At 61.8% G+C, this 44,817-nt stretch carries 40 protein-coding genes and 1 pseudogene (1 of these 41 cut by a window edge); 27 read left to right on the top strand and 14 right to left on the bottom strand.

Annotated features, from left to right (window positions below; genetic code table 11):
* Both BLU35_RS36850 and BLU35_RS20140 read right to left on the bottom strand, forming a co-directional pair.
* Window positions 1-178 carry the start of a 6TM ABC transporter family protein gene (locus BLU35_RS36850; protein ID WP_093234238.1) on the bottom strand. 377 nt of this gene lie to the left of the window's left edge, so 178 of the gene's 555 nt are visible here — the first part of the coding sequence; its start codon is at window positions 176-178; its stop codon lies off the left edge, out of view.
* Window positions 179-184: 6 nt separating this feature from the next.
* Window positions 185-649 (bottom strand): hypothetical protein, encoded by a 465-nt coding sequence (locus BLU35_RS20140; protein WP_093234239.1) that lies wholly within the window; start codon window positions 647-649, stop codon window positions 185-187.
* 647 nt (window positions 650-1,296) lie between these two features.
* Here BLU35_RS20140 and BLU35_RS20145 point away from each other — a divergent pair.
* Window positions 1,297-1,818 (top strand): DUF1801 domain-containing protein, encoded by a 522-nt coding sequence (locus BLU35_RS20145; RefSeq protein WP_502688163.1) that lies wholly within the window; start codon window positions 1,297-1,299, stop codon window positions 1,816-1,818.
* Window positions 1,819-1,956: 138 nt separating this feature from the next.
* Window positions 1,957-2,403, top strand: coding sequence for a DUF1801 domain-containing protein (locus BLU35_RS20150; RefSeq protein WP_093234286.1), 447 nt, complete (start codon window positions 1,957-1,959; stop codon window positions 2,401-2,403).
* A 561-nt stretch (window positions 2,404-2,964) separates the two neighbouring features.
* Here BLU35_RS20150 and BLU35_RS20160 read toward each other — a convergent pair.
* Complete coding sequence (locus BLU35_RS20160) at window positions 2,965-3,873, bottom strand: LysR family transcriptional regulator (protein ID WP_093234241.1); 909 nt, start codon at window positions 3,871-3,873, stop codon at window positions 2,965-2,967.
* Between the two features lie 266 nt (window positions 3,874-4,139).
* On the opposite strand from BLU35_RS20160, the gene BLU35_RS20165 reads away from it, so the two are divergent.
* The 5 genes from BLU35_RS20165 (at window position 4,140) to BLU35_RS20185 (ending at window position 8,516) form a co-directional block, all read left to right on the top strand.
* Window positions 4,140-4,922, top strand: coding sequence for a 5-oxoprolinase subunit PxpA (locus tag BLU35_RS20165; RefSeq protein WP_502688162.1), 783 nt, complete (start codon window positions 4,140-4,142; stop codon window positions 4,920-4,922).
* A 127-nt stretch (window positions 4,923-5,049) separates the two neighbouring features.
* Window positions 5,050-5,289 (top strand): acetyl-CoA carboxylase, encoded by a 240-nt coding sequence (locus BLU35_RS20170; protein ID WP_093234242.1) that lies wholly within the window; start codon window positions 5,050-5,052, stop codon window positions 5,287-5,289.
* Complete coding sequence (locus BLU35_RS20175) at window positions 5,286-6,671, top strand: acetyl-CoA carboxylase biotin carboxylase subunit (protein WP_093234243.1); 1,386 nt, start codon at window positions 5,286-5,288, stop codon at window positions 6,669-6,671. Before BLU35_RS20170 ends, BLU35_RS20175 begins: the two co-directional genes overlap by 4 nt.
* Window positions 6,671-7,546: a 5-oxoprolinase subunit B family protein gene (locus BLU35_RS20180; protein WP_093234244.1), complete on the top strand. Its 876-nt coding sequence runs from the start codon at window positions 6,671-6,673 to the stop codon at window positions 7,544-7,546. Before BLU35_RS20175 ends, BLU35_RS20180 begins: the two co-directional genes overlap by 1 nt.
* Window positions 7,536-8,516: a 5-oxoprolinase subunit C family protein gene (locus BLU35_RS20185; RefSeq protein WP_093234245.1), complete on the top strand. Its 981-nt coding sequence runs from the start codon at window positions 7,536-7,538 to the stop codon at window positions 8,514-8,516. Before BLU35_RS20180 ends, BLU35_RS20185 begins: the two co-directional genes overlap by 11 nt.
* Window positions 8,517-8,688: 172 nt before the next feature.
* Here the strand turns inward: BLU35_RS20185 and BLU35_RS20190 are convergent, their stop codons facing one another.
* Window positions 8,689-9,699 carry a GntR family transcriptional regulator gene (locus BLU35_RS20190; protein WP_093234246.1) on the bottom strand — a complete coding sequence of 337 codons (1,011 nt, stop codon included), beginning with the start codon at window positions 9,697-9,699 and terminating at the stop codon, window positions 8,689-8,691.
* A 582-nt stretch (window positions 9,700-10,281) separates the two neighbouring features.
* Between BLU35_RS20190 and BLU35_RS20195 the strand changes: the two genes are divergently transcribed.
* From BLU35_RS20195 to BLU35_RS20275, 17 genes are all read left to right on the top strand, one after another.
* A complete protein-coding gene (locus BLU35_RS20195; RefSeq protein WP_093234247.1) occupies window positions 10,282-11,358 on the top strand; it encodes an ABC transporter ATP-binding protein in 1,077 nt (358 codons plus the stop codon).
* A 90-nt stretch (window positions 11,359-11,448) separates the two neighbouring features.
* Entirely contained in the window at window positions 11,449-12,339 is an 891-nt protein-coding gene (locus tag BLU35_RS20200; RefSeq protein WP_502688164.1) for an ABC transporter permease, read from the top strand.
* Window positions 12,340-12,341: 2 nt separating this feature from the next.
* Window positions 12,342-13,187 carry an ABC transporter permease gene (locus BLU35_RS20205; protein WP_093234249.1) on the top strand — a complete coding sequence of 282 codons (846 nt, stop codon included), beginning with the start codon at window positions 12,342-12,344 and terminating at the stop codon, window positions 13,185-13,187.
* Entirely contained in the window at window positions 13,187-13,933 is a 747-nt protein-coding gene (locus tag BLU35_RS20210) for an SDR family NAD(P)-dependent oxidoreductase (RefSeq protein ID WP_093234250.1), read from the top strand. Before BLU35_RS20205 ends, BLU35_RS20210 begins: the two co-directional genes overlap by 1 nt.
* 14 nt (window positions 13,934-13,947) lie before the next feature.
* Entirely contained in the window at window positions 13,948-14,721 is a 774-nt protein-coding gene (locus BLU35_RS20215) for an SDR family NAD(P)-dependent oxidoreductase (RefSeq protein WP_093234251.1), read from the top strand.
* Window positions 14,722-14,838: 117 nt separating this feature from the next.
* A complete protein-coding gene (locus BLU35_RS20220; RefSeq protein ID WP_093234252.1) occupies window positions 14,839-16,071 on the top strand; it encodes an ABC transporter substrate-binding protein in 1,233 nt (410 codons plus the stop codon).
* Between the two features lie 76 nt (window positions 16,072-16,147).
* Window positions 16,148-17,254 carry an ABC transporter ATP-binding protein gene (locus BLU35_RS20225; protein WP_093234253.1) on the top strand — a complete coding sequence of 369 codons (1,107 nt, stop codon included), beginning with the start codon at window positions 16,148-16,150 and terminating at the stop codon, window positions 17,252-17,254.
* A gap of 82 nt (window positions 17,255-17,336) precedes the next feature.
* Complete coding sequence (locus BLU35_RS20230; protein WP_093234254.1) at window positions 17,337-18,218, top strand: polysaccharide deacetylase family protein; 882 nt, start codon at window positions 17,337-17,339, stop codon at window positions 18,216-18,218.
* Window positions 18,219-18,272: 54 nt separating this feature from the next.
* On the top strand, window positions 18,273-18,596 hold the full coding sequence (locus tag BLU35_RS20235; RefSeq protein WP_093234255.1) for a hypothetical protein: 324 nt from the start codon (window positions 18,273-18,275) through the stop codon (window positions 18,594-18,596).
* The gene (locus BLU35_RS20240) at window positions 18,596-19,675 is read left to right on the top strand and encodes a CobW family GTP-binding protein (protein WP_093234256.1); all 1,080 of its coding nucleotides are present in this window, start codon (window positions 18,596-18,598) and stop codon (window positions 19,673-19,675) included. Before BLU35_RS20235 ends, BLU35_RS20240 begins: the two co-directional genes overlap by 1 nt.
* The gene (locus tag BLU35_RS20245) at window positions 19,672-20,892 is read left to right on the top strand and encodes an ABC transporter substrate-binding protein (protein WP_093234257.1); all 1,221 of its coding nucleotides are present in this window, start codon (window positions 19,672-19,674) and stop codon (window positions 20,890-20,892) included. The genes BLU35_RS20240 and BLU35_RS20245 overlap by 4 nt, the downstream gene beginning before the upstream one ends.
* Window positions 20,893-20,901: 9 nt before the next feature.
* Window positions 20,902-22,281 carry an amidase gene (locus BLU35_RS20250; protein WP_093234258.1) on the top strand — a complete coding sequence of 460 codons (1,380 nt, stop codon included), beginning with the start codon at window positions 20,902-20,904 and terminating at the stop codon, window positions 22,279-22,281.
* A 216-nt stretch (window positions 22,282-22,497) separates the two neighbouring features.
* The gene (locus BLU35_RS20255) at window positions 22,498-23,469 is read left to right on the top strand and encodes an AraC-like ligand-binding domain-containing protein (RefSeq protein ID WP_093234259.1); all 972 of its coding nucleotides are present in this window, start codon (window positions 22,498-22,500) and stop codon (window positions 23,467-23,469) included.
* Window positions 23,470-23,566: 97 nt separating this feature from the next.
* Complete coding sequence (locus BLU35_RS20260) at window positions 23,567-25,606, top strand: hydantoinase/oxoprolinase family protein (RefSeq protein ID WP_093234260.1); 2,040 nt, start codon at window positions 23,567-23,569, stop codon at window positions 25,604-25,606.
* The gene (locus tag BLU35_RS20265; protein WP_093234261.1) at window positions 25,599-27,554 is read left to right on the top strand and encodes a hydantoinase B/oxoprolinase family protein; all 1,956 of its coding nucleotides are present in this window, start codon (window positions 25,599-25,601) and stop codon (window positions 27,552-27,554) included. The genes BLU35_RS20260 and BLU35_RS20265 overlap by 8 nt, the downstream gene beginning before the upstream one ends.
* Window positions 27,555-27,609: 55 nt before the next feature.
* On the top strand, window positions 27,610-28,053 hold the full coding sequence (locus BLU35_RS20270; RefSeq protein WP_093234262.1) for a GNAT family N-acetyltransferase: 444 nt from the start codon (window positions 27,610-27,612) through the stop codon (window positions 28,051-28,053).
* Window positions 28,054-28,074: 21 nt separating this feature from the next.
* Window positions 28,075-29,418 carry an aspartate aminotransferase family protein gene (locus tag BLU35_RS20275; protein ID WP_093234263.1) on the top strand — a complete coding sequence of 448 codons (1,344 nt, stop codon included), beginning with the start codon at window positions 28,075-28,077 and terminating at the stop codon, window positions 29,416-29,418.
* 1,395 nt (window positions 29,419-30,813) lie between these two features.
* Here the strand turns inward: BLU35_RS20275 and dhaL (BLU35_RS20285) are convergent.
* The 8 genes from dhaL (BLU35_RS20285) to BLU35_RS20320 form a co-directional block, all read right to left on the bottom strand.
* On the bottom strand, window positions 30,814-31,455 hold the full coding sequence (gene dhaL / locus BLU35_RS20285) for a dihydroxyacetone kinase subunit DhaL (protein ID WP_093234265.1): 642 nt from the start codon (window positions 31,453-31,455) through the stop codon (window positions 30,814-30,816).
* 60 nt (window positions 31,456-31,515) lie between these two features.
* The gene (locus tag BLU35_RS20290) at window positions 31,516-33,603 is read right to left on the bottom strand and encodes a bifunctional sugar-binding transcriptional regulator/dihydroxyacetone kinase subunit DhaK (protein WP_093234266.1); all 2,088 of its coding nucleotides are present in this window, start codon (window positions 33,601-33,603) and stop codon (window positions 31,516-31,518) included.
* Between the two features lie 171 nt (window positions 33,604-33,774).
* Window positions 33,775-34,416 carry a dihydroxyacetone kinase subunit DhaL gene (gene dhaL, locus BLU35_RS20295; protein WP_093234267.1) on the bottom strand — a complete coding sequence of 214 codons (642 nt, stop codon included), beginning with the start codon at window positions 34,414-34,416 and terminating at the stop codon, window positions 33,775-33,777.
* Between the two features lie 11 nt (window positions 34,417-34,427).
* Entirely contained in the window at window positions 34,428-35,420 is a 993-nt protein-coding gene (locus BLU35_RS20300) for a dihydroxyacetone kinase subunit DhaK (protein ID WP_093234268.1), read from the bottom strand.
* A 28-nt stretch (window positions 35,421-35,448) separates the two neighbouring features.
* On the bottom strand, window positions 35,449-36,222 hold the full coding sequence (locus BLU35_RS20305; protein ID WP_093234269.1) for a GolD/DthD family dehydrogenase: 774 nt from the start codon (window positions 36,220-36,222) through the stop codon (window positions 35,449-35,451).
* A gap of 59 nt (window positions 36,223-36,281) precedes the next feature.
* Window positions 36,282-37,268: a substrate-binding domain-containing protein gene (locus BLU35_RS20310; RefSeq protein WP_093234270.1), complete on the bottom strand. Its 987-nt coding sequence runs from the start codon at window positions 37,266-37,268 to the stop codon at window positions 36,282-36,284.
* An 88-nt stretch (window positions 37,269-37,356) separates the two neighbouring features.
* Window positions 37,357-38,361: an ABC transporter permease gene (locus tag BLU35_RS20315; protein WP_093234271.1), complete on the bottom strand. Its 1,005-nt coding sequence runs from the start codon at window positions 38,359-38,361 to the stop codon at window positions 37,357-37,359.
* A gap of 58 nt (window positions 38,362-38,419) precedes the next feature.
* A complete protein-coding gene (locus tag BLU35_RS20320; protein WP_093234272.1) occupies window positions 38,420-39,898 on the bottom strand; it encodes a sugar ABC transporter ATP-binding protein in 1,479 nt (492 codons plus the stop codon).
* Window positions 39,899-40,242: 344 nt separating this feature from the next.
* On the opposite strand from BLU35_RS20320, the pseudogene BLU35_RS36200 reads away from it, so the two are divergent.
* Window positions 40,243-40,440: pseudogene (locus tag BLU35_RS36200) on the top strand (aldo/keto reductase); the annotation flags it as partial.
* A gap of 128 nt (window positions 40,441-40,568) precedes the next feature.
* On the opposite strand, the gene BLU35_RS20335 reads toward BLU35_RS36200, so the two are convergent.
* The gene (locus BLU35_RS20335; RefSeq protein WP_093234274.1) at window positions 40,569-41,636 is read right to left on the bottom strand and encodes an ABC transporter substrate-binding protein; all 1,068 of its coding nucleotides are present in this window, start codon (window positions 41,634-41,636) and stop codon (window positions 40,569-40,571) included.
* 77 nt (window positions 41,637-41,713) lie between these two features.
* Here BLU35_RS20335 and BLU35_RS20340 point away from each other — a divergent pair, with 77 nt between their 5' ends.
* Window positions 41,714-42,391: a response regulator transcription factor gene (locus tag BLU35_RS20340; protein ID WP_093234275.1), complete on the top strand. Its 678-nt coding sequence runs from the start codon at window positions 41,714-41,716 to the stop codon at window positions 42,389-42,391.
* Window positions 42,388-43,770, top strand: coding sequence for a sensor histidine kinase (locus BLU35_RS20345; protein WP_093234276.1), 1,383 nt, complete (start codon window positions 42,388-42,390; stop codon window positions 43,768-43,770). The genes BLU35_RS20340 and BLU35_RS20345 overlap by 4 nt, the downstream gene beginning before the upstream one ends.
* An 8-nt stretch (window positions 43,771-43,778) precedes the next feature.
* Here the strand turns inward: BLU35_RS20345 and BLU35_RS20350 are convergent, their stop codons facing one another.
* Window positions 43,779-44,684, bottom strand: coding sequence for a nucleotidyltransferase and HEPN domain-containing protein (locus BLU35_RS20350; protein ID WP_093234277.1), 906 nt, complete (start codon window positions 44,682-44,684; stop codon window positions 43,779-43,781).
* Window positions 44,685-44,817 lie beyond the last annotated feature (133 nt).

The following is a 44,817-nucleotide window of genomic DNA, read 5'->3' on the forward strand; positions in this document are numbered from 1 at the left end:
CGATGATCGCCTGAAAGACGAACGGTTCAACCAACCCCAACAGCCGCAAGACGATGGCAATTACCATGGTTTCCGCCAACAGCGGCGTGTACTTCAGCGTCGATTTAGTGAACCATGAAAGCGGGACGGGTCGTGACGCGAGGCCGAGACCTCTCGAACTGTCTACCGGTTCGGCCATCTTACGTTACGCTTCCAAAGCTGGGATGAATTTCCGCTCGAACCGCAATGCGATAAAAAGAACAATCGCTATCAAGGAAGAACCAATCCAGGCTGAGGCAATAAACTCTACAAATTTCGGGTAGTTCTCAACATAGTTATCGCCGTAGTAGTTATAAGCTGCGTGAATAAAAGTGCATACTGGCACAGAATAAATGAAGTTCCTCGAAAATAAATAGAATACGCTGGTGTACAAATGAATTACGCTTGTAGAAATACCTATGGCCGTAGCGCCAAAATAAAAAATGAACACTTCATCGGCCGAAACATTAGCCCCGTCCGTAAGGGCGCCAATTTTTAGAAGTGCCTCACCCAGGAAGAACCAGAGCAATGCAGGCGCGATAAACTTTGTGCCAACAGCCATCTTAACGCCGAAAACTTTAAGAACCTCTTCAGCAAGGGCCCAAAGAAACAGTGATACAACAGCGATCATCTTCCACCTGAAAGTTCGGAAAGGCGGACAGGGGCCGCTACAGCGGCCCCTGATATATAGAGCTTTTAGCGCCGGCCGTGATCGAATTCGCGATCCTGACGGGTCCCGGTGTAAAAGCCGCCGCGGAAGGGGTAGTCCGTTTCACTTCTGGTCAGAGTGCGGTCATTTGAGCCGTTACGCCAGGTCTCGGCCACAGCCCGAAAAGCACGCGCGCCCCACGACTGACCTGGGGGCATACTATAGTTGCCGTTCATAATCCGATCGAGAATATTGACCTCACCAGCGCCCTTAGAGACACCTTTATTGAAGCCGCTGCTGGAACCGCCACCGTCTCTGCTACCACATTACAGTACGAGCCCGGCACGGAATTCTACAGCGGGCTCTCCGACCAGTACGGTAACTACAGCATCTGCGACTGCCGAGCAGATTTCTCCGGGCCGCATGATACTCACGGTCCGTTCGACCCTAACGCACGATTTTGGACTGCTCTTGTTCTGACCCCTAGGGCTGCGAAACGCCAGGACCACGTATGATGGAACCCGTATCCCATGGACAACGAGCTGTGGTAGGTTCGCGCCCAGCCAGCCCGAAGACCTGTTCGAAAGGATGGAGCATTGACCAAGACAGCGAACACCAGCGGTGCAAAGGTGGCCACGAAGACGCCAGCGAAGGGAGACGGCAAAAGGACCGCGCCAAGGACTGCCAAATCGTCGGCGCTGAAGGCGTCCGCCCAGCCCGCTGAAAACAAGGAACAAACGGCGACCGCGCAACCCAAGCTGCTTTCCGGCGGTAATCCCCAGATCGCGAAGGGCTACGGCGACGCACCGGTGCAGGCCTACATCGCGGCGATGCCCGGCTGGAAAAGCGAGGTCGGTCGTCAGCTAGACGAACTCATCGTACGCACCATTCCGCAAGTGCAGAAGGCGGTGAAGTGGAATTCGCCGTTCTATGGCATGAAGGACGATGGGTGGTTTCTCAGCCTTCACTGTTTTACGAAGTACATCAAGATCGCATTCTTCCGCGGCGCATTGCTGAGCCCGGTACCACCGGTCGCGTCTAAAATGGAAAACGCGCGCTATTTCCATATCCATGAGCATGACGAGATCGACGAGTCCCAGTTCACTGACTGGGTAAAACAAGCCAGTCAGTTGCCCGGCGAACGCATGTGAGCCTAGGGCCGGTACCGACATCAGAGCTCGCCGGGTCCAGGCCAAGCGCGGCTTCAATCTCGACATCCCATGGAAGACAGGGGGTGATGATGGTGGCGGTGACATGCAATACCGAAGGGACGATAGGAGGAGATGACGATGAAGAAAGCGACGGCGAAGACGAAGAACACCGGGACGGAAGGGGAAGCGTCATCCTCCGCGCTGATCGGTGCAAGAATTGCGGAACTCAGCGACTGGCGGGGTCAGACGCTGGCACAGGTCAGGAAGCTCATCAAGCAGGCTGACCCCGACGTCGTTGAGGAATGGAAGTGGCGGGGCGTCCCAGTTTGGGAGCACGCGGGGATCATCTGCACCGGCGAAACCTACAAGGCCGTGGTGAAGATGACCTTTGCAAAGGGGGCTTCCTTGGAGGATCCTACGGGTCTCTTCAATTCCAGCCTCGAGGGCAATGTTCGACGTGCAATCGATATCAAAGAGGGCGAAGAGATCAACGAGGAGGCGCTGATGGCGCTCATTCGCGCCGCCGTGGACCTGAACCTTTCTGCGCAAGCCGCGCGTTCCGGAAATTTGCGTAAGAAGGCCTAACGAAAATCACGCGAGCCGTCCGCAGAGGCCTCTCACCTCCAAGTTATCGGCCGGATCCCGGCCAAACGGTGTTCTCACACCACGCGCAATGCCTGGCGCACCGCGGAAAGCCGCGGCACGTCTTCCGCTGCGCCCTGGTGATGGGAACCGCTAGCCGAACAGCAAGGGCGTCGTCGCGAGGCGGGGTGTGAAGGAAGCTGTAAGCAAAGTGCCGGCTCGACGAACAGGAAGCGCATGCGGCGTAGATGCAACAGGTGGATGGCACGAAGGTCACGCGTCTTACCCTGGGAGGCCTGCCGGCCTGCCCCTGTTTCCAGGTGTGCTACCGGCGTCGCAGAAGACGGGGCTGAGACGCCCAAACACCACGGCAGGATCGATACCCTGTCGACCGGAGGCGGACGAGCGATTGATGGAGATGATCCTCAGCCGCGAGAACATGATGGCGGCCTATGGCCGGGTGGCGGCGAACAAGGGCGCGCCGGGCGCCCCACGTGTGCCCTAGCGCATTTCTTTGTTGCAGCTCCACTAGCGCATGCTTGCACACTGCAGGCTCGAGGTCCCTCAGGGCGAGCGATCGGGGCTGTGGAAGGCCTTCTGGAAATACGAGCGAAGCGCCGTCATTGCCGGTGTGAATTCAGAACCTCGGCGCCAGGCGAGGCCGACATCCATGGCGGGGACGGCGTCGCGTACGTCAATCGTCTCGATGCGGCGCCCCTCCAGCGACCATGGTCGGTGCACCATATCGGAAAGGATCGCCACGCCCTGACCATTGGCGACCAGAGATCGAACCGCCTCGACCGAAGACGTACGGAGAATGACGCGCGGCTGATACGTCGATGCGCTCCAATACTTCAGCGACGTATGCGCGGCTTCGTCGACCGTCAGCATGATGTAGGGTTCCTGGGCGATCTCGCGAAAACCGACGCTGTCGCGCGCGAGCAGCGGATGTTGGGCAGGGACCCACAGGCGTCGCGTCGAGCTCATGAGCTTTTCGGTCGTCAACGCCGGATTGAGGATGTTGGAGGTCAACAGCACCGCCATGTCGTAGCGGTTGGTCAACAGACCCTCCTCGATCGACTCGCGATTGAGCTCGAAGAGTTGAATGTCGAGCTTTGGGAAGAGCCGCCGCAGCCGCTCGATGTGCTGCGGAAGAAAGTAGCCGATCACCGTATAGGTTGCGGCAATTGCGAGGGTGCCCGCTACCGAACTGCTGACGACATTGAGATGCGTCGCCTCGTCGACCTTCTTTAGGATCTCGTAGGCGTGGGAGAGAAACTGTCGTCCGGCCATGGTCAGGTCCATGCCGCTTGCTGTGCGCAGGAACAGGTCGGCGCCGACGATGCGCTCCAGTTCCTTGATCGCGGTGGTAATGGCCGATTGCGAGATGGAGAGGTCAACGGCGGCCTGTGAGACCTGGCCGAGTTCGGCGGTCGCGACGAAATAGCGAAGCTGACGAAGGCTGATCGACATCCATGACTCTTCTGATTATTCGATAATGATCGCCAAGAAATCAGAAGGCCTACGCACTGCTTGTGCAGATATCTGATCGTATTCCAGGCAGAGCCGCTTAACTGGCGGTTTTGACGGTATTTTCTCACCGGCAATATTGCAACTGCGAATTCTGAAAAACAGATACATGGCATATGAAAATAGAATTTTTCAAATGCGCTAAATGCTCCTAGCGTTTCCTTCATTGGAGGTTTGGCCGGCTTTCGGGGCGGCCTCGGTCGAAGGGAATGATTTTGCTCGACGTCGTCGACATCAACTGTGACATGGGAGAGGCCTTCGGTCGCTGGCACATCGGCGACACGGACGATGCGACCCTGATGGCGCTGATCAGCTCCGCCAACATTGCCGCGGGCTTCCATGCAGGTGACCCCAATCTGATGGACGAGACCGTGCGTCTTGCGGCCGAGCATGGCGTCGGTATCGGGGCGCATCCGGGTTACCGTGACCTGCAGGGTTTCGGTCGTCGCAAGATTGCGGGCACGGCTCGTGAACTCGTCAACGATATCGTCTACCAGGTCGGTGCCATCCGCGAATTTGCCAGACGGCACGGTACGAGCCTGCAGCACGTCAAGCCGCACGGCGCGCTTTACATGGAGATGGCGGTCAATCGCGAGCTCTCCCAGATCTTTCTGCAATATATGCGCACAGTGGCCCCGACCACCTTTGTCTTCTGCATGGCGGGCTCGGAGACGGAAATCGCTGCGCGCGAAGTCGGTCAGCCGATCATTCGCGAATTCTATGCCGATCGCGATTACGACGACAGCGGCTCGATCGTCTTCACCCGCAATGCCGGACGGCCCGATGCCGCGGCGATCGCGCGAAAGGTGGTGCGCGCCTGCAAGGAGGGGCGTGTGCGCACAGTGACCGGCGAAGACATCGAGGTCGCCTTCGAGTCCATCTGTTTTCATTCCGATACGCTCGGCGCACTCGATATCGTGCGCCTCATGCGAGAGGCGCTTGCGGCGGAGGGTATCCGCATCGCTCCTGTTTCACAGCTTAGAGCGGGATGAGGAAAAGTGTGCGCGGTTTTCCACCCGCATCCCGCTCTAACTTATTAGAATCGATCACCTTTATGGATTTGGTCAATTTCGACCAGACCATCGTGATCCAGGACCAAATGACCAAGTGGAGGCAACCATGAGCAAGCACGAAATCCGATCGCCCCTTCCAGGAACCTTCTATCGGTCGTCTGCTCCGGATGTCCCGCCCTTCAAGTCGGACGGTGACGCGGTGGCTTCGAACGAGGCGATCGGCCTGATCGAAGTGATGAAGACCTTCCAGGAGATCCAGGCCGGCGTCACGGGCAGCATCCGCTTTCTCGTCGACAATGAAGAGCCGGTCATGGCGGGCCAGGTGATCGCCGAGGTGGAGCTATGACGATCCGCTCGGTCCTGATTGCCAATCGCGGCGAGATTGCTGTGCGCATTATCCGGGCGGCCAAGACGCTCGGCATCCGCACGGTCCAGGTCTACAGCGCCGCGGATGCGGACATGCTGGCGGTGAAACTCGCGGACGAAGCCATCGAAATCGGCCCGCCGGCGCCGAAGAAATCCTATCTCAACATTGCCGCGGTGATTGCGGCTGCAAAGCGCGCCGGCGTCGACGCGGTGCATCCGGGCTACGGCTTCCTGTCGGAGAACGGTGATTTCGCCGATGCGGTGGTTTCTGCCGGCATGATCTTCATCGGTCCTTCGGGTGACGCTATCCGGCTGCTCGGCGACAAGGTACAGGCGCGCGCCGTCGCTGAAAAGGCAGGCGTTCCGACAGTGCCCGGCAGTGACGGCCGGATTTCGAGCCTGGACCAGGCGCATGCGGTAACGGCACAGACCGGTTTCCCCGTCATGATCAAGGCGGCGGCCGGCGGTGGTGGGCGCGGTATCCGCATCGTCAACGACCCGGCGGAACTCGACAAGCAGTTTCCGCAGGCGTCGGCCGAGGCGCTCGCCTCCTTTGGCGACGGCGGCATTTACCTCGAGAAAGTCATCACCCGTGCGCGCCACGTGGAAGTGCAGATCCTTGGTGACGGCGAGAACTTCGTTCATTGCTTCGAGCGCGAATGCTCGCTGCAGCGCCGCCGCCAGAAGGTCTGGGAGGAGGCTCCCTCATTCCTCCTGCCCGCAGACGTCCGACAGAAGCTGTGCGACAGCGCTGTGGCGTTGGCGGCGGCCGTCGGCTACCGCGGCGCAGGCACGGTCGAGTATCTCTACGACGACGAAAGCCAGACCTTCTACTTCATCGAGGTCAACACCCGCATTCAGGTGGAGCATCCCGTCACCGAGATGATCACCGGCATCGATCTCGTCCAGGAGATGTTCCGTGTCGCCGGCGGCGCGTCGCTCTCGGTGCGTCAATCCGATATCTCCGTGCGCGGCCACGCGATCGAGTGTCGGATCAATGCCGAAGACCCGGCACGCGGTTTCATGCCGGCGCCGGGCAGGATCTCCCGCCTAGCCGTGCCGGAAGGCGAGGGCGTTCGTTTCGATACGATGCTCTACGAGGGCTACATGATTCCGCCCTTCTACGACAGCTTGCTCGGCAAGCTGATCGTCTGGGGCGAGGACCGGGCGGCGTGCCTCGCCAGACTTTCGCGAGCGCTTGCCGAGCTGAAGATCGAGGGCGTGCCGACGACGATCGCGCTGCATCAGGCGCTCGCTGCCGATGCGCAGGTCGCGGCTGGTGCCTTCCATACTCGCTTTCTCGAGACATGGCTGGAAACCGAATTTGCCGCCCTGGGCGGCCGCACCGCGGAGGTCGCGTGATGCCGACACGTTATACGTTCGGAGGCGACGAGCATCTGTTCGTCGAATGCAGCGACGAGATGTCGCTCGAAGCCTTCTTCAAAAGCCTGTCCATGGCGAAGGGCGTGCGGGAAAGCCGCATCCGCGGCGTCACGGAGATCTGCCCGGCGAACGCCTCGTTCCAGATCAAGTTCGACCCGGACGTGATCAAGCCGGACGACGTGCTGAAAGAAGTTCAGGCGATCGAAGGTGCCGCGGAGCGGGCCGAGCCGGTCATCCGCACGCGCATCGTCGAAATCCCGGTCTTTTACAACGACCCCTGGACGCATGAGACGCTGATGCGCTTTCGCGAGCGACACCAGGATCCTGAAGGTACCGACCTCGACTATGCAGCCCGCATCAACGGCTACGATGCCGTGACCGATTTCATCGCAGCCCATTCCGGCTCCCCCTGGTTCGTGTCGATGGTCGGCTTCGTTGCGGGGCTGCCCTTCATGTACCAGATGGTCGAGCGGCAACGGCAGATCGAGGTGCCGAAATATCTCAGGCCGCGCACCGATACGCCGAGGCTGACAGTCGGCCATGGCGGTTGTTTCGGCTGCATCTACTCGGTTCGCGGCGCCGGCGGCTACCAGATGTTCGGCATCACGCCGATGCCGATCTTCGATCCGACGCAGACGACGAGCTATCTGCGCGAATTCATGGTGTTCTTCCGCCCCGGTGACATCGTCAAGTTCAAGCCGATCGACCGCGACGCGTATGACCAGGCGGTCGACGATGTCGACAAGGGCCGTTTTACGCCGCCGATCCGTGACATCAGCTTCGACCTGTGCGAGTTCCAGAAGAATATCGCGGGCTACAACACCAAGCTGGAGGGCGTGCTCAATGACCATTAACGTGCTTCATCATGGTCTGGCGACCACCATCCAGGACCTTGGCCGTCCCGGTTACTTCCATCTTGGCATTCCCCTCGGGGGCGCGATGGACCGTTACGCGATGCGGGCCGCCAATCTGCTCGTTGGCAACGGCGAGGGGGCCGCCGGACTGGAGGCGGTGTTCCTCGGGCCGAAGCTTGAATTCACGGAGGATGCGCTCGTGGCCGTCACCGGTGCCGACATGCCGGTTAAGGTCGACGACGTGCTCCAGCCGGGGTGGACGGCCTTTCGGGTGAAGGCCGGCCAGACGCTGAGCTTCGACTTCCTGAAATCCGGCGCGCGCATCTACATCGCCGTCTCCGGCGGTATCGACGTGCCGGAAGCGCTTGGCAGCCGCTCGACCTATCCGATCGGCGCGCTTGGCGGCCACAAGGGCCGCGCCCTTGCTGCCGGCGACGTGCTGCCGGTCGGACAGGCTCGCGCCGACCGCGAAGGGCTGACGGTCGACGAAAACCTCCGCCGCAAGCCTTCATCACCTGCGGCCTTGCGCGTGCTGCCCGGGCTCTATTGGGATCGTCTGACGGACGAGGCAAAGCAGAGCTTCTTTGCCGACGAGTGGAAGGTGGCGCCGGAGGCCGACCGAATGGGCTATCGTTTCCGCGGGGGTCGCAAGCTCAGCTTCGTCGATCGCGACCAACCATTCGGCGCCGGCTCCGACCCGTCTAACATCGTCGATAGCTGCTATCCCTACGGCTCAATCCAGGTGCCTGGCGGCACGGAGCCGATCATCCTTCATCGCGACGCCGTTTCGGGTGGCGGCTACTTCATGGTCGGGACGGTGATCTCGGCGGACATGGACCTGATCGGCCAGCTTCAGCCTCATACGCCGACCCGCTTCATCGAGGTGACGATGGAGGAGGCGCTGGCTGCCCGCGCCGAGGAGGGCAGGCGGCTAGAAGCCTTGCGGGCGGCGACTGCCGGCAAGGCGTGACACGATCGGCGATCGGCCGCACGAGCGGCCGTTTGCCCCAGATATGGATAATTGCAGACGGCGACCAGGCGATTTGGTGACGGGAGGGTGATTGATGAGGAGGGCGGACCTGACTTTGCGATCGGCGTCGACCGCATCATTCCGCGGCGCCCGTCCTCCACCGCCATACCCTCTATTCGACGACGCGTGTCAGATAGGCGGCGGTGACACTGGGACCGGGAATGATTGCCACGATCTTCATCTGCGCGATCGTGCGGTTCAGCGACGCATCGATATGGCTTTCAAGCATCGACGCCGCCGCCGCATTTGCGCCGCGCGTCATCAACTCGACGATCAGCTTCAGTTCGGCGATGACCGCCGGGTCGCCCGGCAGCCCCAATTGCCGAAGCAGTCTTTCGGTGGCCGTCACCGGCAAGAGGTTGTTGCGGATCAGTTCACGCAGGCGTTCGTTCGGCATCGCAAGCACGCAGGCCTCGGTGAACTCGACCAGGATCTCTTCGAGGTCCAGCCATCCGTCCGCGTCCGGCGTCTGACCGAACGCGACGAGCCGGTTAAACAGCGCTGTAAGCCGGTTACGGTCGACATGCGCCGCGCCGAGCGCCAGCGCCTGCGGCTCCAGCAGCCGGCGCAGCATGAAATGATCCTTCACCGTCTGCGCCGTCAGCGGCCCGGCAATCCAGTGCGAGCTCTGGTTTTTGCGCACGAGGCCACGCTCGCGCAAGCGGGTCAGCACGTCACGCACAACCGTCCGGCTGACATTGAAATGGTTGGCGAGTTCGTTTTCGATGATGCGGTACTGGCCGAAGATCACGCAGCCGGCCACATCGTTCTCGATTTCGTCATAGATACGCTCCCAGGACGAGCGGCTTTGCAGCGCCTCGTCGGCGTGTTGCGGAACAATGAGACCGAGTGTCTTGATGTCGGTGCGGTTCGGTTCGATCGCCCGGCCGGGCGGACCGACGAGGTAGCCGCGTCCTTTGAAGCGGTGGACGAGCCCGTCGCTTTCGAGTTGCAGCAGGGCGCGCTGCACGGGCGCGCGCGAGATCTGCAGAATATCGGCGATCGGCCCTTCGAGCAGCACGAGGCCAGGCGGCAGCGTGCCTTCGGCAATGTTCGCGCGCAGCACATCCTCGGCAATTTCGTATCGGCGCTGCGGATTCTGGCCGAGGCGTGGCTCGCTCATGTGGTCTGGAATCTTCCGTTTGGCTGGCAATATCGTCCCTTTTCTTTACGCCACTTGCCGGTGACCGTAACAGCCCAAAATAAATGCATATTGCATACATATGTGCAATTTTTCTGTACCCTTGTCCATTGTGTTGCCGTTGAAAGGCGATGCTCATTTGTCTGAGCGTGGAGCCCTGCGATCGTTGCAGGCGGCACTCACTTGTGCTGATGCTCCGCGGTTGCGGCGTGCGAAACACGCAATTCCACGGTGTTTCGCGGAGGGCATGGTGATGCTCGGCGGTAAAAGGCAGGGTCGTCGCGCCCTTGGATGCGGTGCGAAATTGTCACTCATTCGCATCCAATGAAAACCGAATAAAAGTCTATTGCATACAAAAATCATTCGTGTCATGGTTCGTGACATGCAAGCGCTCAGAAGAAGCGCGCAGGGTGGAACTTATTTTTGAATCGCAAAGGACCGTCATCTCAGCTGCGCATGTGACCCATGCGCAATCGCTATCGCATATGCGTTCGGACGCCGGATCGGCGCCGGCGGGGGCGAAGCATTGGCTGGTGGCCGGTCGGCGATAACGGGCGGAAAACGATGTCGACAGTCCTACAGCTCAAGAACGTCACCAAGTCTTTCGGCGAGATACGTGCCCTCGATGGCATCGATCTCGCCCTGCCTGCTGACGCCTACATCTCGCTTCTGGGCCCGAGCGGCTCGGGCAAGACGACGCTTCTGCGCGTCATCGCCGGTTTCGAGGATCCGGACGGCGGCAGCTTTCTGTTTGATGGCAAGCGCATCGATACCGTTGAGCCCCATCAACGCGGCATCGGCTTCGTGTTCCAGAACTTCGCGCTCTTCCCGCATCTTTCGGTCGCGCAGAACATCGCCTTCGGCCTCGAAAACCGCGAGGTCGATGCGATAACGGACCGTCGGGTGGTCGATGGGCGGGTGAGGGACATCATCGCTCTCGTCGGCCTCACGGGTCTCGAAGGCCGCGCGGTCACACAGATTTCCGGCGGCCAGAGGCAGCGCGTCGCCCTGGCGCGCACCCTCGTCACGGAGCCGCGCATGGTTCTGCTCGATGAGCCGCTCGGTGCGCTTGATGCCAACCTGCGCGCCCGCATGCGCACCGAGCTTCGCGCCATTCGCGAACGTTGCGGCGTGACCTTCCTGCACGTAACGGGAAGCGAGACCGAAGCCTTGGCCATGGGCGACACGGTACTGGTGCTTGATCGCGGCCGCATCGCGCAATCGGCCGATTCCGACACAATCTACAATCGCCCCGCTTCGCCGGCGGTCGCCCGCTTCCTCAATCGCTACAACCTCTTTCCTGGACGTCTGGAGGGCGGCGCCTTCGTCGGCAGCGCCGGGCGCTTTACGCTCGGCAGCCGCCCGGCAACCCGCGCGACGCAGCCGGCCTATGCGATCCGCTACGACCGCGTCGCCGTGCGCCCGCGCACAGCGGCGATCGGGGAGGATGAAGTCCGCGTCGAAGGCAATTTCGTTGCCAGCGAATATTCCGGTGCCGCGGTCAATTCCTTTTTCACTCTGGATGACGGGCGGGTCTTCGAAGTGGAAACCCATCTGAGCCACGCCGTCCCCGAAACCTATGAGGATCGGGCCCGCTACGCGCTCGTCTGGAAGCGGGAGGACGCCCTTGTCTATGCCTGAAACGCCGACGTCTGACGCGCCCGAAACTGAAACTGCCAGAGCCGGTGCTTCGGTGCTGTGCTGGTCCCCGGAGATTGAGAGATGAGCATGATGGCCGTTGCGGAACAGACGGAAGCGGAAACCGTCACCGAGAGGAAGCCAAGCGGGAAGGCGCTGTGGCTGCTCGCCCCAGGCGTCCTCTGGATGGTTCTTTTCCTCGTCCTGCCGATGCTGATGATGGTCTATGTTTCCTTCTGGACCCAGACGACCTTCAAGATCGAGCCGACGTTGACGCTGAAGAGCTGGGTGACCTTCTTCACCAGCGATACCTATCTCGGCGCGCTGTGGACGACGGTGCGCATCTGGCTGATCGTGCTCGTCGCGACCGTTCTCGTCGGTTACCCCGCCGCGCTCTACGTCGGGCTCTTCGTCAAGAACAAGGCGCTGCAGACCGTTCTGCTCGTGCTTTGCGTCATCCCCTTCTGGACCTCGTTCCTCATCCGCGTGCTTGCCTGGCGGCCCATGCTCGGCAAGGAGGGGGCGATCAACATGATCCTCATGAACCTCGGCATCACCGATGCGCCAATCGAGGTGCTCCTGTTTTCCGAACTTTCGGTGATCATCGGCATGACGCAGATCTATTGCGTCTTCATGGTCGGGCCGATCGCCTTCATGCTTGGCCGTATCGATCACTCCGTCATCGAGGCGGCGCAGGATCTGGGTGCCGGCTTCTGGCGGATATTCCGCACGATCATCCTGCCGCTTTCCATGCCGGGTGTGGTCGTCGGCGCGATCTTCGTTTCCGTCATGGTGCTCGGCGAATTCGCCACCTCCGCCGCGCTCTCCGGCCGCAAGGTCAACCTGCTCGGCAACATCATCGTCACCCAGGTCGGCTCGTTGAAATGGGCATTTGCAGCGGTCGCCGGCGTCGTCCTCACCGTGCTGATGGGCGCGGTCATCGCCGCCCTGCTCAGGGTCGTCGATCTCAGGAAGGAACTCTGATCATGAACGCCAGCGGCATGAAACTCGGCCTCGGCGCCTATACCGCGCTCTTCCTGGTCTTCCTCTACGGACCGCTTGCGGTGCTCGCGATCCTCTCGTTCCAGACCGGACCGGAGGGGGGACCGCAGTTCCCGATCATCGAATGGTCGACCTATTGGTATCAGCATCTCTTCGGCCTGACGCCGCCGTCGCGTATAGCGCCGCTGCCGATCGAACAGGCGCTGGTGCGCTCGCTGCTGCTCGCCGTCATGACGATGATCGTTTCGACCGTGCTCGGGGTAACGGCCGCTCAGGCCTTCCGCCGCAAGTTCCGCGGTTCCGGCATGGTCTTCTATCTCATTGTCCTCGGCATGATGGTGCCTGGCGTCCTCGTCGGTCTCGGCATGGCACTCGTCGCCAACACGCTCGGCATCGACCGCCACTGGTGGGGCACCGCCTTCGTGCTGCATGTGGTTTATACTTTCCCCTTCGCCTTCCTGGTGATGCTTGCGATCTTCAACCGCTTCGACCCCAGCATGGAAGAGGCATCCTGGTCGCTCGGTGTCACTCCGGCGCGCACCTTCCGCAAGGTCACGTTCCCGCTGATCTTCCCGGGCGTGCTCTCGGCCATGCTCTTTGCCTTCACGCTCTCCTATGACGAGTTCTCGCGGACGCTCTTTGCCTCGGGCCGTGACCTGACGCTGCCACTCGCGATCTACGGCACGTTCTCCGTTGAAGTCCATCCGAACGTCTTCGCCTTCGGCGTGTTGACGACGCTCTTCTCCTTCGCGCTGCTCGGCACCTATGCGGCCTTGATGACCCTGTCGGTACGCCGGGCCAAGCGCGTTGCGATCCAGGAGGAAGCGTAATGGCAGGCGTTTCTTATCCTGCTGCAATCGTCACCGGCGCCGGATCCGGCATCGGTCGCGCGATCGCCCTGAGGCTTGCAGCCGACGGTTATGCGGTGCTGGTCAACGATCTCTCTGCCGCGCGCAGCAAGGCCATCACCTCCGAGATTATCGCAGCAGGGGGCAGGGCGACCGCCGCTGCCGGTGATGTTTCGAGCGAAGCCGAAGTCCGTGAGATCGTACAGGCCGCCGAGCGCGCCCATGGGACGACAGCGCTCCTCGTCAACAATGCCGGCATCGCCCATCAGGCGCTGTTCGAGAACCTCGAAGTCGGCGACTTCGATCGCATGTTTGCAGTCCACGTGCGCGGCACCTTCCTGATGACCCGGGCGGTGCTGCGCGCGATGCTCGAGCGGGGAGAAGGCGTGGTCGTCAACATCGCCTCGCAGCTTGGTCAGATCGGCGGTGTCGAACTCGTTCATTATTCCGGCGCGAAGGCGGCGATCATCGGGATGACCAAGGCGTTGGCCCGCGAAGTGTCGAGCCGCGGCGTTCGCGTCAACGCCGTCGCGCCCGGGCCGATCAACACGCCGCTCGTCATGGAACTTTCGGACGACTGGCGTGCGGCCAAGAAACAGCAATTGCCGCTCGGCCGCTTCGGCGAGCCGGAGGAGGTCGCCGCCACGGTGTCATTTCTGGCATCGCCGGCAGCAAGCCTCTTCGTCGGCCAGACGCTCGGACCGAACTCCGGCGATGTGATGCTTTGACAGGAAAAATGGAAATGGCAAATACTCCTAAGACTTCCCGCATTGTCATCGTCACCGGTGCCGGTATCGGCATCGGCCAGGCAACCGCCAAGGCTTTCGCAGCCGCCGGCGACCATGTGGTCGTGACCGATATTCTCGAGCGCGAGGGTGCGGCCACCGTCGAGGCGATCCGCACAGCCGGCGGCTCGGCCGAGTTTGCCTTTTACGACGTGCGCTCGACGTCGGCGACGGACGCGCTGGTGGCCGATATCGAGAGCCGCCACGGCCCTATCGACGTTGTCGTCGCCAATGCCGGCATTGCCCACCGCACGCCCCTTACCGCACTCACCGACGACCGCTGGGACCTGACCTTCGACATCGACCTGAAGGGCATCTTCCGGCTGGCACGCGCGGCAGCGCCGGGCATGCGGCGGCGCGGCAGCGGCAGCATTGTCGCGCTCTCGTCGATCATGGGGGTCGCCTATGGCTGGGACGAGCACGTCCACTACTCCGCCGCCAAGTCCGGTGTCGTCGGGCTCGTCCGCGGACTGGCGGTAGAGCTTGCGGCTGACGGCGTGCGCGTCAACGGCGTCGCCCCCGGTTACATCCGTACCGCGCAACTGCTCTCCGAAGAAAACTCGCTCGGTCCCGTCGGCGCCGAAGCTGCAGCCGCCTTCATCCCTATGAAGCGCCTCGGGACTCCTGAAGATATCGCCGACGTGATTGCTTTCCTGGCGTCCGATGCTGCCCGCTACATGACCGGGCAGGTCCTGGTCGTCGATGGCGGCCTGTTGGTCGGGCGCTATTGATGCCTTTGAGATCGTGCGGCGGCACAGGTCGCCGGACTGAGTGCCGCGGTGGCGGCGAATAATGAAAGGGGGCCGGTGAACGGTCCCCGGGGACCAACGAAAACTGGAGAAGAGACAATGCCTAGTATGGAACTCAATCGCCGCTCACTCCTCAAACGCTCCGCCGGGGTGATGGCGCTCGCGATCGGAGGCGGAACGCCCTTCCTCTCCTCGCGCGCAGCCTTCGCGCAGGCGACCGATCTCGCGAGTCAGCAGCTTCGCACCATCGGCCTTTCGGTGACCGTCCAGGAGCGCATCCTCGAGCAGTTCAAGGCAGCCGCCGGCGTCGGCGGCACGTCTGGAACCGCCGCCACCTTCCCGGATGCGCAGACGAAGATCCTCTCCGGGTCGAAGGACTATGACTGCTGGGAGATCATCGCTGAACGCCTGCCTTCGATCGTCATGACCAACAATGTCGAGCCGATCCCGGCCTCGGCGCTGAAGAACTGGGCGAATATCCGCGAAACATTCACCACGACCAGCGACAAGTGGGATCGCGCCGCGCAGATCGTCGGTCAGATCTGGACCGACGACAGCCAGACCTCGCTCAACATGGTGCCGGCGGTCTACAACTACGATTCCATCGGCTACAATCCCGACGTGCTCTCGGCTGAGGAGGCCAATAGCTGGGCGGCGATCTTCGATCCGAAGTGGAAGGGCAAATCCGGCATCAACACCGATCCGCTGATCGCGATCGGCCAGGCCATCATGGCCATGAACTCCCTCGGCCTCTCCGACGTCAAAAATCCCGGAAATCCGACTGCGGCCGAAATCGACGAGGCGGCTGCCTTCCTGATCTCCAAGAAGAAGGAAGGCCAGTTCCGCGCGCTCTGGGGCGATTTCGGCGAACTCGTCAACCTCATGGCATCGGGCGAGATGGTGGTCTGCGACGCCTGGCAGCCGGCGGTCATGGCGGTCAAGGCGCAAGGCAAGCCCTGCCGCTACGCCGTGCCGAAGGAAGGCTATCGCGGCTGGGCGATCGGTCCGGCAATGATCGCCGGCACGACCAACAAGGAGGCCGTCATCGCCTATGCCGACTACTGGCTCTCGGGCGAGCCGGGCATCACGGTGTCCGAGCAGGGTTACTATTCGCCGTCGACCAACATCAAGAATGTCATGGCACCGGAAAAATACGCCTTCTGGTACGAGGGCAAGCCCTGGGTGGGCGCTGCCGAGCGCGGCATCAAGGAAGGTGACCTGCGCGACGGCGGCTCGCTCGAAGAGCGCGCCAAGAACGTCGCCTACTGGCACCAGTGGCCGGACGAATACGACCACCTGATCCAGAAGTGGGACGAATTCCTCAACGCCTGACGAAAGTTGGGCCGGGGCGTATGCCCGCCCCGGCCCTGCCATCGATGCAGCCCCCAGACAGCACCGGAGAACGACTGTGATCTTCGACCTCGAACTCAACAATGTCGGCAAGGTCTATGACAACGGCACGCCTGCCGTGATCGACTTCAACCTGTCCGTCGCCAAGGGCGAGTTCATCGCGTTCCTTGGGCCCTCCGGCTGCGGCAAGACGACGACGCTGCGGATGATCGCCGGTTTTGAGGCGATTTCCTCCGGCGACATGCTGATCAAGGGCAAACGGATGAACGACGTTTGGCCCCAGCACCGGCCGACCTCGATGATCTTCCAGAGCTACGCGCTCTTTCCGCACATGACCGTGCGCCGCAACGTTGGTTATGGTCTTGAGGTGAAAGGGGTGGCCAAGGCGGAGCGCGACGCGAAGGTTGACCGCATCCTGGCAACGCTCGGGCTGGAAGACATTGCCGACAAGAAGCCCGATCGTCTCTCTGGCGGCCAGCGGCAGCGCATCGCACTGGCCCGTGGCCTTGTGGTCGAGCCCGATATTCTGCTCCTCGACGAGCCGCTCGGCGCGCTCGATGCCAATTTGCGCAAGGCGATCCAGAACGAACTCAAGCTGCTGCAGAAGACGCTCGGCGTGACCTTCATCTTCGTTACCCACGCGCAGTCCGAGGCGCTTGCCCTGTCGGATCGTATCGTCGTCATGAACCAGGGACGGGTCGAGCAGATCAGCCCGCCGTATCAACTCTATACCCGGCCAAACACGGCTTTCGTCGCCCAGTTCATCGGTAACAACACCATCTTCCACGGCGAGGTCGACGATGCCTCGGGCGAGCGTGCGTTGGTGTCGACCGCCGTCGGCCAACTGTCCGGGCGCGTCAATGGCGCCTTCAATGGACGGTCGCGCGTCAACATCGTCATTCCCGCGGAGGCAATCGAGGTTCACCCGGCCGCGCGGGTCGACCGCGACCGTATTGCAGCCAGCTACGGCGGCAATGTCGTCGGCGCCAATGTCAGGCACTTCGATGTGGTCGGCCATGTGTCGCATCTGACCGCGGCACTGCCCGACGGGCGCACCGTTTCGCTGGAAGCCCATGTCGACAAGTACCAGCCGGATGCCTTTCCCGTCGGCGCCGACATTCTATTGAGCTGGCAGCCGACGGAAGCCACCGTCATTCCAGCCTGATCACGACAGCGGGGAAAAATGGATACCTTTCCGCCCACGTCCCCTGCAGACCCATGAGAAGAGAAAAAGGAGACTGACACCCATGGCCAAGGAAATCTTTTGCAGCTTCGGCATCGACGTTGATGCGGTCGCCGGCTGGCTCGGTTCCTATGGAGGCGAGGATTCGCCCGATGATATCTCGCGCGGCCTTTTCGCCGGCGAGGTCGGTAGCCCGCGGTTGCTGAAGCTCTTCGAACGCTTCGGCATCAAGACCACCTGGTTCATCCCCGGGCATTCGATCGAGACCTTCCCGGAGCAGATGCAGGCGGTCGCCGATGCCGGCCACGAAATCGGCATTCACGGCTATACCCACGAGAACCCGATCGCCATGACCCGCGAGCAGGAAACCGAAGTGCTCGACAAGTGCATCGAGCTCGTCACCAAACTGTCGGGCAAGCGCCCGACCGGCTATGTCGCCCCCTGGTGGGAATTCTCCAACGTCACCAACGAACTCTTGCTCGAACGGGGAATTAAGTACGATCACTCGCTGATGCACAACGACTTCACGCCCTATTATGTGCGTGTCGGCGACAAGTGGACCAAGATCGACTATTCGAAGAAGCCATCGGACTGGATGGTGCCGCTCACGCGCGGCAAGGAAACCGATCTGATCGAAATCCCGGCCTCCTGGTATCTCGACGATCTGCCGCCGATGATGTTCATCAAGAAGTCGCCGAACAGCCACGGTTTCGTCAATCCGCACGATATCGAGCAGATGTGGCGGGACCAGTTCGACTGGGTCTATCGCGAGATGGACTACGCTGTGTTTCCGATTACCATCCATCCGGATGTTGCCGGACGCCCGCAAGTTCTGATGATGCTCGAGCGACTCTATGCCCACATGATCAAGCAACCGGGCGTGAAGTTCGTGACGATGAACGAGATCGCAGACGATTTCGCCAAGCGCTTTCCGCGCAAGATGTAACCGACCCAATGGGGCGGCTTGCCGCCCCTCCACATCTCTCGAACGGACAGCATCATGTGTTCCCTTTGCGGCATTCTCGGCGGCAACGAACATTGGGCAGATGCGGTGGCGCGGCCCGGTGTCTTCACCCGCAATGTCGAGCGGATCGATCGTCGGCGTGAGCGTGCGAACCGTGTGCGCATCGCCAATGCGATGCTCGCCCGCTTCGGCCTGTCGCTTGCCGACTGGCAGGGGGCCTCCTTCGTCCTGTCGACGCGGACGGGCAAGAGCGAGATCATCGAGGATCTCGGCCATTTGTGGCCGGCTGCCGAAAGGCTCTGCGGCCGGGCCTGCGATCCGCTCGACCCTGCCTTCATAGCCGTGGCGGAGGAGGCGTGATGGTCGTGGAGATACCGTTGCTCACGCCCATCAATCTTTTGACCGGCTTCCTGGGGTCGGGCAAAACGACGCTTCTGTCACGCTTGCTGGCCGACCCGACGCTTTGCGACGCCGCGGTCCTCATCAACGAATTCGGCGAGGTCGGCCTCGACCATCATCTCGTCGAGCGCATCGACGACACCATCGTGCTCCTGCAGTCCGGATGTCTCTGCTGCACGGTTCGGGGCGAACTTGCAGATGCAATCAAGGATCTGCATTCGAAGCGCGAACGGGGACTGGTTCCGCCCTTCCGCCGCATCGTCGTTGAAAGCACTGGCCTTGCGGATCCGTTTCCGGTCCTCTCAACGATCAAGGCGGACCCGGTCCTTCGCCATCATTTCCGCCCCGGAAACGTCATCACCACGGTCGATGCCGTCAACGGACTGGCGCAGCTGGAGACCTATGTGGAATCCAACCGTCAAGCGGCGGTTGCCGATCGCCTGGTCGTCACCAAGTCGGATCTGACCGATGCCGCCACTGTCGCATCCCTGTCGGACAAGCTGCGGATCATCAATCCCGACGCACCGCTTTTGCTGGCGACGGATCCGGCCATCGATCTTGCCTCTCTCATCGACGAGAGGCCGACGCTGCGTGCGAGTGGCCTGCAATCCGCAAGCGGTTTCTACTGTGATGCTCCGGCGGTTCTGACGACGGCCGATGGTGCGATGCATGCGTCCGCCGTGATCTCCTTCGTGATGACCGTCGATCGAGCGGTGGACTGGACCGCGTTCGGCCTCTGGCTCACCATGCTGCTCAACCGCCACGGCGAGCGGATTCTTCGAGTGAAGGGTATCCTCAACATTGCAGGCGAAGAGCGCCCCGTCGCCATCCACGGCGTTCAGCATCTGGTACATACGCCTGTTCATATGGAGCGTTGGCCGGACGACGATCGCCGTTCGCGCATCGTCTTTATCGTTGACGGTCTCGATGTCGGGCTGCTCAAACGGTCTTTCGAAGCATTCGCGCTCGATTGCGCGCCTGCGCATGCTGCCGGGTGTGCCGAGGAACCCGTTTTACAGGAACGCCTTTCGTCCCCATGAGCAAACCCAGGACCGATCAATCGATTAATGCCACCCCCGCCCTGCATCTGGTAGGGCGACCGAAACTTCGCGTGCTGGGCACCGCAATTTCCCTGCTTGAGGAACTCCGTGTGCGTGCCGAAGAAGATCTCGGCATCGAGGTCGTGTTCGACAACAACGACTTCCTGACGACCCAGCACAAGGCGGCGCAGGAGCCGGACAGCTACGATATTTACGACCAGTGCTTCCACAATCTCGATATCGTCTGGTACTGGCGGGCGATCCAGCCGATCGATACCGGGCGCATTGCGCTGTGGGACGAGATCAACGACCTGACGAAGACCGGGCATATCGGTCCCAATGCCCGTCTGGGGCAAGGGGATGCGCCGGTCAAGAAGCTCTTCGTCCAGCCCAATCTCGAACTCGGCGACACGCCGTCCACGTCGATCTCCATGCTGCCGACGACCCACAACTTCGACAGTTTCGCCTATCGGACCGATGTGGCACCGAACGCTGTCGCGATGAACAGTTGGGCGGCCTTGCTGGACGAGCGCTGGGCCGGTCGCGCTGCGCTGGTCGACGAGCCGGCGATCGGCATCTTCGATGCAGCGCTCGCCGCCCAGGCGGCGGGTCTGATGAGCTTCAACAATATCGGCAGCATGAGCGTCGATGAGATCGATCGGCTGATTGGGCTCCTTGAGGAGCGCAAGAAGGATGGCTACTTCCGGGCGTTCTGGCGAACGGCCGAGGATGCTGCGCGCCTGATGCTTAAGGGCGAGACGGACATCCAGAGCATGTGGTCGACCGGTATCAACATTCTCAATGGCCAGGGCGTTCCCGTCGAGCAGGCAGTGCCGGCCGAAGGTTATCGCGCCTGGCATGGAGGGCTTTGCCTCGCGCGTCATCTCTCCGGTCGCATGCTCGACGTCGCCTACGAATATCTCAACTGGTGGATTTCCGGCTGGCCGGGCGCGGTCGTTGCCCGGCAGGGCTATTACATTTCCACCCCCGAACGGTCCCGTGCGTTCATGTCTGCGGCGGAGTGGGACTATTGGTATGGCGGGCTGCCGGCGACGGAAGACCTCCCGGGGCCCGATGGAACCATCCGCATCAAGGCGGGCTCGGTGCGCAGCGGCGGCTCCTACTGGCAGCGCGCCAACTGCATTGCCGTATGGAATACGACGATGGACGAGCACAACTATCTTGTTCGCCGGTGGATGCAGCTCGTGGAACGCTAGGAAGTCTCGATGACAAAGGATTTTGGCGGGCGCTCGATCGCGCAGCTCTCCGCGTTGTTGCAAACGGGCGCGCTCGACCCGCGTAGCCTCGCCGATTGGACGCTCGCACGCATCCGCGATCATTCAGATCAGGCAATCTTTACCACTGTCACGCCGGAGAGGGCGATGCGTGAGGCCGAGGCGTCGCATACGCGAATTACCGCTGGCCGTTCGCTCGGCCTTCTCGACGGCATTCCCGTTGCCTGGAAGGATCTATTCGCACTCAGAGAATTGCCGACCACCGCAGGATCGGTCGTGCTGAGAAACGATCCGGCCGCGACCGAGGACGCTGCCGTCATCACCGCTCTTGCCAAGGCCGGCATGGTCAGTGTTGGGCGCGTCAACATGAGCGAATTCGCCTTCTCCGGCCTCGGGCTCAATCCGCACTACGGAACACCGCGCAATCCGCGCTCACTGGACGTCGAGCGCATCCCTGGCGGCTCGTCCTCCGGTTCCGGCGTCGCGGTTGCCGCTGGCCTGGTGCCGGTCTCGATCGGCACCGATACGGGGGGATCGATCCGCATTCCCGCGGCGCTGAATGGTATCGTCGGCTACAAGGCGACGCGTGGACGCTATTCGATGCAGGGAGTCTTCCCTCTGGCCAAGAGCTTGGATTCCCTCGGGCCGCTCTGCCGCACGGTGCAGGATGCCGTCTGGACCGACGCTGCGATGCGGGGTCTTTCGGCATCCGAGGTACGCCGGGCGAGGCTTGAGGGGATCTCGATCGTCGTGCCCATGAATGTCGTGTTCGACGATGCCGAAGACGGGGTCGTCGCGGCCTTCGAAGGGGCGCTTTTGCGGCTCGAACGGGCGGGCGCCCGGATCCGGCGCCAGGCCGTCCCGGCATTCACGCGCATCTTCGAGATTATGGCCGCTCACGGCCCGCTGGTGACGGCCGAGGCGTTCGCCCTGCATCGCTTGAGGCTCCAAGGCGCGGACGCCGCCTCCATGGACAGGCGCGTCGTTGCGCGTGCCCGGCTCGGGGAGAAGCTCGCACTCTCTGACTATATCGCAATCCTTGACGCCCGCGAGCGGCTGATCGCCGAGGTCTCGGCGTTGGTCGGCCCGAGCGAGGTCATCGCCTATCCAACGGTTGCGCACGTAGCGCCCCCAACGGCGCCGCTTGAAGCGGATGATGCGTTGTTCGTAGAGACGAATGGCAGAACGCTGCGCAACACGTCGATCGGCAATTTCCTCGACTGGTGCGGCGTGTCGCTGCCCTGTGGTACCGGGCAAGCCGGCATGCCCGTCGGCCTTCTGCTTTCCGCTCTGCCGCACCATGACACCCATCTGCTTTCCGTGGCGCTGGCAGCCGAAGACGTGGTTCGCGGAGGATATGGAGAGGTCTGAACTACGCCCAACGACAAGAGGGAGCGCGCTCTCAGACTAGCGGGGACGCCAAAGCCGTAGTTAACTGACCCTTGATCCTCGGTGAGAGCCGCGCGCAAGACACGAAAGATGTCGCGAAACGAAGGTGCGTGGGATCGGACAATGGCCGGGATCGGCCCCGTGCGGCACAAAGGGAACTGCCGGGCGGCGGGCCGTCGGACTTGATGGGAGCTTCGCATGGACGTGAGTTACACCACGGCAGGCACCGCTGCGTTTGAGCGCAAGCGCTATTGGGACGAGGCCGTGTCGAGCACCTATTTCCCGCTCGATCTTCGCTTCCAGAATGCGCAGGAGTTTTCCGGCGAGCTCAATGTCTGGGATCTCGGGGCTGTCTCCTTGTCGCGGCTGGAATCGGATGGCCTTCTCTATCGCCGGCAAAAGCGACACTTGCTGCATGAGCGCGAGGAGAGCTACCTGATCACCGTGCCGGAAAAGACCGAAATCAGCTTCGAGCAGAGCGGCAAGACGGTGACCTGCAAGCCGGGTGCCTTTCTGGTCGAGCGCAGCCATCTGCCCTATGAATTCAGCTATAGCGAGAAGAATACGCTTTGGGTGCTGAAGGTGCCGATCGTCGCCTTGCGAACGCGCGTCGGCCTGCCCGAGCGCATAGCCTCGTTGAGCTTCGATTCCACCCGGGGCACCGGTGCCCTTTTCGTCGACATGATCCGGCTTGTCGCGCCGCGGCTCGTGGAGATGGACGCATCGGCCCGCGACATGACGGGCAAGCATCTCGTCGACATCCTGGCCATGTCGCTGACGTCGGACGATCGCATGCTGATGTCCGATGCGACATCGGTACAAACCGGTCACCTCCATCGCGTCGAAAGCTTCGTTCGCGCCAATCTCGCGAGAAGTGATCTCGGGCCGCAGACGATTGCCGAGGCATGTGGCATATCGGTACGCTACCTGCACCAGCTCATGAAACAGCAGGGGACCTCCGCCTGCAACTGGATCCGCCTGCAGCGGCTCTTGCGCTGCGACGAGATGCTTCGGGACCCCGCCTGCCGCAAGCTGGTTTCAGAGATCGCCTATGCGCTGGGCTTCAGTGATCACGCCCAGCTCAGCCGCCATTACAAAGCGCATTTCGGACTTAGCCCGACCGAAGCGCGCGAGCGATACCTGACGGAGCGGGCGGCCGCACCCGGCTGACCCCGCCCAGACCACCAACACTGCGACGCTTTCCAACGGCCGCACCGGCCGTCGGCGAAGCCTTGCCAAAATTCAACTTTCGACACAGGAGACGGAATTGCAAAACCTTCGCGTAGCGGTCGATGTCGGCGGTACCTTCACCGACATCTGCATCATGGACGAGACGACAGGTCTCATCCGGGTCGAGAAGACGTCATCCTCGCTCGATCCGATCGACGGCATCATGTCGGGGGTAGAGAAGGCCGGCATCGATCTGGAAAAGGTGGCGCTCTTTTCGCACGGTACCACCGTTGCCACCAATGCCCTCATCACGCGGCGCCTGCCGCGGACAGCTATGGTTTCGACCCAAGGCTTCCGCGACGTCATCGAAATCCGGCGTGCCAACAAGGAAGATCTCTGGGACACCTACAAGGACGTCGTCCCGCCCTATGTGCCAAGGCGCGACCGGCTCGTCGTTTCCGAGCGCGTCGACGCCCAGGGCGAGATCGTAACCCCTCTGGACGAAAAGGAAGCGCGAGAGGTCGCCCGTATCCTCAAGCGCCGCAATGTCGCGGCGGTCGCAGTCTGCTTCATGAACGCCTTCATGAATGGAGAGAACGAGCGGAGGATGAAGGAGATCCTGATGGAGGTGATGCCCGGCGTGCCGATCTCGACCTCGTCAGAAGTGCTGCCGGAGATCTTCGAGCATGAACGCTTTTCGACCACGGTTGCCAATGCGGCGCTGAGCCCTGTTGTCGTCGACTATACCTCCCGGCTCGGCAAGCGACTGCAGGCAGACGGTTACCAGCGTGACCTCCTCCTGCTTCACACCGGCGGCGGGGTGATGACGCCGAAAAGCGTGGAGGATTTTGCCGCCCGTCTCGCCGGCTCCGGCATCGCCGCCGGCGCGATCGCCAGCAAATACATCGCCGAACTCTGCGGCTTCAGGAATTCGATCGGCCTCGACATGGGCGGCACGTCGACCGATGTCTCGCTTGCCTATGACGGTCAGTCGCGTGTCACGAAGGACTGGTTCATCGAATTCGGCTATCCGATCCGCTTCTCCTCGATCGAGGTCCTGACGATCGGAGCAGGCGGCGGATCGCTCGCCTGGACGGATGAGGCGGGGTCGTTGCGCAACGGCCCGCAATCGGCCGGCGCCAATCCGGGCCCGGCCTGTTACGGCAAGGGCAACAGGCAGCCGACCAACACCGACGCCAACGTGGTTCTCGGCCGCCTTGGCACCAGTCTTGCCGGCGGCAAGATCACGCTCGACGCCGGGCTCGCCGAGGCTGCGGTCAGAGAGGGCGTGGCTGCCCCCTTCGGCCTTGGCCTGCAGGAGGCTGCAGACGCTATCATCCGCGTTGCCAATGCCAACATGTCCGATGCAGTGCGGCTGATCTCCATCAGTCGCGGCTACGATCCGCGCGACTTTGCGCTTGTTGCTTTCGGTGGCGCCGGCGCTCTTCACGGCGCGGCGATTGCGCGCGAGCTCTCGATCCCCGCGGTGATCGTGCCGCCCAACCCCGGTGTCACTTCCGCGCTCGGCTGCCTCTTGGTCGACATGCAGCACGATTTTTCAGAGAGCTATCTGAAGGCCGCGGCCGATGCCGACCCTGAAGCGATCGAGGCGGCGTTCCTCCGCCTCGAAAAGGAGGCGCTCGACCGGCTTGCCCATGAGGGCGTCGCCGAGAAGGACGTGGTGCTTCAGCGCAGCATCGACATGATGTATCTCGGCCAGTGGCGATCTCTGGCGGTTTCAGCCCCTTCCGGCATGACGGAGATCGCATCACTCGTCGAAGCCTTTCACCGCGAACATGAGCGTGAATACAATTTCCGCCGCGACGAAACGCCGGTCAGCCTCTTCCGCATCAATCTGAAGGCGATCGGCGTCGTGCCGAAGGCGACGCTGGCGCGCCACGAGCCGACGGGCATCGTGCCTGAGCCGAAGACGCGGCGCACGGTCTGGTTCGACGGCGGACACGGCCTGGATACGCCGGTCTACGAGCGTGAAACCTTGCCGGCCGGGCTCGTTCTCGCGGGGCCCGCGATCGTCGAGCAGCTCGATTCCACGGTGGTCATTCCGCCTGAAACACGCGCCGAAGTCGACCAGTACCTCAACATCATCATCCGCATCGAAGGTGAGAAGAATGTCTGAACAGCAAAGCCTTGACCCCGTAACCTTCGAAGTCTTGAAGAACTCCTTCATCACCAGTGTCGATCAGATGGCCGAGCAGATCCTGCGGACCTGCTATTCCTTCGTCATCTACAACCGTGATTTCTCCAGCGCGCTGCATGATGCCGAAGGCAACTCGGCGGCGCAGGGAAACCAGGATATTGCGGTGCATGTCGGCACGCTGCATTTCACCTGCAAGGACGTCATCCGGGCCTTCGACGGTGACATGCATCCGGGCGACGTCTATGCGATCAACGACCCCTATGCTGGCGGTACGCATTTCAACGACGTGCGGCTGATCCGCCCGATCTTCGTCGACGGTCGCATTATCGCCTTCAGCCAGTCCAACGGCCACTGGTCGGACCTCGGCGGCAGCGTGCCGGGTTCCTTCGACGTGACGGCGAAGGAGATGTTCAAGGAGGGCATGCGCATCACGCCGATCCGGCTCTTCGATCGCGGCCGTTTCTGCAAGGATGTCGCCAATCTGATTGCCTCGAACACCCGCGACCCGGCCTCGATCATCGGCGACATCCACGCCCAGGCGCAGGCAACCCAGGTCTGCGAACGTGAAATACTCCGGCTCGTTGGCAAATATGGCGAAGGTACGGTCCGCCAGGGCCTTGGCGCCGTTCAGGATTATGTCGAGCGTGCCATGCGCCAGCGCATTGCCGCTCTACCGGATGGGACATGGGAGACGCAGGACTTCATCGATCGCGACCCCGCCGGCAAGGAAGGGCTGATCCCGATCAAGGTCAAGCTGACGATCAAGGGCGATCGGGTGACATATGATTTCACCGGCAGCCACCCGACGATCGGATCGATCTACAACTCGGCATTCGGTGCCACCTTCTCGGCCGTTGCCGCTGGCATGAAGACCTTCTTTCCGGATCTGCCGCTCAACAGCGGCTTCTACCGCGTCTTCGACATCATCGCCCCGGAAGGCTCGATCGTCGATGCGAAATGGCCGGTGGCTGTGACCGGCTTCCTGATGCCCTTCGAGAAGATCATGAATGCGATCTACGAGATCTGGTCGAAGATCATTCCGGAGCGGGCCATCGCCTGCGCTTTCAACCTCGAATATCTTCTGACCGGCGGGCGCGATGCTCGCGCAAAGGATAAGCCCATCTTCATGTTCTACGACTGGCTGCCGGGCGGCTGGGGTGGGCGCAATGGTAAGGACGGCTGCAACGTGACGACCGCCTGCTTCGGTACGGGCCTGATGGCCCAGCCTGTAGAGGGGCAGGAAAGGGCGAACCCGATACTGACCACCGAATTCGAAGTCCTCAAGGATTCCGCCGGTCCGGGCAAGTGGCGCGGTGGTGCCGGTGTCCTGAAAACCTCGCGCATGCTCGAGGCAGAGGGCACCGTGATTTCCTATATTTGCGACCGCGAGCGGGCGATCGTCTGGGGCATAGAGGGCGGATTGCCGTCGATCCCGCACGGTCTGACACTGACGCGCGCAGCGACCGGCGAAACGCAATGGCTCGGCGCGACCTTTTCGGATGTGGCGATCGAAAAGGGCGACGCCTTTTCCCGCCCGACCGCCGGCGGCGGCGGCTTCGGCGATCCGCTGGAGCGCGATCCGAAGCGGGTGCTGAACGACGTCATCGACGACTACGTCTCGGTGGAGCGCGCCGCCAAGGATTATGGCGTCGTTATCCTTCCCGTCGATCCGGAAATCTGTGCCTACGAGATCGACAAGGATGCGACCGTCGCCCTGCGTCGGCAGATTCGGGCGGAACGGAACGATTGGCTGGCGGCCGATCCGCAGGATGTTTCAAGACGGTTCAAGGCGGGCGAGATCGACGCACTCGATGCCGTCCGTCGCTATGCCGTCATCCTCGATTGGGACAGCGGTGATCTGCTGCCGGTCTCCACCGACCAGTTCCGGGAGATGTATCGCAAGCGCTCGGCGGCCGTCTGGCAATAGGGATGAAAATGGCAGGTGGGTGGGCCGCTCGCCCACCCGAGGTTGGGGGGCAATCATGAGCGACATCACGATCATCACTGCGGGCGAGAGCGACCGGTCCGCCTGGAACGCGCTGCATGCGGAATTCGCCGCCTACTACGGCGTTCCGCAGACCGACGACATGCGCGATCGGGTCTGGAGCTGGATTCGCGACGGCCGGCTTGAATGCCGCCTCGCGCTCAATAGTGCCGGCCGCCCGATCGGGCTCACACATTTTCGCGAATATGTCCGGCCGCTGTTTGCAGCACGCGGCGGCTTTCTTGACGATCTCTTCGTCACGCCCGAGGTGCGCGGGAGCGGCGCTGCCGTTTCCCTGATCCGTGCTGTCGCCGACATCGGCCGCGAACGCGGCTGGAACTCCATCCGCTGGATCACGCGCGACAACAATTATCGTGCCCGAACGCTCTATGACCGGGTCGCGACACGCACCGATTGGATAACCTATGATATCACGCTTTGAAATCAGAGCAGGGAGACGCCGATGACGGCACAGCCAAATTCCACCGAAGCGCGGGACACGGCGTATCATCTCCATTCCTACACCAACCCCCGGCGCCTTGAGCGCGACGGGCCGATGGTGATCGAACGGGGGGAGGGCATCCACGTCTTCGACAACACCGGTAAGCGCTATATCGAGGGCATGGCAGGGCTTTGGAGTGTCGCCGTCGGCTTCGGCGAGAAGCGCCTGGTCGAGGCTGCGCGCAAACAGTTGAGCCAGTTGCCCTACTATCATACCTTCTCCCAGAAATCGCACGTGCCGGTTGCAGATCTCGCGGAAAAGCTGGTGTCTCTGGCCCCGGTGCCGATGTCGAAGGTCTATTTCGCCAACTCCGGTTCGGAGGCGAACGACACGGCGATTAAGCTCGTCTGGTACCGTTCGAACGCGCTCGGCAAGCCTGAAAAGAAGAAGATCATATCGCGGATCAAGGGCTATCACGGCGTGACGGCGCTGAGCGCCAGTTTGACTGGCCTGCCCAACAATCATCGCTCGTTCGACCTGCCATTTGCGAATATCCTGCACACGACCTGCCCGCATTATCGAACGGGGGCCGAACCCGGCCAGGACGAGCTTGCATTCTCGCGCTGCTGTGCGGAGGAACTGGAGGCCATGATCCTCGAGGAGGGGCCGGAAACCATCGCGGCCTTCATCGGCGAACCGGTGATGGGCGCCGGCGGTGTCATCGTGCCACCGGAAGGCTATTGGGCGGCCATCCAGGAGGTGCTCGACCGGTACGACATTCTGCTCATCGCTGACGAGGTGATCTGCGGGTTCGGCCGCACCGGCAACATGTTCGGTTCCGAAACCTTCGGCATTCGCCCCGATATCATGACGATGTCCAAGCAGCTCTCCTCGTCCTACCAGCCGATCTCGGCGTTGATGATCAACGAACGTGTCTTTGAGCCGATCGCCTCGGAGGCCGACCGGATTGGGGTGCTCGGTCATGGTTTTACCGCAAGCGGACATCCCGTCGCCGCCGCCGTCTCGCTGGAGAACCTGGCCATCATCGAGGAGCGTGACCTGGTCGGAAACGTCCACCGTCTCGCTCCTCATTTTCTCGAACGCCTCAACGCACTCGAACGGCATCCTTTTGCTGTCGAGGCGCGCGGAGTCGGTCTGATCGGTGCCCTGGAACTGGAAGCCGCAGACGGCGCGCCGACGGGAACGATGGGCGCCCGGGCGGCGGCCCTGTTGCAGAAGAACGGCCTGATTTCCCGCAACATCGGCGACGCGATTGCCTTCTGCCCGCCAATGATCATCACCAGGGCAGAGGTTGATGAGATGTTCGATATCGTCGAACGAGCCTTAAAGAAACTCGCGGGATAATGGTGGCAGCTTGATTGATGTCGTGCAGTAAACCGATCACGCGCAAGGTGCTTCGAGTGGTCGCCGAATCAGGCAGCCCCCACATCATCCCTGGCTCAGGTTGGCGGCTACTCCATCATTGAGCGTCTAGTTCATTTGGCGTCCTCTTGGAGGGTGTGGACGGGGTCTACGGCGCAGGTTTTCGTCATAGCGCAGTTGCTGGGGTAATTGCGCGCACGACACCTGTTCGCAGTGGTCGACCCACCGGCGGATACTGGTCCGGAGCCGCGCGCTGCGGTCGGCGCTGAAATTGAAAGCGCGCTCGATAGCGTCTCACAGGTTGCCGACGCCATTGCCGCGCCGCGAGAGGTTACCGTTCCGCCGGAGAGCTCTGAAGACGCTTCAGCCTCGCACGCAGATTTTGTCCCTGCGACGATGACCGCCCGCAACTTTCCAAGCTCCCGCGGCAAGCGCGTGGACGCCGCGCACGAAGCAAAGCCAGTGAGGCTCCGATTCAAGTTTCGGTCGACGATCTTGCTGCGCTTGAGGAAGAAAATCGCAGATTGAAAGCGCTGCTGGCGCGTCGTCTGCGCCAGGAGAATGCTCAGCTTGGAAGCATGCTCGCACGGTTCAAATGAGCAACCTGATCTCCGGCAAAAGCGGCGGCTCTTGTGGCCACTTGCGGCCGCCGCGAAGCTTCCTATCTGATTGCCATCCTCGACATGGAGCCTCGAGATGGATCAACTGCCTGAACAACCTGTCTTAGACCACGACCTCGAGCTCATCCCGCCGAAACGGGATGACCGGCACCTGCACAACACCGTCACGTGCCTGTGCTGTCGAAAAAAGCGGCTCGCCTCTGCCATGGACGCGGACGGCTGTGGCATTTGTGAAGAGTGCCTGGCGTCCTGATGTGTCGCCCAAAAAGCGGCGCGTTTGGAAAGTCGATCGCCCGACTCGCCGTGACCAGCGTGAGCATCGGCACTCAGACTGATCTGACGTTTCGCGGCTTTCGCTTTTCCGTCTTGCGATCGCGTCCGATGTCGGACCTACCCTCCCAAAGACATCCAGACCTCAGCTCGAAGTGTCCTTTCGAAAAACTCGCTGATTCAAACGAGTCGTAGCGCGGGAGACGTTCGTTATACTTCATAGCGGCGACAAATTGCGGGGTGGCATCTCAGCGCACGGTCACCGCAATAGACCGGCTGCTGCTTTGTAAGGTTTCAGCCCATCGCCTCGCCCCCACCATTGTGAGTGCGATTTGCAATCCAGGCTTGGGGGACATCGCAAATATAATTGGCGGCAGCCAGTACCGACCCACTTGTGGGTTCCGAGCTCAACGAGGTGATCATGATATTCGATGGCGGCAGCAATAGTCCCGACGGTGGCGGCGTGCGGAAATACTTGGCGAGCCGGCTAGTAGCCAAGCGTCGATGCCATCGCGCGGACGATCACAACGGCTGACGCGGCTCCTGGGTCGACATGGCCAAGCGAACGTTCGCGTATACGGGCGGCCCGACCCTTTGCAGCCACCATTGACCGGGTCGCGTTGGCCCCGGCGTCGGCAGCAGCAACGACGTCGCTCCAGAACTCGGTGCTCGCTTTGTTGTCTGCAACCGCGGCCGCGGCGGCATCGGCCGCCGGCAGCCAGGCATCCAACATCGTCTTGTCGCCGCGCTGGCCCTTACCACGCTCACCGATGCCCGAGCCAATGGCGTCGATCATTGCCGCCGCGGTGGCGAGATTTAGCTCGTTCGCGCCGGCAAGCGCCTGTGCGGCGCGATGAAAGGCGGTCGCATAAAGCGGACCCGTTGATGCGCCGACGGCATTGAGGAAGGCGCCGCCTGCGGTTGCCATCACATCGGAGGGTTGCGCTTTGTCGACGTCGATTTTCGCGAGTTCGGCTTTCACCGCGAGGAAGCCTAGCGACATCGTCGTGCCGTGGTCGGCGTCCCCGATCGCCCCATCCAGTTCGGAAAGATGATCCTTCTCGGTCTCAACGGCGGCGGAAATCGCCTCGAACATAGCGATCAGGCGGCGCACCGCATTTGCCGACATCATTATCCTCCTAGGACGTCCCGGCAGCGTGACATTCGTCGCGCCACCCGTGACGGAATGCTAATTGATACGCAGGAAAGCCGTTTCGCAAGGATGAAGCAACAGTTCGGTCAGTTCCTGGTCGAGATGCAGAATGGAGATGGACGCGCCCACCATGTCGAGGGAGGTGCAATAGTGCCCAATCCAGTTCGCTTCAATTCGAATGTTCTTGGCTTCGAGCCTTTGGGCCACTCTTCGAAAGAGGATGTAGAGCTCCATCATCGGCGTGGCACCGAAGGAATTGACGAGCACCGCGACGCGGTCGCCGGCGGCAGCTTTCATTTCCTTGAAGATGTTGTCCATGATGCTGTCGGTGATTTCGTCCGCCGACTTGATCCGCTCGCGCGTGACCCCCGGCTCGCCATGGATGCCCATGCCGATCTCCATGTCGTCGGGCCCGATCTCGAAATTATGCCGCCGGGTCTGCGGCATCGAGCAGGGTTCCAAGGCCACGCCGACAGTATAGGTGCGCAGGTTCGCCTTCCGCGTTACCGCTTCGCAGGCGTCGAGCGAGAGCCCACGGTCACAGGCCGCACCGGCAATCTTGAAGATGAAGAAGTTTCCGGCGACGCCGCGTCGGCCTTCGCGATCCTCAATCGGTGAGGAAGCGATATCGTCGGTGGTAAGCACCGTCCGGACCTTGATGCCCTTTTCTTCGGCCAGCTCCGCAGCCATCTCGAAATTCATGACGTCGCCGGCATAGTTGCCGTAGACGAAAAGCACGCCCGCGCCACCCGAGGCCGCGGTTGCACATTGCACGATTGGGTCAGGTGGCGGCGAGGAGAAGATGTTGCCGACGGCGACCGCATCGGCGAGCCCCTTACCGACATAGCTGAGGAAGCAGGGCTCGTGGCCCGTGCCGCCACCGATCACCAGCCCGACCTTGCCAGACCTTGGGCCGTTGCGGGCGACCAAGGCACGATTGGAGCCGTTGATCGGCAGGAGGTAGCCGGCGTGTGCCCGGACAACGCCGTCGAGCATCTCCTCGACGACCTGGTTCGGGTTGTTCAGAAATTTTTTGACGTGCGTCCGGTAGGAACTCGCCGTCTGCGTCACCTTCGGCTTCTGGGATAGCCGCGCGTCGAGACTTGTAACGCCGTCCGCCCGCAGGATTCCGTGCCCTGTCGCGGCATCGGTGATCAGCACGTTTGCATAGCCTCCGCGCAGTGCCGCAAGAAGAGCCGGAACCTTGTCGAAGCCGCCTGCAACGAGAATGCGCGTACCGATCTCGCGCAGCATGTCGAGCGAGATGCCGATAGTGCGGTCGTCGAGAGGACCTGCAACCGGCCTGCCTCGCTCATCGATAAAGCGCCCGGCGACGACGCCGACGGCGCCGGCCGCGAGGTAATGCTGCAGCGACACGGATTCGAAGAAACCGCTGGTGTGGATCGTCGAGTTCGGCCGCAGCGAGGAAATGCCGAACAGAATGCGATTGGCGCGAGCGAGCGTTTCGAACTGTTCCTGCAATAGCGGCTCGTCCAGCAGCATCTCGCGCATCGTCGGCGATCTGACGATGGCGGGGGCGGTGATGTTGACGCAGCGCGCGGAGACCGCCTGGGCGATGGCGGCCGCGCAGAGTTCGGGTGTGTAGGAGAAGGTTGCGGTGGTGCCGCCGGTCGCCTGGACGACGGTCATGTCCTGTAGCGTCGCGATATCGGCGTGCTCACCAACGGAGAGCACGGTGCGCCCCCAGGCGACCGCCAGTGTGTCGCCAGACTTCAGGAGCTTCGGAAGCGCTTGTGCGGCGGCGCCGCCCAGTCGGTCGATCAGCGGTCGCGCATTGTCGTCGCTCGGGACCACGAGGCAGTCCGTCAGGCCGAAATGCCGCTTCAATTCCTGGGCGATCGTCAGCGAGGCCAGCCGCGCCGGTTCCAGGGAGATGTGGACGATACCCTTCTCGCGCGCTTCCGCGAGGTAACTGTTGACCGTCGCGCGTGAGACACCCATCGCGTCGGCGATCTCGCTTTGGGTCATGCCGTCTTCATAGTAGAGCCAGCAAGCCCAGACATAGGGATCATCGCCATAGCGCAGCGGGATTGCGTCCGACGTATCGGTGGAAGCGCCGCGGTTGGCGCCGCCTTTTCGCGATGAGGATGCCCTGGTTGTCATCTGGTCTTTTTCTTCCCCGGTTTTGGTTCGCGAGGATGGAAGCAACGTCGTGCTTTTGCAACCTCATAACCGCATCGGGCGGGGCGCGACCCTAAGCTATTCGTCGGGATCGCGCGGGCTCTGGGAGAAGGTCAGTGGCCGCGACGTCTTGTCGCCGCGGCGCAGAAGGCGTCACGCAAGGCGCGAACGGACGCCAAGCGAAAGTTCCTTGAGGATGATCGCGCAGGACGTTGCGCCTGCGTCGAGTACACCAAGAGATCGCTCGCCGAGACGGCTGGCGCGCCCGATCTTGGCCACGAGGTCGCGCGTCGAATCACGGCCGGCTTCGGCGGCCGGGATCAGACTGTCGAGAGCGTCGGCAAAGCTTTTGCCGGAAGCCACAGCCCCGTCGAAGGCCTCGATGGCCGGAACGAGGGTGTCGAGCAACGTCTTGTCGCCAACCTTGGCCGAGCCGATCGACTGGATGCCCTCGAGTCCGGCATGCAGCATGCGGCTGTAGGCGGCTGCGTCGATCGCGGCGGTGCCGTCGAGCTTCTCCGCGAACTCGGTGAACATCACACCGTAGAGCGGGCCCATGGAGCCGCCGATCTCCGTCATCAGGACCGTGCCGAGGGTATCGAGGGCCTCGGCCAGCGTGACCTGCTTGTCCTTCAGACGTTCGGCCGCAAGCCCGAAGCCCTTGGCCATGTTGACGCCGTGATCGCCGTCGCCGATCTTGCCGTCGATCTCGCTGAGATAGGCGCGATTTTCGATGATGCGATCGGCAAGCGAAAGAACGATCGCGCCGGCATTGGCATTGTCGAAGGTCTGCATGCGGCTTCTCCTTAGAGGACGGTGGTGCAGCGGGCCTCGACGTCGAGGAGCGTCTTGAGCTCGTCGTCGAGCGCCATGACCGTCAGTGTTGCGCCGACCATTTCGAGCGAGGTGAAGTAGTTGCCGACATAGGTCCGGTGAATGCGGAGGCGCCGACCCGTGATCTCTTTCTCGATCGTGTCGTTCAGGATGTAGAGTTCGTTGAGCGGCGTGGCGCCGAGACCGGACACGAGCACGGCGACTTCGGTGCCGGCGGGAAGGTTGTGATCGTCGAGGACGATCTTCACCATGTCCTTGGCGACTTCGTCGGCCGTCTTCAGCGCTTCGACGCGTACGCCCGGCTCGCCGTGATGGCCGATGCCGACTTCCATCGTGCCCGGCTCGATCTGGAAGTTCGGGTGGCCGACCGCTGGAAGCGTGCAGGGGCCGAGGCCGACGCCGATCGAGCGGCAATTGTCGATGGCCTTCTGCGCCGTGGCGCGAACCTCGTCGAGGCTGGCGCCTGCGGCGGCCTTTGCGCTGCCGATCTTCCACATGAAGATCTCGCCGGCTACGCCGCGGCGCTTCTCGCGCTCTTGCGGGGGAGCCGAGCAGACGTCGTCATTGGCAACGACTGTCAGCACCTCGATATCGTCCTTGGCGGCAAGCTTCACCGCCATCTTTACGTTCATGTTGTCGCCGGCGTAGTTGCCGTAGAGGCAGACGACGCCCTTGCCGCCGTTGGCTTCGCGGATCGCGTCGTGGAAGCTTTTGGCGGTTGGCGAGGAAAACAATTCGCCGACGGCGACAGCATCGAGCATGTTGCGGCCGGTATAGCCGATGAAGGCAGGTTCGTGCCCCGAGCCGCCGCCTGTGACGACGCCGACCTTGCCTGCGACCGGCGCGCCCTTGGCGACGACCACGCGCGGATTGTCAGCGAGACGAACGATGTCGGAATGAGCCTTGACGAAGCCCTTGACGGTATCCTCGACGACCTCGTCGGGATTGTTGATGAACCTTTGCATGGTGACTCCTGTGAGTAGGCTTGCGTCGTCAGAGGATGGTGTAGCCGCCGTCGATCAGGAGATCGGCGCCGTTGATCATGTCGGCTCCGGCCGAAGCCAGGAAAACGGCGGCGGCGGCGATTTCCGCCGGATAGGCGAAACGGCCTGATGGGATCCGCTTCTTGGCGGCCTCGCCCTTCTCGCCGCTCCAGGCTTTCTTGCCGAGCTCGGTGAGTACGATGGTGGGAGAGATCGTATTGACCTGGATGCCGTGCTTGCCCCATTCGGCGGCAAAGGTTTTCGACATGCCGATGACGCCGAATTTTGATGCGCAGTAGGCGACATGTTCCTCGATCGCCACGGTGCCGGCCTGCGATGCAAGGTTGACGATCTTGCCGCCCTTGCCGGCGGCGATCATCGCACGGCCGACCGCCTGGGTGACGAGGAAGCTGCCCTTGAGGTTGATGGAAATGGTCTTGTCCCAATAGTCAAGCGGCAGGTCTTCGGCGGGTGCCAGGAAGACCACCCCAGCGCTGTTGACTGCGATGTCGATACCGCCATAGGCTGCGACCACCGCCGAGACGGCGGCATTCACTGACGCCGGATCCGAAACGTCGCAGACGAAGGGCTTGGCATCGCCACCGAGCGTATCCGCCTCGGCCCGCGCCACATCCTCGTTGATGTCGAGAACGGCAACCTTTGCCCCCTTTGTGGCGAAGGCGGCGGCGATGGCTGCGCCGATGCCCGAGGCGCCGCCGGTGACGAGTGCCACTTTGCCGGTCAGCGGAAAATTGAGGTCGATTTGCGGGGTGGTGTCGCTCATGTCTTCTAGTCCTCAGCGTTGCGAAGGCGGGGCGGGCATGCCGCCCCGCGTTGACGTGTTTACTTGCGTGCTTCGAGCAGCTTATCGACGTTCTCGGCCGTGACCGGCGTCCACGGAATGTTGTATTCCTTGTCCTTGCCGTCGTTGAACGGCATGTCGGGATACTGCGCCCAGATGTCGGATTGCGGTTTGTAGTCGCCCTTCTTCGCCTGGAAGATTGCCAGATCGAGTGCACCCTGTGCCTGAGCACGGGCATCCTGCAGGATTGACGTCATCGTGCCTTCCTTGACGGCAGTCAGAGCATCGGTCACGCCGTCGATGCCGGCAATGGCGAAGTCGTTGACGTTGAGGCCGGCCGACTTGATCGCTTCGATTGCGCCGAGTGCCATCTCGTCGTTCTGGCCGATGACGCCGTTGATCTGGCCCTTGTGCGCGGTCAGCCAGTTTTCCATCAGCGTCTGCGCTTCCGCGCGCGACCAGTTGGCGGTTTGCTGTTCCAGCACCTTCACGTCCGGGCACTCGGTGAGTGCCTTCTTGTTGCCCTCAAGGCGCGAGATTTGCGCGGACTGGCCGATCGGGCCTTCAATGATGACGACATTGCCCTTGCAGCCGATCTTGTCGAGCACGGTCTTGGCTTCCATGTAGCCCGATACCGTGTCGTCGGAGCCGACATAGGCGGTCAAGAGATCGGAGTTGACGCGCGTGTTGGAGCCGATGACCGGAATGCCGGCATCGTGGGCAGCCTGGACGGCGGTCGCGCCGGCCTCGATGTCGATCGGCACGAAGATGATCGCGTTGAACTGCTGCGTGATCATCGTGTTGAACTGTTCCTGCTGGACGAGCGCGTCGTAACGGCCGTCGAAGACGGTCAGTTCAACTTCGCCGCTCTTCACGGCGGGATGCTCTTCGAGCGCGGCCGACCAGATTTGCATGAACTCGGCATTCAGGCCGTAGGGTGCCGCGCCGATTTTCAGCTTCTCCTGGGCGAGCGCCGGCGACGCCAAAAGGGCGGTGGCCGAGGCGAGGGCGATCATCAGTTTTTTCATGCTACTCCTCCTTGTTATTGTGGTTTTCCGCGTCCTTCATGCATGCGGAGTGGTTGACGGCCTCCGTTGGACGGCCATTCGAGACGGGTCAGAGACCTTGGTTGCGTTTCTGGTCGAGCATCACGGCGCCGACGATCAGCGCGCCCTTGAGAACCTGCTGGTAGTAGGATTGGATTCCCATCAGATCGAGGCCGTTGTTCATGACGCCGATGATCAGGGCGCCGATCAAGGTGCCCGTGACGCGTCCGACGCCGCCCGAGAGGCTGGTGCCGCCGATGACGACGGCCGCGATGGCGTCGAGTTCATAGGCGATGCCGGCCTGCGGCAGGGCCGATCCGGTGCGGGCCGAGAGCATCATGCCCGCCAGGCCGGAGAGGGCACCGGAAATCACGTAGACGAGGAAGCGAATTCGCGTGACATTGATGCCGGAGGTCTTGGCGGCATGCGGATTGCCGCCGACGGCGTAGATGTAGCGACCGAAGCGCGTGCGCGTCAGTACCCACCAGGAGGCGAGGAATACGATTGCGAGCAGAATGACCGGCATTGGAATGCCGAGCACGCTGCCCGTGCCGATCCAGCGAAACTCCGGCGTCAGGGCAGGCACCGGCTTGCCGCCGCCATAGATCAGCGTCATGCCGCGGGCTGCGGAAAGCATGCCGAGGGTGGCGACGAAGGCCGGAACCGAGAAGCGTGAAACGATAATGCCAACGACTGTGCCGCAAGCGATACCGACGAGGATGCCGACCGCCAGTGCCAGGTAGAAAGGGTAGGGGGCGCCGGCGATGCCTGCGGTGGCCGAGGTGGTGGCGAAGCTGGCGCTCACCATTCCGGCAAGTGCGACCACCGAACCAACGGAAAGATCGATGCCACGTGTCAGGATGACGAAGGTCATGCCGATCGCCAACACGCCGTTGATCGACGTTTGCAGGAGCACGTTCGACGCGTTGCCTGGTGTCAGGAAGTACGGGTTCGAGAGCGAAAGAATGACTGCAAGCAGCAGAAACGCGAGGAAGATGCCGTATTCCTGGATCAGTGTGCTGCGGTGCTCGGCGGAAAACCACGGGCTGGACTGTTTGTTCTCGATGTTGGACACGGTTCAAAAGCCTCTCTTGTGTCGGGCGATCGCTGGCGGTGCGGAACCTTGGGCGGGCTCAGGTCGACAGGTGGACGAGCGCTTGCGCGTCCGTCGCGCGGCGATCGTAGATGCCGGCGGATTTTCCTTGCCGCATGACGAGGATGCGGTCGGACATGCCGAGCACTTCATCGATTTCGGACGAGACCATCACGACGATACCGCCGGAGGCGGTGAAGTCGCATATGATGCGGTAGATCTCCCGTTTGGCGCCGACATCGACGCCGCGGGTCGGCTCGTCGAGCAACAGCAGCCGCGGGTTGCGCAGGAACCATTTGCCGAGCACCACCTTCTGCTGGTTGCCGCCCGAAAGCCCTGAGACCGGCATGGTGTCGCGGGCGGCCTTGATGCCAAAGCGGGCGATCATCTCGGCGCTTGCGGACGCCTCGTCATGGCGCTTCATCACGAAGTTCGGGCTCATTTCCGGCAGGCTCGCAAGGCTGATGTTGCCGCGCACGCTGTCGCTGAGGTTTAGACCGGTCAGCTTGCGGTCTTCAGTGACGAAGGCGATGCCGTTTGCCATTGCGTCGACGGGTTTGCTCACGTCGACGCGCTCGCCCTCAATACGGATCTCGCCTTGGCTCGGTCGATCGAGGCCGAAGATGCAATTGAAAATCTCGGTGCGCCCTGAGCCCATAAGACCGTAGATGCCGAAGATCTCCCCCTTGCGGACGGAGAAGGAGATGTCGTCGATCCTGCCGGGCAGCGTGAGCCCCGAAACCTCCAGCCCGATGGTATCCGTGGGTTCGTTCGTCTTGATGTATTCCTCGCCCAGTTCGCGGCCCACGATCATGCGGATGAGGCCCGGGCGGTCGACATCAGCGAGCAGGCCGCTGGCGACATAGCCGCCGTCGCGGAAGACCGTGTAGGAGTCGGCGATCTGAAAGATCTCCGAGAGCCGGTGCGAAACATAGACGACGCCTTTACCCTCGGCCTTCAGGCGAGCGACGGCAGCAAACAGATGCTGCGCCTCTTTTTCGCCGATGGCCGACGTCGGCTCGTCCATGAAGATCACTTCCGCTTCATGGCTGAAGGCCTTGGCGATTTCGACAAGCTGCATCTGCGCGACCGAGAGGTTCATCATCGTCTGAGTGGCGCGGATGTTGAATTCGAGCCGGTCGAGCAATTGCTGGGCGTCCCGGTTCATCTTCTTGAAGTCGATGCCGCCGAAACGACCGCCAGGTTCGCGCCCGAGATAGATGTTCTCGGCAACCGTCATATGCGGGACCGGGCTCAATTCCTGTTCAATGATGGCGATGCCCGAGGCCAGTGCCTCGGCGGGGTTGCCGTAGCGAACTTCCTTGCCGCGCCGCCAGATCGTGCCGCCATCGCGCTGTTGGATGCCCATGAGGATCGAGAGGAAGGTGGACTTGCCGGCGCCGTTGCCGCCGCAAAGCGCGTGCACGGAACCTGCATGCAGTTCGAGTTGGCCATTGCGCAGGGCAGCAACGCCTCCGAACGACTTCTTCAGACCCTCAACTTTCAGCAATGGCTGCATGGCGTCCTCCCACGCGTCGTGATTGCGACAAAAATCACAGACATATCGACAAATGTCAATCTGGCGACCTTACTTTTGTTGATAAGGAGTTGGCTTTTGTCGATTGCGCCGCGATTTACGCGCTGAGGCGTCTCCTGGCCAAGGCCTGTTTGTCTGAGGACGTGCTCGGGCGCTGATTGAAGGTGTTCGTTGTCCGGCCGTGGAGTTCGATAGCGGCAGCCGGCACAAGTGAATCCTCGGAGGCATCAAGGTCCAGGCTTCGAGCTTTGCTACTAACGATGCTGGACACGCCCATCGTCGGCATGCTTGCGATTTGAGGCTGCCGGATGCAGTGGCAGAAATAGAATACGACGTTCGAACCGGGCGATTTCCGCAATCTGGTACCGCGCTTCTCGCCGGAAGCCCGCAAGGCCAACATGGCGCTAGTGGGTGTGGTGGAGCGCGTTGCCGACCGCAAGGGCGCAACACCGGCACGGGTCGCGCTTATCTGGCTGCTGGCGCAGAAGCCCTGGATCGTGCTGATCCCGGGCACCACAAGGCGTCCGCATCCGGGCGAGGGGGGCCGTGAAGCCCGAAGCCCGATATCACCCGGAGGGTGCGGCCGTAGATGCGACATGTGGACGGCACGAAGGTCACGCGTCTTACCCTGGGAGGCCTACCCGATTCACGATTAGTGAAGCCGCAGGACCTCGTTCCACTTGGCGATGAGCCGCGAGCGCTTCACCTGATCGAGATAGACCATCAGGCCCGGGCTGACGGGAACGGGGCGTAACTGGCCCCCCAGCATCTCCTGCATCGTGTTAGCGGTGTTCTCACCGGCGACATCGGGGCTGACAGCTGGGATCTGTAGCTCGCGCGACATGATCGTCTGGCCTTCCTTGGACATGAAGAATTCGAGATAGCGCCGGCCGAGATCCGGGGAGGCGGAAGCCTGCGGAACAAGGCCGATGCGTGACATCACCACTGTGTAGTCCTTCGGCAGGACGATCCCCACGTCCGGATGACGCGCTGCCCAGTCAGCCGCGTAGGAGCCAAGAATGTTGTAACCGAGAACGAAGCGCCCGTCAGACACGCGCTCGAGGATAGCTTCGCTGGTTGAATAGAGCTTGACACCGGCAGCCCCCATGGCCTGGATGACATCCCAGATATCCCCGAATTGCTCCTGGTCACGCGACATGAAGAGGAAGCCGACGCCGGAACGCTCGATGTCGTAGGTGCCGATGCGGCCGAAAACGGCGGCTCCCTGGCGCTTCAGGTAATCGACGAACTCCGCGCGAGTCGACGGCGGCTTTTCCTTCGTGAAGCTCGGCCTGTGGTAGACGAAAACGGCAGGTTCGAAGGTAAGAGCATAGGCCGTGTTGCGCCAATTTGCCCAAGCGGGCCAGCGGTCACTCATAGGCAGGTCGCTGCGCTGGGCGTAGCCGTCGTTGCTGAGCTTGACTTGTAGGTCCATGGCGGAAGAAAAGGCAAAGTCCGCCGTCTTCATTCCGGCGTCCGTCTCCTTGATGATGCGGTCATAAATCTCGCCGGTTAGCATGTCCTCGTAGCGCACAGCGACATCCGGATTGGCTCTTTGAAAGCCGACGATCATGGGCCTTGCAAGAGGTTCGTCGAGCGAGGAATAGACCACCAGCGTGCGCGCATCTGAGTTGCCGGAAAGGGCCGGAAATATGATCGGCGCCGCAAGGAGCAGCCGCGGACAAAGGGCCAAAAAAAGAAGAGAAATCAAGAACCGCATGAATCCACAATGCCTCAGTGTGTCACCGTTCACAAGCAAGGCGTTGGCGGATAAAGTGGTCAGGGGAGTGGCGATATTTGCGTATCTTGCTTGTTGAGGACAACCAGGACCTGGCCGAGGGTCTGTCAGCCATCTTGCGTGGCAGCGGTTATGCCGTAGATGTCGTCAGTGATGGCGCGTCCGCCCATGCAGTTGCGGCAACTGAGACCTTCGACCTTGTCATTCTCGACCTTAATCTGCCTGAAATGGACGGCCTCGATGTGCTGCGGGCAATGCGCTCCCGGCAGAACCGGGCGGCCGTTTTGATTCTGACCGCGCGAGGTGCGCCTGAGGAACGGATCAAGGGTCTTGATCTTGGCGCCGACGATTACATGATCAAGCCCTTCGACGTCGGAGAACTCGAAGCGCGGGTGCGTGTGTTGCTGCGTCGGCAGGCGGGTCTTAGAGCATCGACGGTCAGCTACGGCAATGTCTCGCTCGATCTCAATACCCGCAGCTTCTCCTCGGGCGGCGTGCCGATCGAAATCCCGGCGAGGGAGCTCGGGCTTCTCGAACTCCTGTTCATGCGAGCCGGTAAGGTGGTCGCCAAAGACGCGATCATGCAATCGCTGACCGGTTTCGACGACGATTTGAGCCCCAACGCGATCGAGCAATATGTCAGCCGGCTGCGCAAGCGGCTCGCGCCGCATGGGCTTACTGTGCGCACGGCCCGCGGGATCGGCTATTATCTCGATAAGATGGCCAGACCGGAATGAGGACGGCGGTCTATTCGCTCCGCCGGCGCCTGCTCGGCTGGCTCCTCATCTCGACAGCCGTCATTGGCGTCGTCGCGCTCATGGACACCTACCGTGAGGCGGTCAAGACGGCGAATGTCGTCTCGGATCGCGTTTTGGCAGGCTCAGCGCTTGCCATCGCCGAACGGGTAGTCGTGGCGGAGGACGGTTCTCTCGAAGTCGATATCCCTTACGTTGCTCTGGAGATGTTGACTTCGGCCGCACAGGACCGCGTCTTCTACCGAGTGGACGGGCCGCCTGGGCAGTTCATCACCGGTTACCAAACGCTGCCGTCGCTCGCGGAAGAGCCCGGGACATCCACGACCTTTGCGGATTCGACCTTTCGTGGCGAGCCGATCCGTATCGCAGCGCTCCGCCGTTCTGCCTCGACCGGCGTCAATTCGGTACCCTTCGTCGTGACCGTGGCCGAAACGACGATCGCGCGGCGGCAACTTGCGCAGACCATCCTGTTTCGCTCGGCGCTGCGCCTCGGCATGATGATTGCAGGTGCAGCGATGATCGTGTGGATCGCGGTCACATTTTCGCTCCGTCCACTCTATCGGCTGGGTGATGCGATCTCGGAACGTAACCCCGATGATCTGCATCCGATCGGCGAACGGGTTCCGAACGAGGTCCAGGGCCTCGTCGATACCGTCAATTCCTTCATGGGGCGTCTTCAATCGGCACTCGATGCGCTTCGCAACTTTACCGGCAACGCCAGCCACCAATTGCGAACACCGCTCGCCATCATCCGCACGCAACTCGCCCTGGCGCAGCGCGCAGGCTCAATCGAGGAGACCCGGAGTGCGGTGAAGAAGGCCGACGAGGCGGTCGCCAACGCGGAGCGGATCTTAGGGCAATTGCTGCTGATGGCGAAAATTGATGCGGCCGGCAAGAACGAGGCCCGCATGCTGGAGCGGGTCGATCTCGTCGAACTCGTTCGAGGAATCACCGCAGAACACGTACCCGCAGCAGGAGAGGCCGATATCGATCTCGGTTTTGATGGCGAGGGCGAAGCCCTCATCCGTGCCGAACCGTTGCTGGTCGGCGAAATGCTTAAGAATCTGATCGGCAACGCGTTGCTTTATGCCGGGCGCGGCGCCGAAGTGACGACACGTGTCCTTATGGAGAACGGGTTCGTCTCGCTAGAAGTCGAGGACAATGGACCGGGCATTCGGCCGGAATTGCGCGAGACCGTGCTCCGGCGTTTCGAGCGCGGCGGCAGCGAAGCGCCAGGCTCCGGACTGGGCCTACCGATCGTCGAGGAGATTGCCGAACTTTACGGTGCGACGACCAGCCTTGGCGCCGGTCAAGACGGTCGCGGTCTGAAGGTCACGATCTTGTTTCCGGTCGCCACCTAGCGCGGACGTTATTTGTTCACCGGGCGGATTCGTTCGAGATGAGCGAGGCAGACCGTCTCAACCCTTGAGATGAGTATCTCCGTGCATTGTACCAACCAGTCCAGTGCTTCCTTAGAAATCTCGTAATGGGGCGAGTAACGCGCTTTGACATAGGCCTCGTTGAGGACATTGAACCAGGCGACGTAGCGTTGTTGATTTTCGGGCCAAACGTCGATCAGTTCACCGGCACGCTCTTCCGCCAGGTTTCGGAGGAAACGAAGATTGTGGGAGGGCGGGCTGTAAGCTGTCAGCACCAACAGAAGCGTTGAATATGCCTGCTCGATGGCCTGATGGAGTTCAAAGCTTGCGTGCTTGTTTTGCCCCTTGCCCGCGAGGTATTTGGCCGTGTCGAGAAACGACGCTGCGCCCGGCAACCGGTCTTCATGGTAGGCAACAGCCATCCGCCAGGCTTCTTCGGGGCTCACCCGTCCAGGCGTCGCCAGCGGCTCGTCATCCAACTCATAGAGCGCAATCCCTTCACGCGCGATGTCGACGAAAAAGTACCGACCCAGCCGCAATTCAGTGTTCACCATCCGCAGCGCGTGAACGATCAAGCCAACCGGCGTTTTGATCTCCGGCGAGCGCATCAACCGATCGTTCGCCCTGTTCCAGTAGGCCGGATCCGTCAGTTTCTTGTTGTTGACGATGACGAGAATGTCGAAATCCGAGCGATAGCCCTTTTTGGTATGTGGCTCGTCGACGAAGGTGCCGCGGGCATAGGAACCGAAGAGCACTATCTTTAGGATCCGGCCGCGCTTCTTGAAATCGGCGGATCCGCCCTTCAACGCGTCCTCGAATTCCTCGTGGATGATCTCGACCACGCGACGAAGCTCTTGTTGCTTGACCGCAGGCAAATGGTCGAGGCTCGTCTTCATCAACTGTCAGTCCTTCAATTATGAATCGGTGCACGGCCCTTGATCGGCAAACACCTTGCCGAAAGCCAAGGACCAATTCAACAAAGCAAGCGCGACGATCCCTTTGCAATCGCTTAGCAAAAAGACTATCGGG

The organism is Sinorhizobium sp. NFACC03 (assembly GCF_900103435.1).
In the GTDB taxonomy this organism is placed as follows: domain Bacteria; phylum Pseudomonadota; class Alphaproteobacteria; order Rhizobiales; family Rhizobiaceae; genus Ensifer.

Coding starts and splice junctions, on each gene's coding strand:
- BLU35_RS20250 (WP_093234258.1), top strand. CDS start 20,902: ATGACAAAGGATTTTGGCGGGCGCTCGATCGCGCAGCTCTCCGCGTTG.
- BLU35_RS20165 (WP_502688162.1), top strand. CDS start 4,140: ATGATTTTGCTCGACGTCGTCGACATCAACTGTGACATGGGAGAGGCC.
- BLU35_RS20345 (WP_093234276.1), top strand. CDS start 42,388: ATGAGGACGGCGGTCTATTCGCTCCGCCGGCGCCTGCTCGGCTGGCTC.
- BLU35_RS20275 (WP_093234263.1), top strand. CDS start 28,075: ATGACGGCACAGCCAAATTCCACCGAAGCGCGGGACACGGCGTATCAT.
- BLU35_RS20200 (WP_502688164.1), top strand. CDS start 11,449: ATGGCCGTTGCGGAACAGACGGAAGCGGAAACCGTCACCGAGAGGAAG.
- BLU35_RS20245 (WP_093234257.1), top strand. CDS start 19,672: ATGAGCAAACCCAGGACCGATCAATCGATTAATGCCACCCCCGCCCTG.
- BLU35_RS20175 (WP_093234243.1), top strand. CDS start 5,286: ATGACGATCCGCTCGGTCCTGATTGCCAATCGCGGCGAGATTGCTGTG.
- BLU35_RS20210 (WP_093234250.1), top strand. CDS start 13,187: ATGGCAGGCGTTTCTTATCCTGCTGCAATCGTCACCGGCGCCGGATCC.
- BLU35_RS20335 (WP_093234274.1), bottom strand. CDS start 41,636: ATGCGGTTCTTGATTTCTCTTCTTTTTTTGGCCCTTTGTCCGCGGCTG.
- BLU35_RS20195 (WP_093234247.1), top strand. CDS start 10,282: ATGTCGACAGTCCTACAGCTCAAGAACGTCACCAAGTCTTTCGGCGAG.
- BLU35_RS20230 (WP_093234254.1), top strand. CDS start 17,337: ATGGCCAAGGAAATCTTTTGCAGCTTCGGCATCGACGTTGATGCGGTC.
- BLU35_RS20310 (WP_093234270.1), bottom strand. CDS start 37,268: ATGAAAAAACTGATGATCGCCCTCGCCTCGGCCACCGCCCTTTTGGCG.
- BLU35_RS20305 (WP_093234269.1), bottom strand. CDS start 36,222: ATGAGCGACACCACCCCGCAAATCGACCTCAATTTTCCGCTGACCGGC.
- BLU35_RS20265 (WP_093234261.1), top strand. CDS start 25,599: ATGTCTGAACAGCAAAGCCTTGACCCCGTAACCTTCGAAGTCTTGAAG.
- BLU35_RS20235 (WP_093234255.1), top strand. CDS start 18,273: ATGTGTTCCCTTTGCGGCATTCTCGGCGGCAACGAACATTGGGCAGAT.
- BLU35_RS20300 (WP_093234268.1), bottom strand. CDS start 35,420: ATGCAAAGGTTCATCAACAATCCCGACGAGGTCGTCGAGGATACCGTC.
- dhaL (WP_093234267.1), bottom strand. CDS start 34,416: ATGCAGACCTTCGACAATGCCAATGCCGGCGCGATCGTTCTTTCGCTT.
- BLU35_RS20350 (WP_093234277.1), bottom strand. CDS start 44,684: ATGAAGACGAGCCTCGACCATTTGCCTGCGGTCAAGCAACAAGAGCTT.
- BLU35_RS20270 (WP_093234262.1), top strand. CDS start 27,610: ATGAGCGACATCACGATCATCACTGCGGGCGAGAGCGACCGGTCCGCC.
- dhaL (WP_093234265.1), bottom strand. CDS start 31,455: ATGTCGGCAAATGCGGTGCGCCGCCTGATCGCTATGTTCGAGGCGATT.
- BLU35_RS20290 (WP_093234266.1), bottom strand. CDS start 33,603: ATGACAACCAGGGCATCCTCATCGCGAAAAGGCGGCGCCAACCGCGGC.
- BLU35_RS20160 (WP_093234241.1), bottom strand. CDS start 3,873: ATGTCGATCAGCCTTCGTCAGCTTCGCTATTTCGTCGCGACCGCCGAA.
- BLU35_RS20185 (WP_093234245.1), top strand. CDS start 7,536: ATGACCATTAACGTGCTTCATCATGGTCTGGCGACCACCATCCAGGAC.
- BLU35_RS20215 (WP_093234251.1), top strand. CDS start 13,948: ATGGCAAATACTCCTAAGACTTCCCGCATTGTCATCGTCACCGGTGCC.
- BLU35_RS20320 (WP_093234272.1), bottom strand. CDS start 39,898: ATGCAGCCATTGCTGAAAGTTGAGGGTCTGAAGAAGTCGTTCGGAGGC.
- BLU35_RS20220 (WP_093234252.1), top strand. CDS start 14,839: ATGCCTAGTATGGAACTCAATCGCCGCTCACTCCTCAAACGCTCCGCC.
- BLU35_RS20190 (WP_093234246.1), bottom strand. CDS start 9,699: ATGAGCGAGCCACGCCTCGGCCAGAATCCGCAGCGCCGATACGAAATT.
- BLU35_RS20255 (WP_093234259.1), top strand. CDS start 22,498: ATGGACGTGAGTTACACCACGGCAGGCACCGCTGCGTTTGAGCGCAAG.
- BLU35_RS20240 (WP_093234256.1), top strand. CDS start 18,596: ATGGTCGTGGAGATACCGTTGCTCACGCCCATCAATCTTTTGACCGGC.
- BLU35_RS20180 (WP_093234244.1), top strand. CDS start 6,671: ATGCCGACACGTTATACGTTCGGAGGCGACGAGCATCTGTTCGTCGAA.
- BLU35_RS20140 (WP_093234239.1), bottom strand. CDS start 649: ATGATCGCTGTTGTATCACTGTTTCTTTGGGCCCTTGCTGAAGAGGTT.
- BLU35_RS20170 (WP_093234242.1), top strand. CDS start 5,050: ATGAGCAAGCACGAAATCCGATCGCCCCTTCCAGGAACCTTCTATCGG.
- BLU35_RS20205 (WP_093234249.1), top strand. CDS start 12,342: ATGAACGCCAGCGGCATGAAACTCGGCCTCGGCGCCTATACCGCGCTC.
- BLU35_RS20150 (WP_093234286.1), top strand. CDS start 1,957: ATGAAGAAAGCGACGGCGAAGACGAAGAACACCGGGACGGAAGGGGAA.